This window comes from Roseateles cavernae, from assembly GCF_040187885.1.
Taxonomy (GTDB): domain Bacteria; phylum Pseudomonadota; class Gammaproteobacteria; order Burkholderiales; family Burkholderiaceae_C; genus Roseateles_E; species Roseateles_E cavernae.
Genome location: NZ_JBDPLH010000002.1, coordinates 446,344 through 499,443, shown reverse-complemented (window position 1 = coordinate 499,443; position 53,100 = coordinate 446,344). Strand labels below are relative to the sequence as shown.

Below are 53,100 nucleotides of genomic sequence, written 5' to 3'. Positions count from 1 at the left end.
GGAAGAATGGTGCCGGCTATCGGATTCGAACTGATGACCTACCGCTTACAAGGCGGTTGCTCTACCAACTGAGCTAAGCCGGCACGGGCTTGATGCGAGGGCGCATTGTAGGGGCAAAAAACCAGCCGCACCCCGGCCCCCGGCAACTATTTGACGCGCTTGAGCGCCGGGCGACCGCCACCGGCGGCCGGACCGCCGGAATCATCCGGACCGGGCTCGGTGACCGGGTCGGCTGCCTTGGGCTGGTCCTGCGGTTCGGCCGGACCGGGTGCCAGGCGCAGGCCACGCGCGGGCGGTCGCACCGGCGGGCTTGGCACTGCTGCGGCCACCGGCGAGGTGCTGCCCGCCAGGCTCAAAGGCGCACTCGGCGCATCGGCGCTGGGCGCGGGAAAAGCCATGCCCTGGCCGTTCTCGCGCGCATAGATCGCCACCACATGATCGACCGGCACAACGATCTCGCGCGCCACGCCGCCGAAGCGGGCCTTGAACTGGATGAACTCGTTGCCGAGTTCCAGCCCGCTGGTCGCGTCGAAACCGACGTTCAGCACGATTTCGTTATTGCTGACGTACTCGTTCGGAACCTGCACGAAACGATCCACATGCACCGCGATATAGGGCGTGAAGCCGTTGTCGGTGCACCAGTCGTGCAGGGCCCGTATCAGGTACGGCCGGGTCGAGGTGCTGGCGGTCGCGCCGCCATCGGAACTTTGATCCATGGGGTCGCAGTTTACTTGCGCATCACCTTCTCGGACGGCGTCAGCGCCTCGATATAGGCCGGGCGCGAGAAGATGCGCTCGGCGTACTTCAGCAGCGGCAAGGCGTTCTTCGACATGTCGATGCCGTAGTAGTCCAGGCGCCACAGCAGCGGCGCGATGGCCACGTCGAGCATCGAGAAGTCGTCGCCCAGCATGTACTTGTTCTTCAGGAAGATGGGCGCGAGCTGGGTCAGGCGGTCGCGGATCTGGGCGCGGGCCTTTTCCAGCTGCTTGTCGGTCGCCTTGACGGCTTGCGAGCGGCCTTCCAGCACGTTGACGTGAGCGAACAGCTCCTTCTCGAAATTGAGCAGGAACAGGCGCACGCGGGCGCGGGCCACCGGGTCGCCGGGCATCAGCTGCGGATGCGGGAAGCGCTCGTCGATGTACTCGTTGATGATGTGCGACTCATACAGGATCAGGTCGCGCTCGACGAGGATGGGCACCTCGTTGTAGGGGTTCATCAGCGCGATGTCTTCGGGCTTGGCAAACAAGTCCACATCACGGATTTCAAAGTCCATGCCCTTCTCGAACAGCACGAAGCGGCAGCGGTGCGAATAAGGGCAGGTAGTTCCAGAATAAAGCACCATCATGGCGGCAGGCTCCCGAGAAGGTCGGTGGGTGATTCACGGGCTCATGCTGGACGAGCACCGCACAAAATGCAAACGCAGTGGAGGCCGAGGCGCCCCACTGCGGTCAACTCAGGCCCGGTCAAGCCGGGCCCGCAAGGCCTACTTCACGTCTTTCCAGTAAGACGCGTTCAGACGCCAGGCGAACAGCGTGAACACGCTGAGGAACAACAGCACCAGCACACCCAGGCGGAAGCGCTGGGCCTGAGCCGGCTCGCCCATCCACTGCAGATAGGCGACCAGATCGGCCATCGCCTCGTCGAACTGCTGGGGGTTCAGCTTGCCCGGGGTCAGCTGCTCATAGCCCTTGAACACATGGACGGTCTTGCTGGCGTCGTGCGGATCGGGTTCGTCAGCGAACTTGGCGGCGCGCTGGCCCTGCAGCTCCCACAGCACATGCGGCATGGCCACACTCGGGAAGGCCATATTGTTCCAGCCGGTGGCCTTGGTGTCGTCGCGGTAGTAGGTGCGCAGATAGGTGTACAGATAGTCCGCACCCGAACCCTGGCCGGCAGCCGCACGCGAGCGCGCGATCACGGTCAGGTCCGGCGGCGTGGCACCGAAGAAGTCCTTGGCCTGCTTGGGGTCCAGCGAGATCTTCATCGTGTCGCCGACCTTGTCGCTGGCGAACATCAGATTGCTCTTGATCTGCGCTTCGCTCAGGCCGATATCGGCCAGGCGGTTGTAGCGCATGAAGGCGGCCGAGTGGCAGTTCAGGCAGTAGTTGACGAAGAGCTTGGCGCCGTTTTGCAGCGCGGCCATGTCCGTCATCTTCTCCTTGGGGAACTTGTCCCACTCGATGCCGCCGCCGGCGGCCGAAGCGCCCGACACCAGCCCGGCGCTCAGCGCCAGCGAGGTCAGCAGCGTAGCAATGAATTTTTTCATTCTTGGAACTCCGATGCTCAGTGGGCGTGGAAGGTCACACGGTCAGGCACGGGCTTGGGCGTGCCCAGCTTGCTCCACCAGGGCATCAGCAGGAAGAAGCCGAAATAGAACAGCGTGCCGATCTGCGCGATCAGGGTGCCGATATCGCTGGGCGGCTTGATGCCCAGATAGCCCAGCACCAGGAAGAACACGACAAACACGGCGTACACATACTTGTGCCAGTCGGGGCGATAGCGGATCGACTTGACCGGGCTGTGATCCAGCCAGGGCAGGAAGAACAGGATCACGACCGCGCCGCCCATCACGACCACACCCCAGAACTTGGCGTCGAAGGTCTTCAGCAAGGCCATCGCGACCAGGGCCACCACGGTGGCGGCAATCTTGCCCTTGGTCGAGAAACCGCTCTTCAGCCAGGCCAGCACCACCGCCGCGCCGACCAGACCCACCAGCACATTGACCATCGGGTCGGTGGTGGCGCGCAGCATCGAGTAATAGGGCGTGAAGTACCAGACCGGGGCGATGTGCGCCGGTGTCTTCAGCGGGTCGGCCGGGATGAAGTTGTTGTACTCCAGGAAATAGCCGCCCATCTCCGGGGCAAAGAAGATGATGGCGGTGAACACCATCAGGAACAGGCCGACGCCGAAGATGTCGTGCACCGTGTAGTAGGGATGGAAGGCGATGCCGTCCAGCGGCTTGCCCGACGCATCCTTCTTGGCCTTGATCTCGACGCCGTCCGGGTTGTTCGAACCGACCTCGTGCAGCGCGATGATGTGCGCCACCACCAGGCCCAGCAACACCAGCGGGATCGCGATGACGTGGAAGCTGAAGAAGCGGTTCAGCGTCGCGTCGCTGACGACGAAGTCGCCGCGGATCAGCAGGGCCAGGTCTTCACCGACGAAGGGCACGGCGGCAAACAGGTTCACGATCACCTGTGCGCCCCAGTAGGACATCTGGCCCCAGGGCAGCAGATAGCCCATGAAGGCCTCGCCCATCAGGCACAGGAAGATGCCGCAACCGAAGATCCAGACCAGCTCGCGCGGCTTGCGGTAGGAACCGTAGATCAGGCCGCGGAACATGTGCAGATAGACCACGACGAAGAAGGCCGAGGCACCGGTCGAGTGCATATAGCGGATCAGCCAGCCCCAGGGCACATCACGCATGATGTACTCGACCGAAGCGAAGGCCAGCGCCGCGTCCGGCTTGTAGTGCATCACCAGGAAGATGCCGGTGACGATCTGGATCACCAGCACCAGCAGGGCCAGCGAGCCGAAGATGTACCACCAGTTGAAGTTCTTTGGTGCGTAGTATTCGGAGAGATGCTCTTTGTAGAGCTTGGATGCTGGGAAACGGTTGTCCACCCAGGTCAGCAGCTTTTCGCCGATCGGAGCACCGGCGGGAGCTTCTTTGAATTCAGCCATGTTGACCTCTGTCCTTTAGCTTCAGGCTTGCTTGTCTTCACCAATCAAGAGCTTGGTGTCGGACAGGTACATGTGGGGCGGCACTTCGAGGTTGTCGGGCGCCGGCTTGTTCTTGAAGACGCGACCGGCCATATCGAAGGTCGAGCCGTGGCAGGGGCACAGGAAGCCGCCATGCCAGTCGTCCGGCAGCGAGGGCTGCGCGCCGGTCTGGAACTTGTCGCTGGGCGAGCAGCCCAGATGCGAGCAGATGCCCACGACCACCAGATACTCCGGCTTGATCGCGCGCGCCTCGTTCTTCGCATAGGCAGGCGTCGGATAGGCGGTGCGATCCGAGGCCGGATCGGCCAGCTGCGGATCGATGCCCTTCAGCGCCGCCAGCTGCTCGGGCGTGCGACGCACCACCCAGACCGGCTTGCCGCGCCACTCCACGGTGAGCTTCTCACCCGGCTTCAGGGCGCTGATATCGACTTCAACGGCAGCTCCGGCGGCCTTGGCGCGCTCGGAGGGCGTGAAAGTACTGACAAAGGGCACGGCGGTGGCAACGCCGCCAACGGCGCCGGCACAACCGGTGGCGATGAGCCAGGTGCGCTTGCCTTGGTCCACTTGCTGGTCACTCATGAGGGTCCTCAAACGAGACTTCTGATCGGGGGCAACCGAGGATTCTAACGGACGCCATCGCTTCCAACCATTGGAGACGACGCGATGCGCGCCTCATGCGCACCACAGAACCCGTATTCGACCCGATTTCGCCGCCGCAGCGCGCGCACAATCCCGGCATTGCTACAGAGGAGAGACCCATGGGGTTCATGACGGAGTTCAAGGAGTTTGCGGTCAAGGGCAATGTCGTCGACCTGGCGGTGGGCGTCATCATCGGCGCCGCATTCGGCAAGATTGTCGATTCGGTCGTCAATCATTTGATCATGCCGCTGGTCGGGCGCGTGGTCGGTGGCCTGGACTTTTCCAACTACTTCATCATGCTGGCCGATCCGCCGGCCGACTTCAAAGGCCCGATGAGCTTCGAGGCCCTCAGCAAGGCCGGCGTGCCGCTGTTTGCCTATGGCAGCTTCCTGACCGTGCTGCTGAACTTCATCATCCTGGCTTTCATCATTTTCCTGATGGTCAAGCAGATCAACCGCCTCAAGCGCGAGAGCGCGCCCGCGCCCGCGCCGGCCGAACCGGCCCCGACGCCCGAGGACATCCAGCTGCTGCGCGAAATCCGCGACGCCCTGCAGCGCCGCTGAGCCGGTAAGCAGCGGTAACAGCCAGCGGCCTGTCAGTTATTTGGCAGCGCCGCGCCGGTGCTCGCACGCCCTCGCCTGCTCGACGCAGGCTTTGGCGCGATACTTGTCGACATAAGCTGTGGCAAATTGGCCACAGGCGGTCCACACGCAGCCATGAACTCGCCCGAACCACGCCTCAATCCGCATCTGGAAGCCGCACTGCAGCGCATACGCACCGCGGCCGAACAAGCGGCCGAGCGCGGCGCCGAGGGCATGGGCATGGCGGCCCTGTCGGCCGGTCAGATCAAGCGCCGCGACGCCCTGCTGTCGGCCCAGTTCCTGTTCCGCAAGCAGCAGGCTCTGTTCGGCCAGCGCTTCTACCAAAGCCTGCGCACCCAGATGGCCGGCGAGCAAAAGCCCAAGGCCGAGCCGGGTGGGCGCAAGAGCACCCAGGCCTGGACCGAGCTCTCGCTGATGGACGATGACGCCGTCGACGCGATGGTGGCGGCCGACCGCATCGGCCTGGCCATCGGCCACCAGAGCGAATGGGAGCTGCGCGAGGTCGAATCCTATATGTCGGCACTGGGCAACGCCCCCGACAGCAAGGAGCAGCGCAACCCTCTGCGCCCCGAGCTGGTCGCCCAGGCCTTGCTGGACGCCGTGCATGCGGTCACCGACGACGAGCAGACCCGCCAGATCCTGATCGACGAGATGACGCGCGCGCTGGCCCATGAGATGCGCAGCTGCTATGCCGACATCGTCGAGCTGTTCCGCAGCCGCGGCCTGCGGCCGCAGGATCTGCGGGTGCGCGGCGTCGATGTCGGCGGCCATTCGGTGCATTCGACACATTCGTCCCATGCGACCCATTCCGGCCATTCGCAATCACCCGGGCAGACCGGCCACAGCCGCATGAGCGAGCTGGGCGGACATGGCGGCGCGTACTCAGGCCCGGGCGGCGGCATGCCTGGCGCCGGCCATGGCGGCGCCCCTGGCATGGCCAGGCGCGGTGGCAGCCCCGGCACGATGGGTGCGGTCGATGCGCAGATGATGGAGCTGCTGCGCCGCCTGGCCTATCTGCCCAGCGTGCAGGCGCCGATGGGTGCGAACACGGCCGGCGGCCCCGTCAGCAACTGGGGCGAGGACTACGGCGATGCGGCCTGGGCCAGTGGTGGTGGCATGCCGATGCCGCCCAATCTGATCCATCTGCACCGCGACGAGTTGCGCCAGGCCGCCACCGGCAACCTCGACCATATGGTGATCGATGTGGTCGGCAGCCTGTTCGACCAGATCCTGTCCGACCCCAAAGTGCCGCCGCAGATGGCCCGCCTGCTGGCGCGGCTGCAGCTGCCGGTGCTGCGCGTGGCGCTGGGCGACCGGACCTTCTTCTCCTCGCGCCGCCACCCGGTGCGCCGCTTCATCAACCGCGTCGCCTCGCTGGCCTGCGCCTTCGATGATTTTTCGGAAGACCCGGGCCGCGACTTCCTCAACCATGTGCGCGAGCTGGTGCAGGAGGTTGCCAACGGCGACTTCGACCGCATGGATGTCTACGAGAGCAAGCTCGACGCGCTCGAACAGTTCATTGCCGACCAGACCGCTCAGGCCCTGCAAGCCCAAGGCGACGCCGCCGCGCTGATCGAGCGCAAGGAAACCGATCTGCGCCTGCAGCAGCGCTATATGCAGCAGTTGCAGGCCGCGCTGGGTCCGGTACCGATGCCCGAGTTCCTGCGCGAGTTCCTGTCCCAGGTCTGGAGCCAGGCCATCGTGCTGGCCAGCCGCGAGGGCAGCACCGAACGCGCGATGCGCCTGCGCCAGCTGGGCCGCGACCTGGTGATGAGCGTGCAGCCCAAGAGCGGCACGGCCCAGCGCCAGACCTTTCTGAGCCAGCTGCCGGTGCTGATGCGCACCCTCAACGAGGGGCTGGACCTGATCGCCTGGCCCGAGAGCGGTCGCAAGGCCTTTTTCGGCGAGCTGCTGCCGGCCCATGCCGAGTCGCTGAAGGGCCAGGGCCTGTCACCGCTGGACCACAACCTGCTGGTCAAGCAACTCGAGGGCGTGTTCGGCTGCGCGCCACCCTCCGAGCAAGACCTGCCCCCGGCGGGCACGTCGACCTCGGTGCCGGGTGACCTGGATCTGGCGCAACGCCTGACCCCCGACGAAGCCAAGCGCCTGGGCCTGATGCAGGAAAGCCGGGTCGACTGGGATGGCCAGATCGATATCGACCTGAGCGCCGAGGCACCGCTGGCCGCCGTCGACGTCAGCATCGACGGCCTGCCGGCCGCCGAGGCCCCCGAGCCCAGCGAGGGCGAGCTGCTGATCGAACATCTGCAGCTGGGCTTTGCCTACCAGATGAACACCGGCGATGCCTGGCGCAAGGTGCGCCTGGCCCATATCAGCGCCGGCCACAGCTTCTTCATCTTTACCCAGGGCCACAAGCACCAGGAGACCGTCACGATGACGGCGCGCATGCTGCGCCGCCTGTGCGAGTCCGGCCGGCTCAAGGCCTTCGAGAACGCCCATCTGCTGGAGCGCGCCACCGCCCGCGCGCGCAAGCAGTTGGCCGAGCTGAGCAAGAGCGCTTGATCGATCAGCCCAGCGCCTCCACGGGTCGCAGCCGCAGGGCCAGGCGAAGATGCCGCGCCGCGGCCAGGCCGGTGACGACCAGCAGGGCTGCTGCGGCCAGCGCCAGCGGCAAGACCAGTCCCGGCAGCGACGCCACCCGGTCCGCGAAGCCCCCCAGATAGAGCCCCCCCAGCAGGGCTGCCAGCGGCAGGCCCAGCAACGCCGCAATCAGCAGCGGCCAAGCGAACTCGCCTGCCACTTGGGCCGCGATCGCCGCATCGCCGGCCCCATGCAGCCGGCGCAGCACGATCTCGGTGCGGCGTCGGCGCAGTGTGTCGGCCACCAAGGCGTAGGCGCCCAGCATCGCAACCACCACCGCCAGGCCAGCCACGATGGCCAGCGTGACGGTCAGCCGTTCCTCCAACTCATAGGCCTCGGCCCGCTGCCTATCCACCCGTTCAATCGTGTGGCGGATCTTGGGGCCATGGCGCTGCCAGATCTGCTCCAAGGCTTGCTGCAGCGCGGCCAGATCGTCGCCATGGACCGTGATGTCCCATTGCGGCGCCTCGCTGAGCACAAAGGCCTGCGGCCTGGCCGGCTCGCGTGCCGACTCGAGATTCACATCACCCACCACCGCCACCACCCGCCGTGGCTTGCCGCCGGCCTGCATGAAATCGCCGCCGCCTTCGACCAGGGCGCCGATCGCCGCCTGCGGCGTGGCAAAGCCCAGCGCGCGGGCCGCCTTCGCATCCAGCACGACCCGGGTCTCGCCCTCGTCCGGCGCCTTCGGCACCTGGCCGGCCAGCAGCCCCATGCCGTAGGTGGCGAAGAAGCTGGCAGAAACCGTGTTGACCCGCAGCACCTGCTGTCTGCGCTCGGCGCCCACATAGAGCTCCTGCGTACCCGGGCCCAGGTCGCGGGCCGGCCGCATGCTGCTGAAGGCCCAGCGGCGCACGGCCGGATGACTGTCCAGCGCGGCGATCAGCGGCTGCAGATCGGGCAGGCGCTCCGGATTGACGTTGAGGCCCAGGTAGAGCCGGTTCTCCAGCGCATAGCCGCGATCGGCCTCCATCAGGTGGCGCTGCTGCAGGCCCAGCACACCGGTCAGCGCCAACAGCAGCAGGGCACCGCCCAGCTGCAGGGCCAGCAGGCCCTGGCGCAGGCGCCGGCCCCAGGGGCCCTCGCTGGCCGTTCGGCCCTGCAGCGCCGGCGCCGGCGCCCGCTTCAGCGCGGCCCAGGCCGGCAGGGCCAGGGTCAATGGCAGCAGCAGGGCCAGCACTCCGGACAGGCCCAGCAGCGCGCGCAGCGGTATCGGATCGGCTACCGGATGGCGAGGGTCCAGGCCCAACGCGCCCGACAGCAGCGGCGCCATCCACCAGGCCAGCAGCAGAGCCAGGGCGCCGCTGGCCAGCAGCAGCAGTCCCAGCTCCGTGGCCCACAGCCGCAGCAGCTGGGCGCCGCCGGCGCCCAGACTGCGGCGCAGCGCCGTCTCACGCTGGCGTTGCAGCAGGGCGGCACTCTGCAGGCTCAGCAGATTCAGCGCGGCCATCAGCAGCAGCAGGAGGGACGCCGCACCGATGCCGGCCAGGGCCTGCCAGCGCATCTCGTTGTCCTCGCCCTCGAAAGGCAGTGCCAGCAGCGGCAGGCCACGGAAAAAGGCGGCCTCGCGGCCGGTGCGCCACTCGGGCGGCAGCTTTTGGTAGCCCGGGCTGGCGAGAAAGGCCTCGCGCATCCAGGGCCCGAGCTGGGCCGCACTGACCCCCGGCCCCAACCGCACGAACACGCGGCCGTTCATCATGAAGATGGCCTCGCGGTCCTGCTCGCTCATCGAATTGGCCTGCGACTCATAGCCGGCCAGCGCCTCGTGCGCCCACAGCGGGCCGCGCGGGTCATGCTCAGGCACGATGGCGGTGACGGTCATCACCCGGCCCTCCAGATCCAGGCTGCGGCCCAGCGCCTGCGGTGGTGGCAGTTCGCCCCAGAGCTGGCGCACCATGGCCGGCGTCAGCGCGATCGCATCGCGGCGCCGCAAGGTAGCGTCCAGGTCGCCATGCAGCGCCTGCAGGCCCAGCAGCGGCGCCAACTCAGGATCGATCAGCTGGATCACCAGCGGCCGCATGATGCCCTGCACCCGCGTATCCAGCCAGTTCTGGCCGGCGCGGGCGATCACCTCCAGCGGCAGTTGGCGCTGCCTCAAGAGCGTGGCAAAGGCCACCGGCGAGCGGGTGAACCAGGGGCTGGGCATGCCCGGCGGATTGCCCTTGAAGTCCAGGATCACCAGGCGCTCGGGCTCTGGGATGCCGGGGGCCGGGTCGGACAGCCCCAGCGCCACCAGGCCGGTCAGCAGGCAGGCGGCCAGCGCCAGCCCCAGGCCGACGACGGCCACGGCGACGCCGGCCCTGCGGCTGCGCAGGCCGCGCAGCGCATCAAGCAGCAGCGCCCTCATGCCAGCGCCTCCTCGGCCTGCGCATCGACCAGCACGCGCCCGTCCAGCAGGCGCACGCAGCGCGAGGCCAGCGCCGCATGCTCAGCGCTATGGGTCACCATCACCAGCGTCGTGCCCTCGTCATTGAGCTCGCGCAGCAGGCGCATCACCTCCTGGCCGTGGGCGCTGTCCAGATTGCCGGTCGGCTCGTCGGCCAGCAGCAGAGCCGGACGCGCCGCGATCGCGCGGGCAATCGCCACGCGCTGCTGCTGGCCGCCGCTGAGCTGGCTGGGGTGGTGGGCAGCGCGGTGCGCCAAGCCCAGGCGCTCCAGCACCTCGGCCACGCGACCCCGCTGGCCCTTCTCGGGCATGCCGCCGTAGCGCAATGCCAGCTGCACGTTGTCGGCCACCGTCAGCTCGTCCACCAGATTGAAGCTCTGGAACACGAAACCAATACGGCCGCGCCGCAGCGCCGCCAGATCGCGCGGACTTTTGGCTGCGACATCCTCGCCCTGCAACAGATAGCGGCCGCCGCTGGGCGCATCCAGCAGGCCGAGGAGGCCCAGCAGGGTCGACTTGCCACAGCCCGAGGGGCCGGTGATCGCGACATACTCGCCGGCCTCGATCTGCAGGTCGATCGCATCCAGCGCCAGGGTTTCGACCTCGCCACTGCGGTGTCGCTTGCTCAAATTTTGGAGTTGAATCATGGGAGAACCAGCCTTTGCGGCGTATTGGCAGGGGGTTGGGAAACAAGCACCTGCTCGCCAGCACGCAGGCCGGCGAGCACCTCGACCAGGCCGGCTGCACGCTGGCCCAGTCGCACGTCGCGCAGGCGCAGCTCGTCGCCCTCGCGCACATAGAGCCGGCTCTGCACGCCGGGACCATCGGGCAGCAGCAGGGCCGGCCGCGGCGCGCTGAAATGCAGCCGTAGCTCAACCGCCTGGCCGGGTCGCAGCGCGGCCGGCGCGCGGTCCTCGGGCCAGTGCAGCAGCACCCTCACCTTGCCGCCCTGCACCTGGGGCAGGGTCTGGGCCAGATACAGGGCCCCCTGCGTTTCGCTGAGCGCGCTCAGGCCCGGCTGCAGGCGCGGCAGATAGAACTCGTCCACCTCGGCCGCCAGCCTCAGCCCTCCGGCGACATCGTCGATGCGGCCCAGCCGGTCGCCGGGCCGCACGCTGGCGCCCGGCTGCAGATTGAAACCGCTCAACTGGCCGGCGATCGGCGCGCGCTGCAGCAGGCGCTGTTGGGCGCGCGCCAGCAGGTCCAGGCCGTTCTGCAGCCTAGCCACCGCGCGGTCCATCTCGGCCAGCGACTGGGCCCGGATCGCCGCCTCGGCGCCCTGATCCTCATGGGCCTGAGCCAGCTGGGCAACGGCCAGATCGCGCTGGCGGCGGGCCTGCTCCAGCGCCGCCGTCGCGAGAAATCCGGCTGTGGCCAGCTCGGCCTGGCGCCGCAACTCGGCCTCAGCCTGCTCGGCCTGCGCGCGCAGCTGCAGCCGCTCGCGGCGGTGCTGCGCCAGGCTGGCGGCCTGGGCACTGCGCTGCACCGAAGCATTGGCCATCTGCTGCGCGACTTCGGCGCCGCGCTGTATCAGCAGCTGTTCCTGTTCGGGGCTGTGCAGCCGATACAGCGGCGCGCCCGCCGCAACGCGCTCACCCTCGCCGGCCAGCACCGCTTCGACCCGGCCGGCCTCGGTGGCATCCAGTTGCACCGAGCGCAGCGGCTCGACGCGCGCTCGCAAGGCCAGCTCGTCGCGGAACTCGCCGGCCCGCGCCATGGCCAGCTGCGGTGTCTCGATGCGCTGCAGCACCGGCGCGCGCAAGGCCGCCAGCCCGGCCAGCACAGCGGCGGTCAACGCGATCGCCAGCCCGCAGGCCAGCATCGACGGCAGGCGCAGCCAGCGCCGTCCCGGTCGCAGGGGCCGATCCATGGTGGCGCCGCTGGGCGGGCGAGAGCCTGGCAACGGTGGCGGGTTGGAGGTCATCAGGGTTCGCAGCATCGCGGCCATCCCACCTGCTGCCCAGCCCCCTGTCCGTTTCCGGACAGTCCCCTGGCGCGCGCCCGCGCGTGCCTGCGATGATGCGCGCCGTGACAGCCACCACCTCGCCCTCCCCCATCCTGCTGCTGGACGACGACCCCGATGTGGGCCTGGCCGCGCAACTGCTGCTGCAACGCCGCGTCGCGCCGCTGCAATGCCTGCGCCGACCGGCCGAGCTGCCGGCCGCGCTGGAGCGCTGGCGCCCGGCCCTGCTGCTGCTGGACCTGAACTTCGGCCCCGGCCGCAGCGATGGCGAGCAGGGTCTGCGCCTGTTGGCCGAGACCCTGGCGCGGCCGCAAGCACCCAAGGTCATCGCGATGACTGCCTATGCAGAGATCGATCTGGCGGTGCAGGCCTTGCGGCGTGGTGCCTTCGACTTCATCACCAAGCCCTGGGACAACGCGCGCCTGGTCGCGACCTGCCGCGAAGCCTTGCAGGGAGCGCAGCCGGCCGAGGCGCCGACGGCCGGCTGCGCCGCTCAGCCGGCCGAGCCACTGCGCTCGTTGGCGGCGCAGGAGCGTGCCGCGCTGATCGCGGCGGTGGCCGATGCCCAGGGCAATCTCAGCGAGGCGGCGCGGCTGCTGGGCCTGTCGCGCGCGGCCCTGTACCGGCGGCTGGACAAGCATGGGCTCTGAGCGCCTGCGGCTGTTCGGAGCGGCGGCAGCCTGGTTCGCTGCCGGTGTGCTGGCGGGGATGGCCGATGGCTCGGCCCGTCTCTGGGTCGCAGCCCTGCTGCTGGGTCTGCTGGGTCTGGCCTGCGCCTGGCCGCTGACACGGCCGCGTCAACCGCGTGAAGCCCTGCCGATGGCGCCGCCACCGTCGGTCAGCGAAGAGGCCCGGCTGCAGGCGCGGCTGGAGCATCTGCCGGTTGCGGTCTGGGTGCTGGACGAGACCCGCTTGCGACCGCTCAGCGCCCGCGCCCGTCGCCTGGCCGCGCCCGGTGGTGTGCGCGACCCGGCTGCGCTGCAGGCACTGCTGCGCCAGGCCGATGGCAGCGGGCCGTTGCTGCTGGACACCGAGCGGGGCCCCGAGCGCTGGCAGCTGCGGCGCCAGCCGCTGGCGTTGGACGGCCGGGCCGAGATCCTGCTGGCCCTGATGCCGCTGGAGCAGGCGCTGGAGACCGAGTCGCTGCAGGCCTGGCAGCAGCTGGTGCAGGTGCTGACCCATGAAATCATGAACTCGCTGACACCGATCAAAAGCCTCAGCCAGACCGCTGGCCAGTTGCTCGCCGAGTTCCCGCCTGGCCACGACAGCGGCGGCGCAAGCGATGAATTGCGTCTAGCGCTGGACGCGATCGCGCTGCGCGCCGAGAGTCTGGCCGGCTTCGTCAGCACCTACCGCCGGGTCAGCCGCTGGCCGCCGCCCGAGCTGGCGCCAGTGGACCTGGGCGCGCTGTTTGCCCGCCTGGCCCAGGCCATGGGTCCGGGCTGGACGGCGCGCGGCGGTGCAGCTTCGTTCGAGTTGGCCAGCCCCGGCCTGCGCCTGATGGCCGACGAGGGCCAGCTCGAACAGGCCCTGCTGGCCCTGCTCAGCAATGCCGAGCAGGCCACCGCCAAACAGCCGCAGCCGCGCCTGTGGGTGCAGGCGCGCCAGGGCCGCGGCGGCCGCTTGATGCTCAGTGTGCGCGACAACGGGCCGGGCGTGCCGCCGGGCCTGGAGCGGCAGATCTTCCTGCCCTTCTTCAGCGCCCGCGAAGGCGGCCAGGGCATCGGACTGACGGTGGTGCGCCAGCTGGTGCACGGCATGGGCGGCCGCGTGCGCCATGTACGGCCGATCGAGGGCGGCGCGGGCTTTCTGCTGGTGTTCTAACCGAGCAGCCGGCGCGCCATCCGGATCGCCGCACGCATGCTGGACGCATCGGCGCGGCCGGTGCCGGCGATGTCGAAGGCCGTGCCATGGTCGGGGCTGGTGCGCACAAAAGGCAGGCCCAGGGTCACGTTGACGCCCTGCTCGACGCCCAGGTACTTGACCGGGATCAGCCCATGGTCGTGTGTCATCGCGACGACCAGATCGAACTCACCGGGGTGTGTGGGCGTGTTACGGGCCCGCATGAAGATCGTGTCCGGCGCATAGGGGCCGCTGGCCTCGATGCCGTCGGCGCGCGCGCGTTCGATTGCAGGCGCGATGATGTCGATTTCCTCACGGCCGAACAGCCCGCCCTCGCCGGCATGGGGGTTCAGGCCCGCGACCGCGATGCGCGGTGCCGTGAGCCCGAAGCGGCGCAGTGCGGCGTCGCTGATCTGCAGGGTCTGCAGCACCCGCTCGATGCTGAGCATGTCGATGGCCTCGCGCAGCGCCATATGGATGGTCACCAGCACCGTGCGCAGCTCCTCGTTGGCCAGCATCATGCGCACCGGCGGCGGCGCTGCGCCCCCTGGCGCGGCCAGGGCCTGCAGCATCTCGGTATGACCGGGATAGTCCACCCCGGCCGCATGCAGGGCCTCCTTGTGCAGCGGCGCGGTCACCAGCCCTGCGGCCCGGCCGGCCTGGATGGCCGCGACCGCCGCCTCGATGCAGGCCGCCGCCGCGCGACCGGCGCGCGCATCGACGCGGCCCACCGGGCAGTCCAGCAGATCGGCCGGCAGGCCCTCGGGCTGCCAGACCGGCAGGCAGTCGGGCGGCAAGCCCGCCAGCTCGTCCGGCGAGGCCAGCCGTGCCACCGGCAGGCTCAGGCCCAGCCAGGCAACCGCGCGGCGCAGCACGCCGACATCGCCGACCAGGCACAGATCCTCGCGCCGCGCCTCGGCCGCCCAGGCCGCCACGGCAATCTCCGGGCCGATGCCGCAGGCATCGCCCATGCTGATCAACAGGGTTTTGCTGTCACTCATCGCCTCATTGTTTCATGGGCAAGTCCTGACCCCCAGAGCAGGCGTGCAGTGGCAGACTCGCGCGACCGACAAATCAAGGAGCTTCGCATGGCCTACCTGCCATCCCGCATCCACCGCCACACCCTGGCGACCGTCCTGAGCTTGGCCTTGGGCGGACTGGGGCCCAACGCCAGCTGGGCCAACCCGGCCGCACAAAACCTGCACGCGCTGTTCGACGAAGCCTGGGAGCAAGGCGCCCGCCAGGCCCCGGAATGGGCCACGGTGCGCGGCGACCACCGCTTCAATGACCGCCTGAGCGACCGCTCGCCGGCCGCCGTCGCGGCCCAGGACGCCTATGCGCGGGAGCTGCTGAAGCGCGCGCAGGCCATCGATACAGCCGCGCTGGATGAGCGCGACCGCGTGTCGCTGCAGATCTTCATCGATCGCCAGCAAGGCGAGATCGAGTTCCAGGCTTTCGAGGGCTATCGCACACTGAGCCTGGGCTCGCTATGGGGCTTCCAGTCGGGGCTGGCCAATCTGATGCGTGCCACGCCCACCGCCAGCGAGGCCCAGGTCCGGCAGCTGCTGGCCCGGCTGGCCGCCTATCCGCTGCGGGTCGATCAGGAGATCGAGAGCCTGCGCCGCGGCATCGCGCTGGGCTGGGTCAGCCCGCAGCCGGTGCTGGCACGAGCATTGGCCCAACTGGACGGGCAGCTGAGCGAGGACGTGACGCGCAGCCCCTTTTTCGAGCCTTTCGACAAGCTGGGCAGCGGCATCGCCGAGGCCCAGCGCGACGCGCTGCGTCAGCAGGGTCGGCAGGCGCTGCAGCAGCAGGTCTATCCGGCGATGCAGCGCCTGCGCCGCTTCATCAAGGAGGAATACCTGCCCAAGGCCCCGGCCGCCGGCGGGCTGGGCCGCTATCCCGACGGCACCCAGGTCTATGCGGCGCTGGTGCGCCGCAACACCACACTGGCGCTGAGCCCGCAACAGGTCCATGACATCGGGCTGCGCCAGGTCGAGCGCCTGCGCGCCGAGATGGAAGCGGTGCGCCGCGAGGTCGGCTTCGCCGGCGACCGCCAGCAGTTCTTCAAATACCTCTACAGCGAGCCGAAGTTCTTCCACCCCAATGGCGAGGCCTTGCTGGCGGCCTACCGCGAGATCAGCAAGCGCATCGACCCCGAGCTGCCCAAGCTCTTTGCCGAGCTGCCGCGTGCACCCTATGGCGTGCGGGCGATGCCGGCCCATATGGGCGAGGGCGCGGCCGAGAACTACAACGGACCTTCGCTGGACGGCAGCACGCCGGGCTGGTTCAACGCCAATGTGCTCGCCTACAAGCGCCGCCCGATCTGGGCGCTGGAAACCCTGGTCGCGCACGAGACCGTGCCCGGCCACCATCTGCAGAACGCCCGCCAGCGCGAGCTCGGCGAGCTGCCGGCCTTCCGGCGCAGCAGCTTCTACACCGCCTATGGCGAGGGCTGGGCCCTCTATGCCGAGACCCTGGGCAAGGACCTGGGCCTGTACCGCGACCCCTACAGCCGCTTCGGTCATCTGCAGGCCCAGATGTTCCGCGCGGCCCGCCTGGTGGTCGACACCGGCATGCATGCGCTGGGCTGGAGCCGCGAGCGGGCGCTGGCCTATATGCTCGAAGAAACCGGCCAGGACCCGGTCTTCATGAATGCCGAGGTCGACCGCTATCTGGCCCAGCCCGGCCAGGCCCTGGCCTATATGACCGGCCAGCTGAAGATTCTGGAGCTGCGTGAGCTGGCCCAAGCGCAGCTCGGTGCCCGCTTCGATCTGCGCCGCTTCCATATGGTGCTGCTGGACCAGGGCCAGCTGCCGCTGGGCCTGCTGGAGCAGCGGGTACGCACCTGGATCGCCGCGCAGCCGGGCTGAGCGGCTTCGGTCGTTCAGGCCGGATTCGGGATGTCGATGAACTGCTGGCTGAGGCCGAAGTCCATGGCCAGGCGCTGCGCCAGCGCCTGCACGCCATAGCGCTCGGTCGCGTGGTGGCCGGCGGCGATGAAGGCCACGCCGGTCTCGGCGGCGTAATGGGCCTGCGGCTCGGAGATCTCGCCGGTCACGAAGACATCGGCGCCGGCCGCGATCGCGGCCTCGAAATAGCCCTGGGCTCCGCCGGTGCACCAGGCCACGCGGCGCAGCGGCCGGCCGTCGCCGGGCACGGCCAGCACCTCGCGGCCCAGCGCCGCACCCATCTGCCGGCGCAACTCGTCCAGGCTTTGCGGCGCGCTCAGGGGCCCGGCGAAACCCAGCTCCTGATCGCCGAAGCGCTGCTCGGCCTGCCAGCCGAACAGCCGGCCCAGCTGCGCGTTATTGCCCAGCTCGGGGTGGGCATCGAGCGGCAGGTGGTAGGCGAACAGATTGATCTCATGCACCAGCAGCTTGTGCAGGCGCTGCTTCATCCAGCCGGTGACGCGGCCGTCCTGGCCGCGCCAGAACAGGCCGTGGTGCACCAGGATCGCGTCGGCGCCGCTGGCGATCGCTGCGTCGATGAGCGCGAGGCTGGCGGTAACACCGCAGACCAGATGGCGTATCTCCTCGCGTCCCTCCACCTGCAGACCGTTCGGCCCATAATCTTTGAAGCGAGGCACCTCGAGCAACTGGCTGAGGTGGGCATCGAGGGTGTGGCGGTTGGGCATGGCGACAGGAGCGGCGGTGCGCAGAATTTGGCTGATTTTCTCCCAGGCCGTGACAGTGGGCCTGGCGCTGTACTTTGTCGTCGCGACCTTGCGGCCGGCGTGGGTGGAGCGCGGCGAGCCACTGCGCCCCACGGTGATTCTGGGCCAGGCCCTGCCAAGCGCCCGCCCCGCCAGCGATGCCAGCGGCGGCGGGGGTTACCGTCTTGCGGCCCAGCGCGCGGCGCCCGCCGTGGTCAGCGTCACGGCCAGCAAGGCACCGCGCCGCTCGGCGCAGAACGACGAGGCCTGGCGGCGTTTTCACTTCGGCCTGCCGCGGCGCGGCCGACGCGGCGAAGACGACGGCGACGAGCCCGGCGGGCAGACCGGCCTGGGCTCGGGCGTGATCGTCTCGGCCGACGGCTATCTGCTGACCAACAGCCATGTGGTGGCCGGTGCCTCGGAGATCGAGGTGCAGCTCAGCGACGGCCGCCAGGCCAAGGCGCGCCTGGTCGGCAGCGATCCGGAGACCGATGTCGCGGTGCTGAAGGTCGAGCTCGACGGCCTGCCGGCGATCGCGCTGGGCGATGCCGAGCAGCTGCAGGTCGGCGATGCGGTGCTGGCGATAGGCAACCCCTTCAATGTCGGCCAGACGGTGACCTCGGGCATCGTCAGCGCGCTCAAGCGCACCCAGCTGGGCATCAACACCTTCGAGAACTTCATCCAGACCGATGCCGCGATCAATCCGGGCAACTCGGGCGGCGCCCTGGTCGATGATCAGGGCCGGCTGGTGGGCATCAATACCGCGATCTTCTCGCGCAGCGGCGGCAGCCTGGGCATAGGCTTCGCGATCCCGATCAGCACCGCGCAGCAGGTGATGCAGGCCCTGGTGCGGGACGGTCAGGTCGCGCGTGGCTGGATCGGCGTGCAGACCCGCGAGCTGACGCCGGAGTTTGCCGAGGCCTTCAAGCTGACGGTGCGCGAAGGGGTGCTGATCAGCGCGGTGGTCGTCAATGCGCCGGCCGCCAAGGCAGGCATCAAGCCCGGCGACGTGGTGACACGGGTCGGCGGCACCCAGGTGCTGAGCCCGGCGGACCTGCTGGCGGCGGTGGCGGCACTGAAGCCGCAGTCCAGCGCCGCCATCGCGGTGCAGCGCGGCGACAAGGCGCTGCAGTTCGAGCTCACGGTGGCACAGCGCCCGCTGCCGGGCACGCGCGACTAGCGCTCAGCTCAGGGCTGATCGGTGGCCGAGTCCGGCGCCTTGGAGTAGCGGATGAAAAAGCCGGATGCCCAGATGCCGACCTCGTAGAGCAGGCACATCGGGATGGCCAAAGCCAGCTGCGACACCACATCGGGCGGCGTGATCACGGCCGCGATGATGAAGGCCACGACGATGAAGTAGCCGCGGAACTCGCGCAGCTTCTCGACCGTGACGAGGCCCATGCGGGCCAGCACCACCACCACCACCGGCACCTCGAAGGCTGCGCCGAAGGCGATGAACATGCTCATCACAAAGCTCAGGTAGGCCTCGATATCGGGCGCCGCCGTGATGCTCTTGGGCGCGAAGCTCTGGATGAACTTGAAGACCTGGCCGAACACGAAGAAGTAGCAGAACGCCACGCCGACAAAGAACAGCAGCGTGCTGGACACCACCAGCGGCATGACCAGCTTCTTCTCGTGCGAATACAGGCCCGGCGCCACAAAGGCCCAGACCTGGTAGAGCACCACCGGCAGCGCGATCAGGAAGGCGGCCATCAAGGTGATCTTCAGCGGCACCAGAAAGGGCGAGATCACATTGGTGGCGATCATGGTCGAACCCGTTGGCAGGTTCGCGATCATCGGCGCAGCCAGCAGGTCGTACAGCATCGACGGCCCCGGATAGAGCGCCAGCACGCCAAAGCACACCGCCACCGCGATGGCGGCACGCACCAGGCGGTCGCGCAGCTCGATCAGGTGCGAGACAAAAGGTTGCTCGGTGCCGGCGAGTTCATCGTCGGGCTTGTGGGAATCGGTCATGTAGGTCTGCGGGGCGGGCGAAAGCGCGCCACGCGGGCGGCGCCGGATTGGGCATGCTGGCGCACGCCCTGGCGCTGCTTGTACCACTGCGGTGTGGCACCGCGCTTGAGGCGCCAGTTCTTCTTCGGGCGCTGATAACCGGGCGGCGGCATCAGGGTCTGGTAGCCGTGATCGGTGCTGCCGCCATCCAGGCCGGCACTGGCTTCATGCCAGTTCTGCTCGAAGGCCTGATTGGCCTCGTTGATCTCTTTGCTGACCGATTGCTCGACATCGCGCGCCGCATCCTCGATGCCGCTCTTCATCTTCTTGAGCTCTTCGAGCTCGATGGAGCGGTTCACCTCGGCCTTGACGTCCGACACATAGCGCTGCGCCTTGCCCAGCAGATGGCCCACCGTGCGTGCCACCCGTGGCAGCCTCTCGGGGCCGATCACGATCAGCGCGACGGCGCCGATCAGGGCCAGTTTGTCAAAGCCGAAGTCGATCATGCAGTATCAATCAGGACTTGGTCTTGGCCTCGACGTCGACGGTATTGCTGTCGGCCGTCTTCTGGCTGGTCACTTGCTGGGTCGGCTGGGCGGCATCGCTGCTGCCACCGTCCTTCATGCCGTCCTTGAAACCCTTGACGGCCGAGCCCAGGTCCGAACCCATGTTCTTGAGCTTTTTCGTGCCGAACACCAGCACCACAATCACCAGCACGACGAGCCAGTGCCAAATGCTGAACGAACCCATAGTTATCTCCTGGAAACGAAGCGGCCATTCTAGTTGGCGCGCATGACAAATCAGCGGGGATGGCTATTGCCGCCCTGACGCAGCTCAACCCTTGAGCCAGGGGCGCGGCCCACCCATCGCATGCATATGCAGGTGATAGACCTCCTGGCCGCCGTCCGGGCCGGTGTTGATCACGGTGCGGAATCCGTTGCTCACACCGAGCTCGCGCATCAGCCGCGGCACCAGGGCCGTCATCTGGCCCAGCAGCGCCGCATGCTCGGGGCCCACCTCGGCCATGCTGGCGATATGCAGCTTGGGGATGAGCAGGATGTGGACCGGCGCCCAGGGATGGATGTCGTGGAACACCAGCAGCTGTTCATCCTCATAGACCTTCTTCGAGGGAATCTGGCCGGCAACAATCTTGCAGAAAAGGCAGTTGGGATCGTGAGTCATCGCGGCATCGCTTGATTGGCATTCATCGTGGTCCAGCCGCGCACAATGCGGTAGAGGAACCAGATCGAGATCAGGGCCCAGGCGATCCAGCCCGGGATCAGGAACAGAAACCACAGCGGCAGGGTCAGCGCATACAGCACACCGGCCCAGACCACGCTGCGCAGGCGCCAGCTGAAGTGCGAGGCCTGCCAGGTGCCGGCGGCCTCGTCGCGCTTGACCAGGTCGATGATGACCGCCACGATCAGCAGCAGCACGCTGGCCTGCACACCGGGCAGCACCGCGCCGACCGCGACAATGGTGTGCAGGATGTAGCTGACGATGCCGATGCTGCGCAGGCTTTGCGCGCGCGCCGGGTCCAGCACCACCGTCTCGACCGTCTGGTTCATGACTCAGCCCTTCCCTGTGCGTTGTGCAAACTCCTGCAGGCCCGACAGGCCCTCGCGCCGCTCCAGCTCGGCCAGCACATCGGCCGGCTTGAGCCCGAACTGGGCCAGCGCAATCATCGAGTGGAACCACAGATCGGCGGTCTCGTAGACGATCTTCTGCGCGTCGCCGTCCTTGGCCGCCATCACCAGCTCGGTGGCCTCTTCGCCGATCTTCTTCAGGATCGCGTCGGTGCCCTTGTCGAAGAGTTTGGCCACATAGCTGGCGCCGGGGTCGCCCCCGTTGGCCGGCTTGCGGGACTCGATCACCGCCGCGAGTTTGGCCAGGCTGTCGCTATCGCTCATTGGTAGATGCTCTCCGGATCCTTCAGCACCGGCTCGACGCTGTGCCAGACACCGTCCTGATAGAGCTGGAAAAAGCAGCTGTGGCGGCCGGTGTGGCAGGCGATGCCGGGCTCATGTCCCTGCTGGGTGATCTTCAGCAGCAGCACGTCGTTGTCGCAGTCCATGCGCAGCTCATGGACGATCTGCAGATGGCCGGACTCCTCGCCCTTGTGCCAAAGCCTGTTGCGCGAGCGGCTCCAGTAGACCGCCTGGCCCAGCTCAGCGGTGCGCTGCAAGGCCTCGCGGTTCATCCAGGCGAACATCAGCACATCGCCGCTGTCCTTCTCCTGGGCGATCACCGGCACCAGACCGGCGGCGTCCCACTTGATTTGATCCAACCAGTTCATGGTCACAGTGTACTCAGCCCAGATGGGTGGGGCCCTCGTGGCCGCGCTCGGCGGCGAACCACTGCAGCACCGGAATCGTGCCCGGCAGCACCGGCTGCATCTGCACCGGCAGCGCCTGCCAGGCCATCGCCTGCTGCTCGCGCATCTCGAACTCGCCGCTCCAGTCGAACACCTTGCAGAAATGCAGGCGCACGCGGGCATGGGGATAGTCCATCAGCTCGATCTTCCAGGGGTGGGCCGCGCCTATCGTGATGCCCAGCTCCTCGTGCAGCTCGCGCTTGAGCGCCTGCTCGACGCTCTCGCCGGCCTCCAGCTTGCCGCCCGGAAACTCCCAGTAGCCGGCATAGACCTTGCCCTCGGGTCGCGAGGTCAGCAGGAAGCGCCCTTCCCGGCCCTGCGCATCGCGCTCGACCAGCACGCCGACCGCCACATCCACCGGCTGTCTTTCCAGCATCGGCTCAGACATGGTCCAGGCCCTCCGGTGCATCGCCATGGATCGCGCGGGGCGGCAAGGATTCGAGCTGTCCCCGACCGGCCAGATCACGGGCGAACTGGTAGGCCACCCGGCCCGAGCGCGAGCCGCGCTCCAGCGCCCAGACCAGCGCGCTCTGGCGGCTGGTCGCGATCTGCGCCTCGTCCATGCCGTGGTAGCGCTGCCACTGGGCACAGATCTCCAGATATTCCTGCTGGCTGAAGGGATAGAAGCTGACCCACAGGCCGAAGCGCTCGGACAGCGAGATCTTCTCCTCGATCGCCTCGCCGGGATGCAGCTCGCCGTTCTCGTCGTACTTGACGGCCAGGTTGTCCTTCATCTGTTCGGGCAGCAGATGGCGGCGGTTGCTGGTGGCGTAGATCAGCACGTTGTCGCCGGCCACCGAGACCGAGCCATCCAGCATGGACTTCAGCGCCTTGTAGCCCAGCTCGCCCTCGTCGAACGACAGGTCGTCGCAGAAGATCACGAAACGCTCGAGCCGCTCGGCCACCAGATCGACCAGATCCGGCAGCTCGACCAGATCGCTCTTGTCGACCTCGATCAGGCGCAGCCCGCGATCGGCAAACTCATTCAGGCAGGCTTTGATCAGCGAGCTTTTGCCGGTGCCGCGGGCGCCGGTCAGCAGCACATTGTTGGCGGGTCGGCCGGCGACGAACTGCTCGGTATTGCGCAGCAGCTTCTCCTTCTGCGCCTCGACCTCTTTCAGGTCCTGCAGGCGGATAGGGGCAACATGGCGCACCGGCTCCAGCTGCGGACGGCCATTGCGTTTGCGGTAGCGGAACGCCACCGACGCCGCCCAGTCGGGCGCCATCAAGGGCTGGGGCAAGACGGCTTCAAGCCGGCCAAGCAGCGCCTCGGCGCGCGCGATCAGGTGTTCGACTGCAGACATAGGCCCGCAGTTTACTGGGGCAGCCGGCGGGCCGCCGGCCAGCTCAGCCAGCCAGCATGCGCAGCGCCGCTTCCAGCTGCTCGCTGGGCGCGCGCTTGAAGCCCGAGCGCGCATAGCGCTGCAGCCGACCGATGATGAAGCTGACCAGCACCGAGGCCTGGGCATTGGCCTGCACGGTCGGGGTGCTGGAGCCGGCCGCTTCGGCGGCGGCCCGCAGGCATTGCCGCAGCGAGGATTCGATGCGGTCGAAGAACTGGTTCATGCGTGCCACCAGGCGCTCGTTCTCATAGACCAGCGCATCGCCCACCATCACCCGGGTCATGCCGGGGTTGCGCTCGCCGAACTGCAGCAGCACCGAGACAATCTTCTGCGCCTGTGCAAGACCTGACCCTTCGCGCTCTGTGATCTGCGTGACCAGCGTGAACACGCTGCTCTCGATGAACTCGATCAGGCCCTCGAACATCTGCGCCTTGCTGGCGAAATGCCGGTACAGCGCGGCCTCGCTGACCTCCAGCTTGGCGGCCAGCGCGGCGGTGGTGATGCGCTCGGAGCCGGGCTGCTCCAGCATGCCGGCCAGGGTCTGCAGGATCTGCACACGGCGCTCGCCGGGACGCGGCCGCTTGCGCGGACTGGCCGGCTCGCCATGGCCCAGGCCTGCGGCGCCGGGCGCGGGATCCGTCATGTCGGTAGGGGATGCGTGCATCGAGCGGTGCGGGCGGGAGGTTTGCGCCGATTCTGGCACAGGCCGCGCGCGCGCCGGCTAGTCGCGCAGCCAGCCCAGCCGGCGGGCCTCGTAAATGGCCTCGACCTTGGAGCGCACCTGCAGCTTGCGGTAGATGCGCTTCACATAAGTCATCACCGTGTGCGGCGAGACCTGCATGAATTGCGCGATCTCGTCAAAGGTGAAACCCTTGGCCGCCAGATGCAGCACGCGCGACTCCTGCTCGGACAGCGCCACCGCCGACTCGTCCTCCAGCAGCGGCACGGCCGGTGCCGAGCCGGCGCCGGGCGCCAGGCGCAGCAGCAGGCGCCGCGCGATCACCGGGCTGATCGGGCTGCCGCCGGAGCGCAGCGTGCGCAGCTGGCCGGCCAGGTCCAGCGCCAGCGAGTCCTTCAGCAGATAGCCGGTGGCGCCGGCCTCGATGCTGGACAGCACATGCTGCTCGTCGCCGAAGACCGAGATCACCATCACATCGCATTGCGGCCGGGTCTGCGCCGCATGGCGTATCAGCTCGATGCCGCTGCCGCCGGGCAGGTCCAGGTCGACCAGCAGCACATCGGGCTGGGTCTGGTCAAAGAGTTTGCGGCCCTGAGGCAGGTCGGGCGCGATGCCCAGCAGTTCGATATCGGGAACACTGGCCAGGGCGAGCTGGAAGGCATCGCGGAATCTGGCCTGATCTTCCACAATCAGCACGGAGAAGTCGGGCATATCTGGCTCAGGCAAATGACCGGGCCATTCTGCGGCCCAGACCCTGCAGCCGCAAGCCGCAACTTCCCCCCATGCGGGGGTGGTCGTGTCGCCGGAACAGCAAGATTCTGGGGATTGCCAAGCGGCGTTCAGCGCAGCAACTTGCCAAGCTGGCCGATTCGGCGCCCCACATAGGCCGGCCGGCGCCGCATCCGCGCGCTGGCTTCGGGGCCATGCAGGGCCTGGCGCGCCCAGCGCTGCATCCAGACCGTCTGCATGCCGACCGAGCGGGCCGACTTCTGATGGATCAAGGTATCCTCGACCAGCACACAGTCGGCCAGGCGCAGGCGGTGCCGGGCGGCGATATGGCGGAACATCCGCGCATCGGGCTTGGGCCGGTGCTCGCCGAACATGCGCATCTCCTCGAAGCCGATGACCCGCTCAAAGCAGCGCTGCAGACCCAGCGCCACCAGCACCCGCCGCGCGTAGGCGGCCGGCGCATTGGTCAGCAGGATCTTGCGGCCCGGCAGGCGCCTGAGCGCCGCCAGATCATGGGCATGGCTGTGAACCAGGTCCTCCAGCCCCGGCAGGGCATGGGTTTCGGCCAGGAAATGCGGCACGCTGACGCCATGATGGCGCACCAGGCCCAGCAGGGTCGCCCCATAGCGGGCCCAGTAGAGCGCACGCAGCCGGTTGGCCTCGGCGCGCTCGACGCCGACATGGCTCTCGATGTAGTCGGTCATCGCCACATTGAGCGCCCCGAACACATGGTGCGAGGCGTTGTGGACCGTGTTGTCGAGGTCGAACAGCCAGACCGGCCGGCGCTTGCCGCTCACCTCAGTGGGACCGGATCATCGTTCCATAAGCCTGATCGGACAGGATCTCCAGCAGCATCGCATGCGGCACCCGCCCGTCGATGATGTGGACCGCGTTGACCCCGCTCTTGGCCGCATCCAGCGCCGAGGCGATCTTGGGCAGCATGCCGCCGGACAGCGTGCCATCGGCGAACAGCGCGTCGATCTCGCGCGCGCTCAGGTCGGTCAGCAGATTGCCGGCCTTGTCGAGCACGCCCGGCGTGTTGGTCAGCAGCACCAGCTTCTCGGCCTTCAGCACCTCGGCCAGCTTGCCGGCGACGACATCGGCATTGATGTTGTAGCTCTCGTTCTCCTCGCCGAAGCCGATCGGGCTGATCACCGGGATGAACTGGTCGTCCTGCAGCGCCTTCACGACGCTGGGGTCGATCGCGACGATGTCGCCGACCTGGCCGACATCGTGCTCCTTGCTCGGATCGTCCTTGTCCACCATCTTCAGCTTGCGGGCGCGGATCATGCCGCCATCGCGGCCGGTCAGGCCCACGGCCTTGCCGCCGGCCACATTGATCAGGCCGACGATGTCCTGCTGCACCTGGCCGGCCAGCACCCACTCGACCACCTCCATGGTCTCCTCGTCGGTGACGCGCATGCCCTGGATGAACTGGCCCTTCTTGCCCAGGCGGCTCAGAGCGCCCTCGATCTGCGGGCCGCCGCCGTGTACGACCACCGGGTTCAGCCCCACCAGCTTCAGCAGCACCACGTCCTCGGCAAAGTCCTGCTGCAGGGCCGGGTCGGTCATCGCATTGCCGCCGTACTTGATGACGATGGTCTTGCCATGGAATTTACGGATGTAAGGCAGGGCCTGGGACAGGATCTCGGCCTTGTCGCGCGGGGCGATATGCGAAACATCGGCAAACTGGTGCGCCGGCAGAGCGGCAGCAGGGGGCTCGGTCTTCATGGTGTCGGTTGTCGCTGCAAGTTGAGGAGCGAATTCATTGTAGGGGCCGGGCCCGGCCCAGCCGCGACAATGCCTGCATGCAAGTCAGCGCCTATTTGAAGCTCTCGGTGGCGGTGGCCCTGGCCACCATCATCTTGAAGACCGCCGCCTGGTGGTGGACCGGCTCGGTCAGCCTGGCCGCCGATGCGCTGGAGTCCCTGGTCAATCTGGCCGGCGCCCTGTTCGCGCTGGCGATGGTGACGATCGCGGCGCGCCCGCCCGACGCCGACCACCCCTACGGCCACCACAAGGCCGAGTACTTCTCCAGCGGCTTTGAGGGCGTGCTGATTCTTGCCGCCGGCCTGGGCATTGCCTGGGCGGCGCTGCAGCGGCTGCTGGACCCGCAGCCGGTCGAGGCCATAGGCCTGGGTGTGGCGCTGGCCGTGCTCAGCTCGGCGCTCAATGGAGGACTGGCCTGGGCCATGCTCAAGAAGGCGCGCCAGCACCGCTCGGCCGCGCTGGAGGCCGACGCCCGCCATCTGTTCACCGATGTCTGGACCTCGGCCGGCGTCGTGCTGGGCCTGATCGGCGTGCTGCTGACGGGCTGGCTGTGGCTGGACCCGCTGCTGGCCCTGTTGGTGGCGGGCAATATCCTGCGCGAGGGCTATCGCCTGGTGCGCGACTCGAGCGCCGGCCTGATGGACGAGGCGCTCGATGCCGAGGCACAGGCCAGCATCCGCCAGGTGCTGGACGGCTATGCCGACGCGACGGTCCGCTTCGATCATGTGGCCACCCGGGCCGCCGGCCAGCGCCGTTTTGTCGACCTGCATATGCACATGCCCCCGTCCTGGACCCTGGGTCGGGCGGCCGAGCTGCGCAATGCGGTCGAGCAGGCGCTGATGGAGGCGGTGCCGGGGCTGCGCGCCAGCATCCAGCTGCTGCCGCTGGATGTCGAAGCCCATTTTGAAAATCAGAAGGAGTGAGCGTGATCGCCGTGTTGCAAAGAGTCAGTGAGGCCCGGGTCGATGTGGCCGGCCAGACCGTCGGCCGGATCGGCCCCGGCATTCTGCTGCTGGTCTGTGCCGAGCCCGAAGACAGCGAAGCGCTGGCCGAGAAGCTGATTGCCAAAGTGCTGAAGCTGCGCATCTTCGGCGATGCCGCCGGCAAGATGAATCTGAGCCTGCAGGACGTCGGCGGCGGCCTGCTGATCGTCTCGCAATTCACGCTGGCGGCGGACACCAGCGGCGGCAACCGCCCCAGCTTCAGCGGCGCGGCCCGGCCCGAGCTCGGACGACGGCTTTACGAGCATTGCCTGAGTTACGCTCGCAGCCAGCATGCGGAGGTGGCCGGCGGCGAGTTCGGCGCGGACATGCAGGTCAGCCTGCTCAACGACGGCCCGGTGACCATCCCGCTGCGCATCCAGTGAGCGACAAACCATCAAGGAGGACGCCGATGATCAGCTATGCCACCCTGGGCACCACCGACCCCGGTCGTGCCGCCCTGTTCTACGACGCCGTGCTGGCCCCGCTGGGCCAGCAGCGCAGCTATGCCGACGAGAACATGGTCGGCTACAAATCGGCCGCGCAGCCCGAGGCCAATTCGACCTTGTGGATCTGCAAGCCCTTCGACGGCCGGCCGGCCACGGTGGGCAATGGCTGCATGCTGGCCCTGGCCGCCGAGACCCGCGAGCAGGTGCAGGCCGTGCACGCCGCCGCGCTGGCGGCCGGCGGCGCCAACGAGGGCGCGCCGGGTCTGCGCGAGGTCTACGGCCCCGATATCTATCTGGCCTACTTCCGCGATCTGGACGGCAACAAGCTGGCGGTGATCTGCCGCGCCAAGGGCTGAAATGGAAAAACCCGCCGAGCGGCGGGTTTCCTGATGCGAGGCCAGCCTCGATCAATCAATCAGCATACTGACCTGCGGCCTTGATGACCGGGCCCCATTTATTGATCTCGGCCTCGACAAACTTCTTGTGCTCGGCGCCGTTGAGACGCCCGTCGGTGATGACGACGGCGCCAAGGGCTTCCTGACGCTTGACGAACTCGGCATCCTTCAGTGCCAGCTTCAGCGCCGCGTTGATCTTGTCGACGATGGCCTTGGGCGTGCCCTTGGGTGCGTAAACACCGTGCCAGATCGACACATTGAAGCCCTTCAGCCCGGACTCGTCCAGCGTCGGCAGCTTGGCCAGCGCCGGCGTGTTCAGGCGCTTGGTGGTCGTGACGGCGAAGGCCTTGACCTTGCCCGACTCGATCTGGCTGGTCGTGTTGGTGGTCTGGTCGCACATGATGTCGACCTGGCCGCCCAGCAGATCGGTCATCGCCGGGCCCGTGCCCTTGTAAGGCACCGTGGTCATGTCGATCTTGATGGCGCTCTGGAACAGCAGGCCGCACAGATGCGAGGCGGCGCCCAGGCCGGCATTGGCCAGATTGACCTTGCCCTTGTTGGCTTCCAGCCACTTGGTCAGCTCGGCATAGTTGTTGGCCGGCAGACCGGGCTTGCCGATCAGGGTCATCGGCACTTCATTGACCATGCCCAGGTACTCGAAGTCGTCCAGGGTCTTGTACTGCATATTGCGGTACAGGGCCGGCGAGGTCGCCATGCTGATGTGGTGCAGCAGCAGCGTATAGCCGTCCGGTGCGGCCTTGGCCACCTTGGTGGCACCCAGCGTGCCACCGGCACCGCCGACGTTCTCGATCACGATGGTGGCGCCCAGCGGCTTGCGCAGCGCCTCGGCCAGATCACGCGCCACCTTGTCGGTGGGGCCGCCGGCCGAGAACGGCACCACGATGTTGACGGGTTTCTCGGGGTACTCGGCCCAGACAGCACCGGCAGCAACGGTGGCCAGACCAGCCAGCATGAACTTCTTCATCGTCATCCTCGTTGTGTAGTAGGTTCAGGCCTGCAATGCTAGGGGCCGCTTGTGCGCATGGCGTAGCGGGAAATACGTAAGTGATTCGGGCTGTCATATATCGAAATATCAATATTGATCTTGCTAATCGATATTGGACCGAATAAGACACCCGCCCTAGAGTGCAGGCATGAACACCGCCTCCGTCCATCACCGCCCTCGCCTGTTCGCCGCCGGCCTGTTTGCAGGGCTGGCCCTGGTTACCGGCTTGGCGCAGGCCGAGGTGGTGTCGGCGGCGGCGGCCGAACAGCGGCTGCAGGAAGGGGCCCAGCCCTGGGATGTGCGCACCGCCTCTGCCGCCCCGCTGTTGCCGGGCGCCGTGCGACTGGACGCCCAGGCCTGCCTGGACTGGCTGGCTGCGGGCGATACGCAGGCCTTGAGCGCGGCGGTATCGGCCGCCGGCATCGATCTGTCGCGTGATGTGTTGATCTACGGCGAGGCCGGCGATGGCCGTGCACAAGCGCTCTACCAGGCCTTGCAGCAGCTGGCCACGGGCCGCGTGCTGTGGCTGGTGGGCGGTGTCCCCGAGTGGCAGATGAGCGGGCGCCAGACCGCCGCTTCGGCCGGTACTCGCCTGCCGGTGCCACAGCGCCTGGTGAGCCTGGGCGCTACGGTATCGGCCCGCATGGCCGCCGCCAGCCTGCGCGACCCCGCCGCGTCGCCCGAATTGCTGGCGACTCGCTGACTCCGGGCGAGGGCCGCCTCAGCCGCCCGGCTCAGTCATATTTGCGTGCGTCCTCGATCACCCGCCCGTCATTGGGCAGGGTTCCCGGCGCCAGCAGCAGCACCTCGGCGCGCAGCTTGGTGATGTCGCGCACCACGCCGGCCACCTGCTCGGCCAGGCCCTCGGCCGGCTCGGCCACCTCCAGCTTCAAGCTCATGCGGTCCTGGGCCATCTCGCCCTCGACCACCAGCCGCGCCCGCAGCACCGCCGGGAAGCGCTTGGCAATCTCGGCCACCTGGGCGGCATGGACAAACATGCCGCGCACCTTGGCGCTCTGGTCGGCCCGGCCCATCCAGCCCTTGATGCGGGTGTTGGTGCGGCCGGTCGGGCAAGTCCCCGGCAGCACGGCCGACAAGTCGCCGGTGCCAAAGCGTATCAGCGGGTAGTCGGCATTCAGGGTCGTGACGACCAGCTCGCCGACCTCGCCGTCCGGCACCGGATCGCCGCTGCCGGGGCGCACGATCTCGACGATCACACCCTCATCCAGCACCAGGCCCTCGCGGGCCGCCGTCTCATAGGCGATCAGGCCGAGGTCGGCGGTGGCATAGCACTGGTAGCCCTGCACGCCGCGCGCGATCAGCCAGTCGCGCAGCGAGGGCGGGAAAGCCTCGCCGCTGACCAAGGCCTTGGTGAGGGACAGGGTCTGGCCGGCCTCGGCCGCCTTGTCGAGCAGGATCTTCAGAAAGCTGGGCGTGCCGACATAGGCATCGGGCCGCAGCTCGGCAATGGCCTGCAGCTGCAGCTCGGTATTGCCGACGCCGCCCGGGAACACCGTGCAGCCCAGTGCATGGGCGCCGGTTTCCATCATCGAGCCGGCCGGGGTCAGGTGGTAGCTGAAGCTGTTGTGCACCAGCTCGCCGGCCGCGAAGCCGGCCGCATGCAGGGCGCGGGCGACCCGCCAGTAGTCGCCGGCCCGGCCTTCGGGCTCGTAAATCGTGCCGGGCGACTGGAACACGCGCCGGGCCGTGCCCCAGCCGATCGCCGCGAAACCGCCAAAGGGCTGGCCCGGGCGCTGCGCCTGCTGGCGCTCCAGCAGCTGCTGCTTGCGCGTCACCGGCAGGCGGGCGAGCGCCGCGCGGCTGCTGATGGTGCTGGCGTCGACGCCGGCCAGCAGCTCGGCAAAGGCCGGCGCCCGGCTTTGCGCATGGGCGATCTGGCCGGCCAGCGCGGCCATCAAGGCCTGCTCACGCTGCGCCGGGTCGCGGGTTTCGAGGGCGTCGTGGAAAGCCGTGCTGCTACTCATTTTTGTCATCCGTCCAGCGCGCCAGGCGCTTCTTGATCTCATCCTGCAGCGCACGCACATCGGCGCTGCTCTTGCAGGTCTTGCTGTCCCATTCGGGGCTGCGCGCCGGCCGCCGGGCCAGCCGGGCGGTCAGCTGGGTCGCGTCGATGCTCAGCTCGATCACGCTCAGGCCTTGCAGGGTGAAGCCGTTGCCGCGCTCGCTGAGCTGGCGCAGATCGCGCAAGGCGCGCTTGAGCTGGATCAGGGCCAGGTCGGGCTTGAAGGCCGGCGGGGCAAAGAAGTCCTGGGGTTCGTCGTCGCTCATCGCAGGCGCTCCCGGTTCAGGCCAACCAGCGCTTGCGGCGCTTGTAGCTCTTGACGTCCTTGAAGCTCTTGCGGTCGCCGCCGCCCATGCCCAGATAGAACTCCTTGACGTCCTCGTTCTCGCGCAGCGCCTTGGCCTCGCCGTCCATCACGACGCGGCCGTTCTCCAGGATGTAGCCGTAGTCGGCATAGCGCAGCGCCATATTGGTGTTCTGCTCGGCCAGGAAGAAGGTCGTGCCTTCCTTGCTGTTCAGGTCCTTGACGATCTCGAACACCTCTTCGACGATCTGCGGCGCCAGGCCCATCGAGGGCTCGTCGAGCAGCACCATCTTCGGGTTGGCCATCAGCGCGCGGCCGATCGCGCACATCTGCTGCTCGCCGCCCGAGGTGTAGGCAGCCTGCGAGCCGCGCCGCGTCTTCAGGCGCGGGAAGTAGTTGTAGACCTTCTCCAGGGTCTCGGCCACCGCCGCCTTGCCGTCCTTGCGGGTGTAGGCGCCGGTCATCAGGTTTTCCTCGATGCTGAGGTGGGCAAAGCAATGCCGGCCCTCCATCACCTGGATCACGCCGCGATCCACCATCGCCGAGGTGCTGAGCTTCTCGATGCGCTCGCCACGCAACTCGATGCTGCCCTTGGTGACCTCGCCGCGCTCGCCGGCCAGCAGGTTCGAGACCGCCCGCAAGGTGGTGGTCTTGCCGGCGCCGTTGCCGCCCAGCAAGGCCACGACCGCGCCCTCCTTGACCTGCAGGGACACGCCCTTCAGCACCAGGATCACATGGTTGTAGATGACCTCGATGCCGTTGACGTTCAGAAGAATATTGCTCATGGTCTCAGCCTCGTTGACTCGTCACAACGCCGCGCGCGGCGCTGTGACAAGGGCTCCGTCGGGAGCCCCGGCGCCCCCGATGGGGCGCGACGGAGAAGGGATCAGGACTGGCAGTCGGCCGGGGTGCGGCGATCCAGCTTCTTCTCGCTGCTGTACTTGTCGGCCGCCTGCTTGACCATGGGCTTCATGATCATCTCGTCGGCCTGGTACCAGTCGGAGCTGAAGGCCCACTTCTTGCCGTCCCAGGTCTGCACGCGCGCCCAGGCCGAGCCCATATGGTCGACGCAGGAGGTCGAGACCGGGCGCATCACACCGGCAAAGCCCAGGCCGTCGAGCTTCTTCTGGTCCAGCGCCAGGTTCTCCAGGCCCCAGCGCACCTGCTCGCCCGTCATGACCTTGCCCTTGCCGAAGCGCTCCTGGGCCCGCTTGACGCCCTCGACCGCCAGCATCGCCGAGATCATGCCGCGCATATACAGCACCTGGCCGACCTCGTCCTTCGGACCGGTGCCCTGGCCCTTGGCATGGACCTGGCTCAGGATGGCCTGGGTGACCTTGGCATCCGGGTGCACGCCATGCTGCATGGTCAGTGCGCTATAGCCCTTGGCGCCATCGGCCACGTCCTTGACGTCCGGCTCGGCGCCGGCCCACCAGACGCCGTACATCTTGTCGCGCGGATAGCCGGTGGCTTGCGCTTCCTTCAGCGAGGTGGTGTTCATCACGCCCCAGCCCCACAGCAGCACATAGTCGGGACGCTGCTGGCGGATCTGCAGCCAGGCCGACTTCTGCTCGACGCCGGGGTGTGTCACCGGGATCGAGTTGAACTCGAAGCCATGCATCTTGGCGCGCTCCTGCAGCAGCGGGATCGGCTCCTTGCCATAGGGGCTGTCGTGATAGACCAGGGTGATCTTCTTGCCCTTGAGCTTGTCCAGCCCGCCCTCCTTCTTGCCCAGATGCTGGATCAGCACGTCGGCGGCCATCCAGTAGGTGCCGATCAGCGGGAAGTTCCACTTGAACACGCCGCCGTCCTGGCTCTCGCTGCGGCCATAGCCGGCCGTGATCAGCGGGATCTTGTCGGCCGGGGCCTTCTCGGTCAGCGCGAAGGTCACGCCGGTGGACAGCGGCTGGAACACGGTGGCGCCGCCGTTCTTGCCCTTCAAGCGCTCATAGCATTCGACGCCGCGGTCGGTCGCATAGCCGAACTCGCACTCCTCGAAGGAGATCTTGACGCCGTTCATGCCGCCCTGGGCATTGACCAGCTTCAGGTAGTCGACATAGCCATTGGCCCAGGGCGTGCCGTTGGGGCCATAGGCGCCGGTGCGGTAGACCAGCACCGGGAAGAACTGTTCCTTGGCCTGGGCGAAGGCCGGGGCCGTGACCAGCGAGGCCAGGCCGGCACCGACCAGGGTGGCCGCTAGCGCGAAGCGCCTGATATTCAACGTCGTCATGCTTGTCTCCTAGAAAAAGCACTCTTGGGTGCCGGGTTGGTATGGCTTGACTTCAGTGCGGGAAAGGCCAGAGTCTGAGCTTCTCCTTGGCGGTGGACCAGAGCTTGGCCAGGCCATGGGGCTCGACGATCAGGAAGAACACGATCAGGGCGCCGAACACCATCGCCTCGGTATGGCTGACCAGGGCGGTGTCGACATTGATGCCGAACAGGCTGCCCAGCGCCGGCAGCGCCTGGTTCAGGAAGATCGGCAAAATCACGATGAAGGCGGCGCCGAAGAATGCCCCAGTGATGGAGCCCAGCCCGCCGATGATGACCATGAAGAGCAGCTGGAAGCTGCGGTCGATCGAGAAGGCCGCCGGCTCCCAGGAACCCAGGTGGACAAAGCCCCACAACCCGCCGGCCAAACCGACGATGAAGCTGCTGACCGCGAAGGCGCTGAGCTTGGCCTGCACCGGCCGGATGCCGATCACGCTGGCCGCCACATCCATGTCCCGCATCGCCATCCAGGAGCGGCCGATATGGCCGCGCACCAGGTTCTTGGCCAACCAGGCAAACACGATCACGAAGAGCAGGCAGAACAGATATTTCTGCAGCGGCGTGTTGATCGGCAGGCCCAGCACCTGCAGGCCCGAGACGCTGACCGAGCCGGAGGCCGATTCATTGGTGAACCATTTGATGCGCAGAAAGGCCCAGTCGGTGAAGAACTGGGCAGCCAGGGTCGCGACCGCCAGGTACAGGCCCTTGATGCGCAGCGAGGGAATGCCGAAGAAGACGCCGACCACGGTCGCGCACAGCCCGCCCAGCAGCAGGGCCGGGATCAGCGGCATGCCGGGAATGCGGACAAAGAAGTTGTAGGCCGCATAAGCGCCCACCGCCATGAAGGCGCCGGTGCCCAGCGAGATCTGGCCGCAGTAGCCGACCAGGATATTGAGCCCGATCGCGGCCAGCGACAGGATCAGGAAGGGGATGAAGATGGCCCGCAGCATGTACTCGTCGGCCAGGGCCGGCACCAGCAGCAGGGCCGCAGCGATGATCAGGCCGATGACAAAGCGGTCCTGCGCGATCGGGAAGATCTGCTGGTCGGCCCGGTACGAGGTCTTGAACTGGCCGTTCTCACGATAGAGCATGGTCTGTGTCTCCTGGGCTCAGACGCGGTCAATGATTTTTTCGCCGAACAGACCCTGAGGCCTGAAGAGCAGGAACACCAGCGCCAAGACATAGGCAAACCAGATCTCGATGCCGCCGCCCAGCATCGGCCCGATATAGGCCTCGGACAGCTTCTCGCCGACGCCGATCAAGAGGCCGCCGATGATGGCACCCGGCACCGAGGTCAGGCCGCCCAGGATCACCACCGGCAGCGCCTTCAGCGCCACCAGCGACAGCGAGAACTGCACGCCCAGCTTGGAGCCCCAGATGATGCCGGCCACCAGCGCGACGAAACCGGCCACGCTCCAGACGATGACCCAGATGCGCTTGAGCGGAATGCCGATCGACTGGGCGGCCTGGTGGTCATCGGCCACCGCGCGCAGCGCCCGGCCGGTCGAGGTGTACTGGAAGAACAGCGCCAGCGCGCCGACCAGGGCGGCGGCCACGACGGTCGCGATCAGGTCTTCCTGGCCCACCAGGATGCCGCCCTGGAACACGCTCTCGAACAGGAACAGCGGATCCTTGGGCATGCCGACATCGATCTTGTAGATGTCCGAGCCGAAGATGGTCTGGCCGAAGCCGTCGATGAAATAGGTGATGCCCAGCGTCGCCATCAGGAGCGTGATGCCCTCCTGATTGACCAGCTTGCCCAGCACCAGGCGCTCGATGCACCAGGCCAGCGCGATCATGATGGCCATCGCGACGGCGAAGGCCAGCACATTGACGACCAGCTTGCTCTCGATGCCGGTCCACTGCGGGATCCATTCGGAGAAGCGCGCCATCGCCAGCGCCGCGAACAGCACCATCGCGCCCTGCGCGAAGTTGAAGACGCCGCTGGCCTTGAAGATCAGCACAAAGCCCAGCGCGATCAGCGAGTACAGCATGCCGGCCATCAGGCCGCCGATCAGGGTTTCGAGAAACGGTCCCATGTTCTTGTCCTCAGTGGCTGGTGCCGAGATAGGCGCTGATCACGTCCTCGTTGGCGCGCACCTCGTCGGGCGCGCCATCGCCGATCTTCTTGCCGTAGTCCAGCACGACGACGCGGTCCGAGATGTCCATCACCACGCCCATGTCATGCTCGATCAGCACGATGGTGGTGCCGAACTCGTCATTGACATCGAGGATGAAGCGGCACATGTCCTGCTTCTCCTCGACATTCATGCCGGCCATCGGCTCGTCCAGCAAGAGCACCTGCGGCTCCATCGCCAGCGCGCGGCCCAGGTCGACGCGCTTTTGCAGGCCGTAGGGCAGGCGCCCGACCGGGGTCTTGCGATAGGCCGGGATCTCGAGGAAATCGATGATGCGCTCGACCTTCTCGCGCTGCGCGATCTCCTCGCGCTCGGCCGCGCCCCAACGGACCGCCTGCTGGAAGATATTGGTCTTCATGCGCAGATTGCGGCCGGTCATGATGTTGTCCAGCACGCTCATGCCCTTGAACAGGGCCAGGTTCTGGAAGGTGCGCGCCACGCCCATCTCCGCCACCTGGCGCGAGTTCATGTGCTTGAAGGTCTGGCCCTTGAAGGTGATCGAGCCTTGCTGCGGCTGGTAGACGCCGTTGATGCAGTTCAGCATCGAGCTCTTGCCGGCACCGTTGGGGCCGATGATGGCGCGGATCTCATGCTCACGCACGTTGAACGAGATATCGGTCAGCGCCTTGACGCCGCCGAAAGCCAGCGAGATGTTCTGCACGTCGAGGATCACTTCCCCGATCTTCTTCTCGGCCATCAGGCGGCCCTCCTGACTGCGGGAAAGGTCTTCACATCAACGATCTTCAGATCGGCCGACACGCTGCCGCTGCGCCCGTCCTCGAACTTCACTGCGGTCTCGATGAACTGCGAGCTTCTGCCGCCATACAGCGCATCAATGAGCACCGCGTACTTGTCGGCCACCGCGCCGCGCCGCACCTTGCGCGTGCGGGTCAGCTCGCCGTCGTCGGCATCGAGTTCCTTGTGCAGTATCAGGAAGCGGCTGATCTGGCTGCCGGCCAGCAGCTCGTCCTGGGCCAGGTCGGCATTGACCTGCTCGACGCAGTCGCGTATGAACTCATAGACCTCGGGTTTTTGCGCCAGGTCGGTATAGCCGGCATAGGGCAGGTTGCGGCGCTCGGCCCAGTTGCCCACCGCCTCGAAGTCGATATTGATGAAGGCGCAGCAGCGCTCGCGCTTGTCGCCGAAGGCCACCGCCTCCTTGATATGGGCGAAGAACTTCAGCTTGTTCTCGACATACTTGGGCGCGAACATCGCGCCGTCATTGGGGCCGCCGGCGATGCGGCCGACATCCTTGGCGCGGTCGATGATCTTCAGGTGGCCGCTGGCATCGATGAAGCCGGCGTCGCCGGTGTGGTACCAGCCATCCGGCGTCAGCACCTCGGCCGTCGCGGCCTCGTTCTTGTAATAGCCCTTCAGCAGCCCCGGCGACTTGACCAGGATCTCGCCGCTGTCGGCCAGCTTGATCTGCACGCCGTCGATCGGCACGCCGACCGTGTCCGCGCGCGCCTGGTGGTCCGGCTGCAGGCAGACAAACACGGCCGTCTCGGTCGAGCCGTAGAGCTGCTTCAGATTGATGCCTATGCTGCGGTAGAAGCTGAACAGATCGGGGCCTATGGCCTCGCCGGCCGTGTAGGCCACGCGCACCCGCGACAGCCCCAGCGTGTTGCGCAGCGGGCCGTAGATCAGCAGATTGCCCAGCGCATACAGCAGCTTGTCGCTGCCGCCCACCGGCTTGCCGTCCATCAGCGCCGGCCCGACGCGACGCGCCAGGCTCATGCAGCGCGCGAACAGCCAGCGCTTGATCGCGCCGGCATCCTCCATGCGTATCATCACGCTGGTCAAGAGGCCTTCGAAGACCCGCGGCGGCGCGAAGTAATAGGTCGGGCCGATCTCCTTCAGATCGATGGAGACGGTGCTGGTCGACTCGGGGCAGTTGACCACATAGCCGCAGGCCAGCCACTGCGCGTAGCTGAAGATGTTCTGGCCTATCCAGGCCGGCGGCAGATAGGCCAGCACCTCTTCGCTGCTGCTCAGATTGTCGAAGCGAGCGCCGGCCTGGGCGCGGTCGATCAGGCTGGTGTGGGTATGGACCACGCCCTTGGGATTGCCGGTCGTGCCCGAGGTAAAGAACATCGCCGCCACATCGCCGGGCTCGCTGAGCTGGACCTGGGCATCGTAGAAAGCCGGGTGGGCATGGGCATGCTGGCGGCCGCGCGCGCACAAATCATCCAGCGAGGCCAGACCCAGCTCGGCATAGTTGCGCAGGCCGCGCGGGTCGTCGAACCAGATGTGCTGCAGCTGCGGGCATTGCTCGCGGATCTCCAGGAGCTTGTCGACCTGCTCCTGGTCCTCGACCACCGCGAAGGCGATCTCGGCGTTGTTGATCGGGAAGACGAACTCGGCGCTGACCGCGTCCTGGTACAGCGGCACCGGAATCGCGCCCAGCGACTGGGCCGCCAGCATGCTGGCATACAGCCGCGGCCGGTTCTCGCCGACCACCACCAGATGCTGGCCGCGCTTGAGCCCGGCCTGGGCCAGGCCATGGGCCAGCTCGCGCACCAGCAAGGCCAGCTGCGCCCATGTCAGCGTCTGCCAGATGCCGTATTCCTTCTCGCGCAAGGCAGCGGCATCGGGCCGTCGCGCCGCGTGGTCGATCAAGAGCCTGGGGAAAGTCGTCGCCACCATCTGTCTCCTGTGCTGTCCGCACCGCCGGGCGGTGCTGGTGCATGGCGCCCTTCTGCGGGGCTTGCATGCCTTCAGTGGGTGCAATACTAGGCCTGACTTTGACGCCAGGCTGTCGTTGCGACGACATTCCTAGGGACACCCCGGGGGCGTGCTTTCCCGGGGGTGTCCAGGAGTTGCTTGTAAGCCTGCTGTCAAGCTGCACGATAAAGACTGCGCCATGACCGTCTCCGCCTTCTCCAGCCCCAGCGGCGCGCCCTTGCGCCAGCGCGCCCGCGCCGCCACCCGCAGCGAGCTCGACGCCATTCCCTGGCTGGCCGTGCTGGAGCCGGCGCAGCGCGAGCAGGCAGTGGCCGAGTTGCAGGTGGCCGATGCCGAGGTCGGCGAGCGGGTCTGCCGCATCGGCCGGCAAGCCAATTTCTGGTTCGGCGTCGTCGACGGCCTGCTGAAGATGAGCAATGACGACTCGACCGGCCAGGCCATCACCTTCACCGGCGTGCCGCCGGGCGGCTGGTTCGGCGAGGGGACGCTGCTCAAGCGCGAGGTCTATCGCTACAACATCCAGGTGCTGCGCAAGAGCGTGGTGGCCGGCCTGCCGATCGACACTTTTCACGAGCTGCTGGAGCACAGCATCGGCTTCAACCGCTTTGTGCTGAACCAGCTCAACGAGCGCCTGGGCCAGTTCATCGCGGCGCGCGAAACCGACCGCATCGGCAACCCCGATGTGCGCGTGGCCCGCAACCTCGCCGCGCTATTCCACCCGCAGCTCTACCCCGGTGTCGGCAGCATGCTGCGCATCACCCAGCAGGAGCTGGGCTATCTGGTCGGCCTGTCGCGCCAGCGCGTCAACGAGGCCTTGAAGCGCCTGCACGAGCAGCAGCTGATCAGCGTCGAGTACGGCGGGCTGCGGGTGCTGGATCTGCAGGGGCTGCGCAGCTTTCCGATGCGCGCCACCTGAGCGGAATCAGCGGCGACGCCGCGTCAGACGGCCCACGGCAAACAAGCCTGCCAGCAGCAGGGCCCAGCTGCCGGGCTCGGGCACGGCGCTGACTTCCAGCGCGATGAACTGGGTGAACTGAGTGCCCGAGAAGTTGTTGTCCGAAACCAGGATCAGGGTTTGTTTGCCGTTGACGACCGGCCCCAGGGTCAAACCTTCGATATTGTCGGTGGCCAGAAAACTGCCGTCATCGTTTTGCAGCGTGGACAGGTCTGCAAGCAAGGTCTTCTCGGCGGGGGTGTAGCTGGCGCCGCTCAGATCGCCGATGCCGGAGATGTCGGTCGCCGCACGCGCATCCACATGGAACAGGCGGATGGTGTTGCCGGTAACCGGAGTGCCCGGCGTCACCGCACCGGCGGCGAAGGAGCGTTCGATGGCAATGAACTGGCGGTCGCCGATGGCCAGCAGGTCGGTGAGGCCGTTGGTGGCGAAGCCGTTGGCCGGATTCGGCGCAATGACCACCGGCGCCACCTGGTAGGCGTACTGCGCAGCGGCCGCGCCGGAAGCGACATCGAAGGCCAGGATGCGCGCCGTCGAGCCGTTGGCAAGCGCTGACGGCGGGCTGTCCTGGGCCAGCCCGTTCTCGGTGGCGGTGTAGAGCGTCTTGCCGTCGGTGGACAGGGTCAGGCTCTCGAAGGCCAGATTGTTGTGGACGCCCCTATCGCCCGCGGCCAGGCCCGAGTTGCTGCCCACCGGATTGAAGTCGCCGGGCACGCTGAAGCTGCGCACATGGCTGCCGTCGAGCTTCATCTCGCGCACGCTGGGGTTCTGGAAGCCCGCCGCCGAACGTTGGCCTTCGTTGCTCCAGTACAGGGTGCCGGTGCCGGCGTTGTAGCGAAGGCCCTCCGGATCCACGGTGTTGAGTCCGAACGCGCCGCCCTCGGGGCGCTGCAGGGTGGTGACGCTGCTGAAGCCAACGCCCGCCATGCCGGGCGTGGCTGAGCGGCTGAACCGAGCGATGTCCAGATTGAGCGTGTAAAAGCGCGCGGGGTTGAGGCCCGAGCGGTCATCGCTGATGGCGAAATAGCGCTGCTTGGCGGCGTCGAAATCGATGCCGGACAGTCCGCCCACCGTGGTGCCGGCGTACGAGGTGCCGCTGGGCACGATCTGCTGGCCCAGATAGCTCAGGCTGATGGGTGCGTCGGCATGGGCCGACAAGGTCAGCAGGCCCAGGGTCAGGGCAAGGGTCAGGGGCTTGAGCGAGTTCATGCGAGTCCTTCGGGCAGAAGCCCTGATCGCTCAGGGCTGTCGTGGAGGGGCGAGACCGGCGGCCGCGACGCCGGCTTTGCCGGGCGCACAGCGGTCGGAGTCTGCGCTCAGGCCTGCTATGTTCCAGCTTCAGCGTGACTTTTTGACGGCCGGGCGAGCCCCTGCCATGGTCTGTTCAGACCAGCCGGCCGATTCAGCCCTGCCCAGGCCCCGAGCTTCGGCGCAAGGCCCGCCCGGCCCGCGCCAGCACCGCCGCACCGCCGTCATAGGCCTGCCGCCCGTTGACGAAAACCGCATCTATGCCTTGCGAGCGCAAGAGCGGCGCCTCGAAGCTGGCCAGGTCCTGCACCCGCTCGGGGTCGAACACGACGACATCGGCGGCCCAGCCGGGGCGCAGCTCGCCACGCTCTTGCAGGCGGAACTGGCGTGCCGACAGGCCGGTCATCTTGTGCACCGCCTGCTCCAAGGTGAACAGGCCGCGTTCGCGCCAGTAGCGCGCCAGCACGCGCGGGAACGCGCCCCACAGCCGTGGGTGCGGATGGCGGTCATGCGGCAGGCCGTCGGAACCTATCATCGTCAGCCGGTGCGCGAGCACCCGCTCGACATCGTCCTCATGCATCTGGAAGTAGCAGGCGCCACCCGGCTGCAGGCGCCGGCAGGCTTCTTTCTGGTCGACGCCCCACTCGGCCGCGATATCGGCCAGGCTGCGCCCGCCCAGTTCGGGATAGGGCTCGCTCCAGGTCAGCAGCACCTCGATGACGCCGTCGACCAGGTCCTCGCGCAGCACGGTGGAGCCGGCCAGATAGGGGTAGACGTCCAGGCCCACGCCCTGGCGTGCGGCGAAACGATCGATCAGCGGCAAGGTCTCCTGCGTGCGGCCCCAGTTGGCCGGGCCGGCGCATTTGTGGTGCGAGAAGATCAGCGGCACCCCGGCCTCGAAGGCGGTGTCGGCGGCCTCGTGCATGGCCTCCAGGATCGCCGCCATCTCGTCGCGCAGATGGCTCGCATAGACGCCGCCATGGCGGGCCACGACGCGTGCCAGCGCCAGCACCTCGGCGGCCGGCGCGGCGGCAGCCGGCTGGTAGAACAGGCCCGAGGACAGGCCTTGCGCGCCCTCGGCCAGCGCCGCGTCCAGCAGCGCCTCCATGCGGGCCAGCTCGGCCGGCAACGCGGGCCGTGTCACGTCGCTCATCGTCGCGAAGCGCAGCGCCGTGTGGCCGATCAGCGAGACCACGTTGACCGCCGGCAGCGCCGCGTTGACCGCCTCCTGATAGGCCGCGAAGCTGGCGAAGCGAAAGCCCGTGCGGCCCAGCAGGTTCAAGGGCGGCTGCGGTGCCTCGGTCAGCAGCGGCACCAGCGAGATGCCGCAGTTGCCGGCCACCACGGTGGTGATGCCTTGCGAGATCTTGGGCAGGCAATCGGGCTGCTCCAGCACCAGCGCGTCGTCATGGGTGTGCACATCGATGAAGCCCGGCGCGATCACCTTGCCGGCGCAGTCGAGGCGGCGCGCGCTGGCGCTCGTCAGCCCCTCGCCCATCGCCACGATGCGCTCGCCCTGCAGCAGCACATCGCCGCGCCAGGCCGGCGTCGCGCCCGAGCCGTCGACGATCAGCCCGCCATGCAGCAGCCAGGACTCACTCATGGGGCACCTGCCAGTTCAGCAGCGGATGGTCGTGCGTGTCGATGCCATGGCGCTGCAGCACCTCGCGCACGCTTTGCAGGCGATAGACCGCCGGCTCGCCGATCACCTTGGCGATCAGCACGGTCAGCACCTCGATGGCGGTCAGATGGGCCAGATAGGCCTCGGTGCCCACATGCATCACCGCGTCCTCCGGCACCTTCAGGCCCAGCACGATGTCGGCATTGGCGGCCAGCTTGGTGCCCGGCTGGGTCAGCGCGATCACGGTCGCCCCCTGGGCCCGTGCCACGGCCACCGCCTCCAGCAGCAGCGGCATGCCGCCGACATGGGAGATCGCGACGACCACGCCGCCCGGTCCCTGCGTGGCCGCGGCCAGCAGCTGCGAATGGAAGTCGGACCAGGCGTTGGACACCAGGCCTAGGCGGAACAGCCGCGCATGCAGATCGGCGGCCATGAAGTTGGAGGTCGCGCCGGCCGCCAGCGCATCGATGCGGGTCGCGTGGGCGATCGCGTGGGCGGCCGCGTCCAGGGCCTGGGCGTCGAGCTGGCTGCTCAGGCCGGCGATGGTGCCGGCCGCCCCGCGCGTGATCTTGTGGGCCACCTGCTCGGTGGTGTCCTGCAGCTGCACGCGGCGGTGCAGCGGCGAGCCGCCGACGGCCATCTCCTGCGCCAGCGCCAGCTTGAACTCGCGCAGCCCGGCGAAGCCCAGATCGCGGCAGGCCCGCATGATGGTGGGCACCGAGGCGCCGCTGCGCGCCGCCAGCGCCTCGAAGCTCTCGTCCAGCACGCGCTCCGGATCCTCCAGCATCAGCGCGAAGATCGCGCGGCGCGCGGCCGGCGCTTTCTGCTGCGCCTCGGCGATCGCGGCCATCAGGCCTTTGTGATTGCTGCTATGGCTCATCTTAGAAATGGGTCAGCACCGCGTCGCTGACGCGGTAGTCGTTCTCGACGATGGGCAGCCAAGTCCATTTGTCGAAGGTCGTGCAGGGATGCGAGATGCCCAGGCCCAGCCGGTCGCCGACCTGCGGGCCCAGCGCGGCGGCCGGGTCCCAGCGCAGATGGGCGTGCTGGTCATTGAGCCCGGTGATGCGCCAGGCGGCCGGTGCGGCCAGCGGCGCGCGCGAGTCCAGCGGCGCATGCCAGACGGGGGTGGGCAGATCGATGTCGAAGGAGATGTCGCGCCGGCCCACGGCCAGGATGGCCAGGCCCGGCTCGGGGCAGGACTGCACCAGGGCCCAGACCTCCAGCGCGCTCTGCAGGCCGTCGACATGCCGGCAGCGCTGGTCCAGCACGCTGACCAGGCGCTTGTAGTGGCCATGGTCATGGGTGATGTAGCAGCCCGAGCGCAAGAGGCCCAGCACCGGCTTGCCCAGGCGCGGCCGCAGCGCGCCGGCCACCAGATCGAAGATGCCCGAGCCGCCGGCCGAGACGATGATCTCGTCGGCCGCGTCGAACCAGCCGCGCTCGGCGCAGCTGCGGGCCACCGCCTGCACCCGCGCCATCAGCGCGTCGGCATAGGCGGTGTCGACCGCGCTGTCGCCGGTGGCGCCCAGGCCCTCATAGCACTCGATGCCCGCCAGCCGGAACACCGGACTGGCGTGCAGATGCGCGGCCAGCGCCAGCGCCTCGGCCTCGTCGCGCGTGCCGCTGCGGCCGCCGACCAGGCCGATCTCCAGCAGCACCTCGAAAACAGGTGCCAGGTCTTGCCTCTGGTGCCAGCGCTCGATCAGCGCGCACTGGGCCAGCGAGTCGACCAGAAAGACCACGCGCAGATCGGCGTGCTGCCCGAGCAGCGCCGCCAGACCGGCCAGGTCGGCCTCGCTGCAGACCTGGTTGGCGATCACCGCGCGGCGAACGCCGCTGGCGACGCCGACCGCCAGCTGCTTGATGGTCGCAAAGCTGATGCCCCAGGCGCCGGCATCGAGCTGGCGCTGGAACAGCTGCGGGCTCATCGTCGTCTTGCCATGCGGCGCCAGCGCCACGCCCTGGCTCTGCGCATAGGCCTGCATCCAGCGGACGTTGTGCTCCAGCGCCTCGCGCTTGATCACGGCCAGCGGCAAGGGCAGATCGCCGGCCAGCACATTCCATTGCTTGGCGGCCAGCTCGGCCAGCGGCAGCGGCGGCTCGGTCAGCGGAAAGCCTTTCAGCGCGGCACTCAGGACAACAGGCGTGGTCATACGAAAAGCTCCTGGCGCCAGCAGGCCGAGAAACGGCCGGGACGCACTTCGGTCAAGGGGGGTTGGGCCTCGGCGCAGCGCGCCTGGGCCTCGGGGCAGCGGGTGCGGAACACGCAGCCCGAGGGCGGGTTCATCGGGCTGGGGATGTCGCCCTGCAGCGGCACCGGGCGGTACGGCGCCTCGGGGTCGGGCTGGGGCGAGGCGGCCAGCAACGCGCGAGTGTAGGGGTGCAGCGGCTGGGCATAGAGCGCCTCGGTCTCGGCCACCTCCATCACGCGACCCAGATACAGCACGACGACGCGGTCGCACAGGTACTCGACCACATCGAGGTCATGCGAGATGAAGAGCATCGTCAGCTTGAAGCGCTCGCGCAGATCGCACAGCAGGTTGACGACCTGGGACTGGATAGACACATCGAGCGCCGACAGCGGCTCGTCGGCGACGATGAACTCCGGCTCGACCGCCAGCGCGCGCGCGACGCCGATGCGCTGGCGCTGGCCGCCGCTGAACTCATGCGGGAAGCGCGTGCCATGCTCGGGGCGCAGGCCCACCAGGTCCAGCAGCTCGGCGATGCGCGCCGCCCGCGCCTCGCGGCCCTTGGCCAGGCCATGGGTGTCCAGCGCCTCGCCGAGGATGTCGGCGATGCGCATCTTCGGATTCAGGCTGGCATAGGGGTCCTGGAAAATGATCTGCAGCTTGCGGCGCAGCTCGCGCATGCGGCCGCTGCCGGCCCGGGTGATGTCCTCGCCGCGATACAGCACCTGGCCGGCGCTGGGGTCGATCAGCCGCAAGAGGCTGCGGCCCAGCGTACTCTTGCCCGAACCCGATTCGCCGACCAGGCCCAGGGTCTCGCCGGGCTGTATCGTGAAGCTGACATCGTCGACCGCGCGCACCGGCTTCCTGGCATCGCCGAAATAGCGCTTCAACTGGCGCACCTCGATCAGCGGCTGTTGTTGTTCTCGATGCATCAGACCCACTCCTCGACATGGATGCAGCGCGCCTGGCGCTCGGCGGAAGCCTGCGCCAGCAGCGCCGGCATGGCCTCGCGGCAGCGCGCCTCGGCGCGGTCGCAGCGCGGCTCGAAGGCGCAGCCGGGCGGCGGCGCCAGCGGGCTGGCGACCTGGCCACGGATCGCGAACAGGCGCTTGGGTCGCGGCTCGCCCGGCTTGCGCGCCTTGGCCGGCAGGCAGTTCAGCAGGCCCTGGGTATAGGGGTGTTGCGGTGTGGCGAACAGCGGCCGCACCGGCGCGCTCTCGACGACGCGGCCGGCATACATCACCACCACCTGATCGGCATGGTGGGCGACGACGCCCAGGTTGTGGGTGATGAAGAGCATGCTCATGCCGGTCTCGCGCTGCAGCCGGCCCATCAGCGCCAGGATCTGCGCCTGTATGGTCACGTCCAGCGCGGTGGTCGGCTCGTCGGCGATCAAGAGGCGCGGCTCGCAGGCCATCGCCAGCGCAATCATCACGCGCTGGCGCATGCCGCCGGAGAGCTGGTGCGGGTATTCATGCAGGCGCTGGCCGGCGGCCGGGATCTCGACCAGCTCCAGCATGCGCTTGGCGGCGGCCAGCGCGGCCGCGCGCTCCAGGCCCTTGTGCAGGCGCAGGCTCTCGGCGATCTGCTCGCCTATCGTCAGCACCGGGTTCAGGCTGGTCATCGGCTCCTGGAAGATCATCGCGATCTCGTTGCCGCGCAGCGCCCGGGCCTGCTTGGGCGGCAGGCTCAGCAGATCGACCTGGCGGCCGTCGCGGCACAGGAACTCGGCGCGGCCGCTGATCTGCGCGCCGCAGTCCTTGGGCAGCAGGCCCATCAGCGTCAGGCTGGTGACCGATTTGCCCGAGCCCGATTCGCCGACCAGGGCGGTCGTGCGGCCCGGCAGCACCTCGAAGCTGACATCGGCGACCGCACGCACCAGGCCATCATGGGCCGGGAAGGCGGTGCCCAGGCCCTGGACACTCAGCAGAGGCTCGTGACGGCTACTACTCATCGCATCGACTTCTTCAGTTTCGGGTCCAGCAGATCGCGCACGCCGTCGCCGACCAGTTGCAAGGACAGCGCCGTGAAGATGATGGCCAGGCCCGGGAACAGCACGACCCAGAAGGCCTGGTGCGCATAGCTCTGGCTGCCCGCCACCATCGTGCCCCAGGTGGGGATGTCGGGCGGCACGCCGACGCCCAGAAAGGACAGGCCGGCCTCGGCCAGGATGGCATAGGCGAAGATGAAGGACAGCTGCACCAGCACCGGCGACAGCAGATTCGGCAGGATGTGGCGCCACAGGATGCGCCCCGTGCTGACGCCGACCGCGCGCGCCGCCTCGACGAAGAGCAGCTCGCGCAGCACCAGGGTCGAGGCCCGCACCACCCGCGCGACGCGCGGCGTGTAGACCAGCACCAGGGCCAGCACGACGTTGAACATCGAAGGCCCGAGTATGGCCACCAGCGCGATCGCCAGCAGGATGTCGGGGAAGGACATCATCGCGTCGACCAGGCGCATCAGCGGCCCGTCCAGGCGCTTGAAGAAGCCGGCCACCAGGCCCAGCAAGGTGCCCATCAAGACGGCGCCGAGCGCGGTGCTGGCGGCGATCATCAGCGAGTAGCGGCCGCCATGGACGATGCGGGCATAGACATCGCGGCCCAGCTCGTCGGTGCCCAGCCAGTGCGCGGCGCCGGGGCCGCGCAGCCGCTCCATGATGGCGGTGTCGTTCGGGTCGAAGCGGCCGAAGGCCTCGGCGCCCAGCGCCAGCACCGAGATCAGCGCCAGCACGACCATGGCCAGCAGCACGATGCGGCGGCGCACCAGTTGTTTGAGAGCGAGCGGCACTTTCATGGCTTCCTGCCTGGCCGCCCAAAGGGAAGCCGCGCCCCCTCGGGGGGCAGTGAACGAAGTGAGCGTGGGGGCGTCATACCTTCACCCGCGGATCGACCAGCATGTACAGCAGGTCGATGAAGAAATTGATCAGCACATAGATGGCCGCGATCACCAGCAGCGCGCCCTGGATCACCGGGTAGTCGCGCCGCAGCACCGCGTTGACGACCAGATTGCCGACGCCGGGCAGGCCGAACACCGTCTCGGTGATCACCGCGCCGCCAATCATCAGCGCGACGGTGAGCCCAAGCACCGTGACGATGGGCACCAGCGCATTGCGCAGCGCATGCTTGAACACCACCACGCCCTCGGGCAGACCCTTGGAGCGGGCGGTGCGCACATAGTCCTCGCCCAGCACGTCCAGCATCGAGGCCCGTGTGAAGCGGATGATCAGCGCCGAGTTCAGAAGGCCCAGCACCAGGGCCGGCAGCACCAGCGTGTGCAGGCGCGCCAGCAAGGGCGCGCCGGGCTCGCCATAGCCCGAGACCGGGAACCAGCCCATGCCCACCGCGAAAATCTGTATCAGCACCAGCCCCATCCAGAAGCTCGGGATGCTGGCGCCCAGCATCGCCAGGCCGGTGAAGAACTGGTCGATGAAGCGGCCACGGAACACCGCCGACAGCACACCGCAGGGCACGCCGATCAGCGCCGCGATGGCCACCGCCAGCAGGGCCAGCAGAAAGGTCGGCTCGGCGCGCTCCCACAGCGCCTGCGTGACCGGGCGCTGCAGAAAGATCGAGTCACCCAGATTGCCTTGGGCCAGTTCGCGCAGCCAGTAGCCGAACTGCAGCAGCAGCGGCTGGTCCAGCCCGTACTGCACGCGCACGCGGGCGATGTCGGCCGGCGTGGCCTGGTCGCCCAGCAGCACGGCCACCGGATCGCCGGGCGCGGCGCGCGTCAGCAGGAACACCAGCACCGCGACGATGGCCATCACCAGCGCCATGCCGCCCAGGCGCGAAAGCAGGTACTTCAGCATGGGGCTAGGGGGTCAGTTCTTGACCGTGACGTTCCAGAAGAAGGGCCAGGCGGCCGGCTGGTAGTTCGAAAGCAGAGGGCTGCGCGCCGACAGGCTGGCGAACTTGCCGACGTTGACATAGGGCACTTCGTCGTAGACCACCTGCTGCACCTTGCCCCACAGCGCGCCGCGCTTGGCGGGGTCGGCCTCGCGGTTGAAGGCCTCCAGCGCGGCGGTCTTGGCCGGGCTGCTCCACCAGCCCGGTGCGCCCTCGCCCAGTTGCGGCGGCGACAGCATCGGCTCGGGGAACTGGCCCGAATGCGTGATGTAGAGATCCCACAGCTTGGCTTCGCCGCGGCGCTGCACCAGCGTGGCCCAGTCGACCACATTGAGCTCCACCTTCAGGCCGGCGCGCTTGAACTGCTCGGCCATCAGCAAGGCCATGTTGTAGTGGAAGTCGTACTGGCGGCTGGTCAGCACACGTATCGTCTCGCCCTTGTAGCCGGCCTTCTCGGCCATGGCCTTGGCTTTCGCGGCATTGCGCTGGTTGTACTGCTCGGCGCCGGCGATCGAATAGAACGGCGAGCCCTTGGGGAAGTGATTCGCCTCAGCGCTGAAGAAGCGCGTGTCGCCGAAACCGGCGGCCAGCATCTCGCCGCTGCCCATCGCGGTCTGCACCGCCTGGCGCAGCGCCTGGCTGGCCAGCGGGCCTTCCTTGGTATTGAAGACGATGTAGGGGAAGCCGAACGAAGGCGTCATCAGGGCCACGGTCTTGCCCTGGGCCTTGTCCAGCCGCGCCATCGCCTCGACCGGCAGCAGGTCGGCATAGTGGTACTGGCCGGCCAGCGCGCCCTCGACCCGGGTGTTGGCATTGGGCACCGGCACAAAGCGCAGCTCGGCGATCAGCGCCTCGCGCTTGCCGCCATAGCCGTTGGCCGGCTCCTTGCGGGCGCTGTACTGATCGAAGCGGCTCAAGAGCACATATTGATCGGGGCGGCGCTCCTTGAAGCGGTAAGGCCCGGTGCCGACAAACTCCTTCAGCGGCAGCGCGATCGCCTCCTTGGCCATGATGGCGGCCATGCCGGTGGGCAGGGCCAGCTGGGCCACCAGGGGCGCATAGGGGTTCTTCAGCGTCAGCTCGATCTCCAGCGGGCCCAGCGCCTTCATGCCGGCCAGCTCCCTGGCCACGGCTTTGCCGCGCGGCGCGTTGTCCATCCAGCGCTGCAGGCTGGCGAGCACATCCTCGGCATTCAGATCGCGGCCCGAATGCAGCTTGACACCTTTGCGCAGCGCGATGCGGTAGGTCTTGCCGTCGGCCGAGACCTTGGGCATGGCCTCGGCCAGCATGGGTACCAGCTGCCACTTGGCATCGAAGGTGTAGAGCGGCTCGAACACATGCTGCATGATGGTGCCGACCAGATCGGCGGTGGAGGCCATCGGGTCCAGTGTCTGCGGCTCGGCCACCATGGCCAGCGTCGCATGGCCGGTGGCCGCGCCCTGAGCCAACGCAGGCTGCAAGCCGCCCAGCAGGACGGCACCCGCCAGGCCAGCGAGGACGCGGCGTCGCGCAAACAAGAAGGGGATGGCTGCTCGCATAGATGGCTCTCCGTCATGAAAATTAATTTCAATTCAGAGAACGATATCCAGGTTTCAGCCGATTAAACCTAGAGAAAACCCGCTGTTCAGTAACTGATGTTGAAATACACTTTCATTCACACACCCTGAAAGCCAAGCATGCCATTGGAATACCTGGGCGCCCCGCCCGTCGCCTCCGACCAACAAGCCCGCCCCTTCTCGCCTGCCGTGCGGGCCGGCGATTTCGTCTATGTGTCGGGCCAGGTGCCGGCCAATGCCGCCGGCGAGATCATCAGCGGCGGCATCGAGGCCCAGACCCACCAGGTGATGACCAATCTGAAGGCCGTGCTGGCGCTGGCCGGCTGCACGCTGGACGATGTCTGCAAGAGCACCGTGTGGCTGGACGATGCGCGCGACTTCGGCGCCTTCAACCGCGTCTATATGAGCTACTTCCCGAACGGCAAGCCGGCCCGCTCGACCACCGAGGCCCGCCTGATGGTGGACGCCAAGGTCGAGATCGACGTGGTGGCCTACAAGCCCAGGTGATCCGGCAAGACCCCGTCACCTGAGCTTTGAGACGCCGCCAGGCGGTCAAAGCAGATTTGGGGGCACTTGTGCAATGTCAGCGGCCTGGGCCGAACCCTTGGCGCAGCGCCTTTGCAGCCGCTCTTCCATGCGGGCCAGCAGCGCGGGCGGCACGCCTTGCTGCGCCAGACCGTCATGGGCATCACGGAGCAGCCGAGGCAAGATTCCGCTCAAGGCCCTGAGGCGTGCGGCGAGGTGCCGGGGTGCGAGCCGGCACTGCGCGGCCATGCTGGCCCATTCGAACGGCGTGAGTTCCTCGGGGCTGAAGGCGTCGCCGATACCCATGGCAAAGCTGGTACTCATATGCTCGTGGGCAACAGCTTCGACGTCGACGAGGTCGTAGGCAGGCGCGAGGGTGAGCAGACCGGCCTGTGGACCCACGAAGAACGACCAGTTTTTTCCATGGGCGTCGGAGTTGCCGATCAGGACATTGAAGAGCAGGCGGTCCAGCAACTGCGTGCGCATGGCCAAGGGTGCGGGGCTGAGGTCGGCGAGACCGAAGAGGCCGGGCAAGGTTGCGCCGTCGCGCAGGTGCCTCACGGCGTCCTGGTCGCCGTAGGCGCGTTCGTACTTGAGCTCGGGAGCCAGCCCCAAGGCCTGGCAGGCGTCGATGATGTGCAGGCGCTCGATGCCACCGTCGCCGCTGCGCCGCCGATCGAACCGTTCGACAAGCAGGACCGGCTCGGGGACATGCAACAGCCGGGTCCTGGCCGTCGCTATGCCGGCTGCGGCGGCCAGCCGCATGCAGCTGTGCTCGATGGCCGGCAACTCAGCCAAGCGGGCATTGGCGGGCGCGGGCTTGAGGATGACGGTGGAGGCGATGCCGTCGCCATTGGCAAGAAAGAGCTTGCCGCCGTCCTCATAGACGGCGATCTTGTCCTGCAGGCCGGCGATGGAGAGGCGCACCTTGCCGTCCCAGATGGAGAATGGTTGCTCGGGGCGACTGCGGATGCGCTCGCTCAGCTCGGCGAGCGGCAGGGGGCGAAGAGCTGGTGCTGCGGGCGATGGCGTGTCATCGAGCAGCGTCACGCGCAGGGCGCCCGTGGTCTCGGCGCCGAGGGCCGCGAGCAGCCCGGCCAGATTGCCACGCGCGAGGCCGTTGGCCTGGGCGGCGACTTCGAGCGCCTGGCCTTCAGGCAGCAGATTCTGGAAGAAGGCGCGGGCGATGGCCGAGCGCGTCTGCACCGGCAGTTCGCCAAAGGCAGGGGTGCCCGCAGCATGGGCGGCGGTGAACAGCGGCATCTGCGGACTCAGCGGAAAACTGCGAGGCCCTTGCTGCCAAGCCTCGGCGTAGCTGAAGTCGAACAGATTGCTCGGCCCGTCGTGGGACAGCGTGCCGACGCGATCATGACCTGCCCAGATGGCGAGCTGGATCATGCGGTGTGCCCGCGTTCACGCGCCGGTTTCGCGGGGTCCGATGCGTCAGCGCTGGGGCCGCCCCAGGAGCCCGGTTCGGTTTTCCGCAGGGCCTGCAAGGCCGTGGCGGCCTCGAATTGCGCCGCGAGGGGCGTGGCGAACACGGCCACGCCGAGCTCTCGCGCCACGCGCAAGGCGGTGCCGAGCGCGACGGTGCCCGTACCTCCCTCAAGGGAACCTAGCGTCGCCTTGCTGATTCCCAGGGCCTGGGCGGCGGCTTCCAGGCTGATACCCGCGGCGGTGCGCGCGGCGCGCACCGCCTGCCCGAATGCAGCGGCATCGCGGATCAGCGGGTCTGGAAAGGGCTCGGCCACCACTTTGCGCATCATTTCTCCTGCTTTGACAGGACTATAAGCGCTGCTTGCGCTTTACATGCGTTTTCGGATGGTTTGGCAGGTGGTTTGAGATGTTTCTGGCTGATGTCTCCAAAACACCTACCTTGGCAGGCGCTAAGCCCCGAACGGCGTCGGCTCCGGCGGCGTCTTCGGCAGCGTGGCCCAGCGCGCCGCCGTGATCTCGTAGACCAGGCTGGGCGCCTGGCCCGGCACATCGGCCAGCGAGCCCTTCAGCAGCATGCCGATGCGCTCCAGCGTCTTGCGCGAGGGGGTGTTGGCCGGCTGCACCACCGCCTGCACGGCGGGGGCATGCAGGATGTCGAAGGCCTGGGCCAGCGCTGCCTGGGCCATCTCCGAGGCATAGCCGCGACCCCAGGCATGGGGCCGGAAACGGAAATACAGATAAAGGCCCGGCTGGCCGCCGATAGGCCTGTTCATGATGCCGCCGCAGCCCAGCAACTGCTCCGGGTGCTCGCGCTCGGCAATCACCCAGTAGCCGAAGCCCTGGCTCTGCCAGTGAGCCAGCCAGCCTTGCAGCAAGCTGGCAGCGGCCTCGGCGGAGTGCAGCGGGCCGCCAGGGCTGAAGCGGTTGGTGACCGGATCGGCATGCAGGCCGTAGATCTCGTCCAGGTCCTGTTCGCGAGGGGCTCGCAGCAGCAGGCGAGCCGTTTCCAGCGGCATCGACATCTCTTCTCGCGAACTCATGAGCGGCAACCTCCCGATACGCGCCGATACAAGTCGGCGCACCCCAGGGTTTTAACCGATATGACGAGGCCGGCGCGGGTTGTTACCCCCTTGCTCGAGCGGTCGCAGCACGGCGAGGCCAAAAACTGCACACCGCAGCCGCTACATCTGTCGGCCATATACTGTATAAACATACAG

At 67.8% G+C, this 53,100-nt stretch carries 56 protein-coding genes and 1 tRNA gene; 12 read left to right on the top strand and 45 right to left on the bottom strand.

Annotation, left to right across the window (positions count from 1 at the left end):
- Nucleotides 1–7 precede the first annotated feature (7 nt).
- The 6 genes from ABGI63_RS09215 to petA form a co-directional block, all read right to left on the bottom strand.
- Nucleotides 8–83, bottom strand: a tRNA-Thr gene (locus ABGI63_RS09215).
- 63 nt (nt 84–146) lie between these two features.
- Complete coding sequence (locus ABGI63_RS09210) at nt 147–716, bottom strand: ClpXP protease specificity-enhancing factor (RefSeq protein ID WP_349742138.1); 570 nt, start codon at nt 714–716, stop codon at nt 147–149.
- Between the two features lie 11 nt (nt 717–727).
- Nucleotides 728–1,345, bottom strand: a complete 618-nt coding sequence (locus ABGI63_RS09205) for a glutathione S-transferase N-terminal domain-containing protein (protein ID WP_137941068.1) — start codon at nt 1,343–1,345, stop codon at nt 728–730.
- Between the two features lie 138 nt (nt 1,346–1,483).
- Nucleotides 1,484–2,266 carry a cytochrome c1 gene (locus ABGI63_RS09200; protein ID WP_349742137.1) on the bottom strand — a complete coding sequence of 261 codons (783 nt, stop codon included), beginning with the start codon at nt 2,264–2,266 and terminating at the stop codon, nt 1,484–1,486.
- Nucleotides 2,267–2,283: 17 nt separating this feature from the next.
- On the bottom strand, nt 2,284–3,684 hold the full coding sequence (locus ABGI63_RS09195; protein WP_137941070.1) for a cytochrome b: 1,401 nt from the start codon (nt 3,682–3,684) through the stop codon (nt 2,284–2,286).
- Nucleotides 3,685–3,705: 21 nt separating this feature from the next.
- Nucleotides 3,706–4,302 carry a ubiquinol-cytochrome c reductase iron-sulfur subunit gene (gene petA / locus ABGI63_RS09190; RefSeq protein ID WP_137941071.1) on the bottom strand — a complete coding sequence of 199 codons (597 nt, stop codon included), beginning with the start codon at nt 4,300–4,302 and terminating at the stop codon, nt 3,706–3,708.
- A 179-nt stretch (nt 4,303–4,481) separates the two neighbouring features.
- Here petA and mscL point away from each other — a divergent pair, with 179 nt between their 5' ends.
- Nucleotides 4,482–4,925 carry a large conductance mechanosensitive channel protein MscL gene (gene mscL, locus ABGI63_RS09185; RefSeq protein ID WP_269838682.1) on the top strand — a complete coding sequence of 148 codons (444 nt, stop codon included), beginning with the start codon at nt 4,482–4,484 and terminating at the stop codon, nt 4,923–4,925.
- A gap of 153 nt (nt 4,926–5,078) precedes the next feature.
- Nucleotides 5,079–7,484 carry a DUF1631 family protein gene (locus tag ABGI63_RS09180; RefSeq protein ID WP_349742136.1) on the top strand — a complete coding sequence of 802 codons (2,406 nt, stop codon included), beginning with the start codon at nt 5,079–5,081 and terminating at the stop codon, nt 7,482–7,484.
- Nucleotides 7,485–7,488: 4 nt separating this feature from the next.
- Here ABGI63_RS09180 and ABGI63_RS09175 read toward each other — a convergent pair whose 3' ends face one another.
- Genes ABGI63_RS09175 through ABGI63_RS09165 form a run of 3 tightly spaced genes read right to left on the bottom strand, consistent with a single transcriptional unit; the run spans nt 7,489 to nt 11,887 of the window.
- Nucleotides 7,489–9,909, bottom strand: coding sequence for an FtsX-like permease family protein (locus ABGI63_RS09175; RefSeq protein WP_349742135.1), 2,421 nt, complete (start codon nt 9,907–9,909; stop codon nt 7,489–7,491).
- Nucleotides 9,906–10,595, bottom strand: coding sequence for an ABC transporter ATP-binding protein (locus ABGI63_RS09170; RefSeq protein WP_349742134.1), 690 nt, complete (start codon nt 10,593–10,595; stop codon nt 9,906–9,908). The genes ABGI63_RS09175 and ABGI63_RS09170 overlap by 4 nt, the downstream gene beginning before the upstream one ends.
- Nucleotides 10,592–11,887 carry an efflux RND transporter periplasmic adaptor subunit gene (locus ABGI63_RS09165; protein WP_349742133.1) on the bottom strand — a complete coding sequence of 432 codons (1,296 nt, stop codon included), beginning with the start codon at nt 11,885–11,887 and terminating at the stop codon, nt 10,592–10,594. The genes ABGI63_RS09170 and ABGI63_RS09165 overlap by 4 nt, the downstream gene beginning before the upstream one ends.
- Before the next feature lie 89 nt (nt 11,888–11,976).
- Between ABGI63_RS09165 and ABGI63_RS09160 the strand changes: the two genes are divergently transcribed.
- Together ABGI63_RS09160 and ABGI63_RS09155 are read left to right on the top strand one after the other, a co-directional pair.
- Nucleotides 11,977–12,561, top strand: coding sequence for a response regulator (locus tag ABGI63_RS09160; RefSeq protein WP_349742132.1), 585 nt, complete (start codon nt 11,977–11,979; stop codon nt 12,559–12,561).
- The gene (locus ABGI63_RS09155) at nt 12,551–13,735 is read left to right on the top strand and encodes a sensor histidine kinase (protein ID WP_349742131.1); all 1,185 of its coding nucleotides are present in this window, start codon (nt 12,551–12,553) and stop codon (nt 13,733–13,735) included. Before ABGI63_RS09160 ends, ABGI63_RS09155 begins: the two co-directional genes overlap by 11 nt.
- On the opposite strand, the gene pdxA is transcribed toward ABGI63_RS09155, so the two are convergent.
- Nucleotides 13,732–14,754 carry a 4-hydroxythreonine-4-phosphate dehydrogenase PdxA gene (gene pdxA / locus ABGI63_RS09150; protein ID WP_349742130.1) on the bottom strand — a complete coding sequence of 341 codons (1,023 nt, stop codon included), beginning with the start codon at nt 14,752–14,754 and terminating at the stop codon, nt 13,732–13,734. The two genes, ABGI63_RS09155 and pdxA, sit on opposite strands and share 4 nt — an antisense overlap.
- A gap of 87 nt (nt 14,755–14,841) precedes the next feature.
- On the opposite strand from pdxA, the gene ABGI63_RS09145 reads away from it, so the two are divergent.
- Nucleotides 14,842–16,626: a DUF885 domain-containing protein gene (locus ABGI63_RS09145; protein ID WP_349742129.1), complete on the top strand. Its 1,785-nt coding sequence runs from the start codon at nt 14,842–14,844 to the stop codon at nt 16,624–16,626.
- Nucleotides 16,627–16,640: 14 nt separating this feature from the next.
- Here the strand turns inward: ABGI63_RS09145 and ABGI63_RS09140 are convergent, their stop codons facing one another.
- Nucleotides 16,641–17,390 (bottom strand): Nif3-like dinuclear metal center hexameric protein, encoded by a 750-nt coding sequence (locus ABGI63_RS09140; protein ID WP_349742128.1) that lies wholly within the window; start codon nt 17,388–17,390, stop codon nt 16,641–16,643.
- A gap of 16 nt (nt 17,391–17,406) precedes the next feature.
- Between ABGI63_RS09140 and ABGI63_RS09135 the strand changes: the two genes are divergently transcribed.
- Nucleotides 17,407–18,588 carry a S1C family serine protease gene (locus ABGI63_RS09135; RefSeq protein WP_349742127.1) on the top strand — a complete coding sequence of 394 codons (1,182 nt, stop codon included), beginning with the start codon at nt 17,407–17,409 and terminating at the stop codon, nt 18,586–18,588.
- 8 nt (nt 18,589–18,596) lie between these two features.
- Here ABGI63_RS09135 and tatC read toward each other — a convergent pair whose 3' ends face one another.
- The 13 genes from tatC to argB all read right to left on the bottom strand — a co-directional run bounded on the left by tatC (nt 18,597) and on the right by argB (nt 26,217).
- Complete coding sequence (tatC, locus tag ABGI63_RS09130) at nt 18,597–19,382, bottom strand: twin-arginine translocase subunit TatC (RefSeq protein WP_349742126.1); 786 nt, start codon at nt 19,380–19,382, stop codon at nt 18,597–18,599.
- Nucleotides 19,379–19,867 (bottom strand): Sec-independent protein translocase protein TatB, encoded by a 489-nt coding sequence (gene tatB, locus ABGI63_RS09125; protein WP_266006591.1) that lies wholly within the window; start codon nt 19,865–19,867, stop codon nt 19,379–19,381. Before tatB ends, tatC begins: the two co-directional genes overlap by 4 nt.
- 10 nt (nt 19,868–19,877) lie before the next feature.
- Complete coding sequence (tatA, locus tag ABGI63_RS09120) at nt 19,878–20,111, bottom strand: Sec-independent protein translocase subunit TatA (protein WP_137941079.1); 234 nt, start codon at nt 20,109–20,111, stop codon at nt 19,878–19,880.
- A gap of 84 nt (nt 20,112–20,195) precedes the next feature.
- Entirely contained in the window at nt 20,196–20,543 is a 348-nt protein-coding gene (locus ABGI63_RS09115; protein WP_349742125.1) for a histidine triad nucleotide-binding protein, read from the bottom strand.
- Nucleotides 20,540–20,929, bottom strand: coding sequence for a DUF4870 family protein (locus ABGI63_RS09110; RefSeq protein WP_262969992.1), 390 nt, complete (start codon nt 20,927–20,929; stop codon nt 20,540–20,542). Before ABGI63_RS09110 ends, ABGI63_RS09115 begins: the two co-directional genes overlap by 4 nt.
- 3 nt (nt 20,930–20,932) lie before the next feature.
- Nucleotides 20,933–21,271 carry a phosphoribosyl-ATP diphosphatase gene (locus tag ABGI63_RS09105; protein ID WP_137941082.1) on the bottom strand — a complete coding sequence of 113 codons (339 nt, stop codon included), beginning with the start codon at nt 21,269–21,271 and terminating at the stop codon, nt 20,933–20,935.
- Nucleotides 21,268–21,657, bottom strand: coding sequence for a phosphoribosyl-AMP cyclohydrolase (gene hisI / locus ABGI63_RS09100; protein ID WP_349742124.1), 390 nt, complete (start codon nt 21,655–21,657; stop codon nt 21,268–21,270). The genes ABGI63_RS09105 and hisI overlap by 4 nt, the downstream gene beginning before the upstream one ends.
- A 13-nt stretch (nt 21,658–21,670) precedes the next feature.
- Entirely contained in the window at nt 21,671–22,123 is a 453-nt protein-coding gene (locus tag ABGI63_RS09095) for an NUDIX domain-containing protein (protein WP_349742123.1), read from the bottom strand.
- Nucleotides 22,116–23,039: an ATP-binding protein gene (locus ABGI63_RS09090; RefSeq protein ID WP_349742122.1), complete on the bottom strand. Its 924-nt coding sequence runs from the start codon at nt 23,037–23,039 to the stop codon at nt 22,116–22,118. Before ABGI63_RS09090 ends, ABGI63_RS09095 begins: the two co-directional genes overlap by 8 nt.
- A gap of 43 nt (nt 23,040–23,082) precedes the next feature.
- Complete coding sequence (slmA, locus tag ABGI63_RS09085; RefSeq protein WP_137941086.1) at nt 23,083–23,721, bottom strand: nucleoid occlusion factor SlmA; 639 nt, start codon at nt 23,719–23,721, stop codon at nt 23,083–23,085.
- A 78-nt stretch (nt 23,722–23,799) separates the two neighbouring features.
- Nucleotides 23,800–24,468: a response regulator transcription factor gene (locus ABGI63_RS09080; protein WP_137941087.1), complete on the bottom strand. Its 669-nt coding sequence runs from the start codon at nt 24,466–24,468 to the stop codon at nt 23,800–23,802.
- Nucleotides 24,469–24,596: 128 nt separating this feature from the next.
- Nucleotides 24,597–25,283 carry an HAD-IA family hydrolase gene (locus tag ABGI63_RS09075; RefSeq protein WP_349742121.1) on the bottom strand — a complete coding sequence of 229 codons (687 nt, stop codon included), beginning with the start codon at nt 25,281–25,283 and terminating at the stop codon, nt 24,597–24,599.
- Between the two features lies 1 nt (nt 25,284).
- Entirely contained in the window at nt 25,285–26,217 is a 933-nt protein-coding gene (argB, locus tag ABGI63_RS09070) for an acetylglutamate kinase (RefSeq protein ID WP_137941089.1), read from the bottom strand.
- A 77-nt stretch (nt 26,218–26,294) separates the two neighbouring features.
- Between argB and ABGI63_RS09065 the strand changes: the two genes are divergently transcribed.
- The 3 genes from ABGI63_RS09065 to ABGI63_RS09055 are packed head-to-tail and all read left to right on the top strand — an operon-like array spanning nt 26,295 to nt 28,041.
- Nucleotides 26,295–27,179 carry a cation diffusion facilitator family transporter gene (locus ABGI63_RS09065; protein WP_349742120.1) on the top strand — a complete coding sequence of 295 codons (885 nt, stop codon included), beginning with the start codon at nt 26,295–26,297 and terminating at the stop codon, nt 27,177–27,179.
- Between the two features lie 2 nt (nt 27,180–27,181).
- Nucleotides 27,182–27,622, top strand: a complete 441-nt coding sequence (dtd, locus tag ABGI63_RS09060; protein ID WP_262969998.1) for a D-aminoacyl-tRNA deacylase — start codon at nt 27,182–27,184, stop codon at nt 27,620–27,622.
- Nucleotides 27,623–27,648: 26 nt separating this feature from the next.
- Nucleotides 27,649–28,041: a VOC family protein gene (locus tag ABGI63_RS09055; protein ID WP_349742119.1), complete on the top strand. Its 393-nt coding sequence runs from the start codon at nt 27,649–27,651 to the stop codon at nt 28,039–28,041.
- Between the two features lie 55 nt (nt 28,042–28,096).
- Here the strand turns inward: ABGI63_RS09055 and ABGI63_RS09050 are convergent, their stop codons facing one another.
- Entirely contained in the window at nt 28,097–29,065 is a 969-nt protein-coding gene (locus tag ABGI63_RS09050) for a tripartite tricarboxylate transporter substrate-binding protein (RefSeq protein WP_349742391.1), read from the bottom strand.
- A 169-nt stretch (nt 29,066–29,234) separates the two neighbouring features.
- On the opposite strand from ABGI63_RS09050, the gene ABGI63_RS09045 reads away from it, so the two are divergent.
- Entirely contained in the window at nt 29,235–29,789 is a 555-nt protein-coding gene (locus ABGI63_RS09045) for a rhodanese-like domain-containing protein (protein ID WP_349742118.1), read from the top strand.
- A 31-nt stretch (nt 29,790–29,820) separates the two neighbouring features.
- On the opposite strand, the gene ABGI63_RS09040 is transcribed toward ABGI63_RS09045, so the two are convergent.
- The 8 genes from ABGI63_RS09040 to ABGI63_RS09005 all read right to left on the bottom strand — a co-directional run bounded on the left by ABGI63_RS09040 (nt 29,821) and on the right by ABGI63_RS09005 (nt 38,462).
- Nucleotides 29,821–31,071, bottom strand: coding sequence for a phenylacetate--CoA ligase family protein (locus ABGI63_RS09040; RefSeq protein WP_349742117.1), 1,251 nt, complete (start codon nt 31,069–31,071; stop codon nt 29,821–29,823).
- Nucleotides 31,064–31,375, bottom strand: coding sequence for a hypothetical protein (locus ABGI63_RS09035; protein ID WP_349742116.1), 312 nt, complete (start codon nt 31,373–31,375; stop codon nt 31,064–31,066). Before ABGI63_RS09035 ends, ABGI63_RS09040 begins: the two co-directional genes overlap by 8 nt.
- A 16-nt stretch (nt 31,376–31,391) precedes the next feature.
- A complete protein-coding gene (locus tag ABGI63_RS09030; RefSeq protein WP_137941096.1) occupies nt 31,392–32,198 on the bottom strand; it encodes an ABC transporter ATP-binding protein in 807 nt (268 codons plus the stop codon).
- Between the two features lie 101 nt (nt 32,199–32,299).
- On the bottom strand, nt 32,300–33,643 hold the full coding sequence (locus tag ABGI63_RS09025) for an ABC transporter substrate-binding protein (protein ID WP_432767390.1): 1,344 nt from the start codon (nt 33,641–33,643) through the stop codon (nt 32,300–32,302).
- Nucleotides 33,644–33,695: 52 nt separating this feature from the next.
- Nucleotides 33,696–34,772, bottom strand: coding sequence for a branched-chain amino acid ABC transporter permease (locus tag ABGI63_RS09020; protein ID WP_349742115.1), 1,077 nt, complete (start codon nt 34,770–34,772; stop codon nt 33,696–33,698).
- Nucleotides 34,773–34,790: 18 nt separating this feature from the next.
- Nucleotides 34,791–35,720, bottom strand: coding sequence for a branched-chain amino acid ABC transporter permease (locus ABGI63_RS09015; protein WP_262970003.1), 930 nt, complete (start codon nt 35,718–35,720; stop codon nt 34,791–34,793).
- Nucleotides 35,721–35,730: 10 nt separating this feature from the next.
- Complete coding sequence (locus ABGI63_RS09010; protein ID WP_349742114.1) at nt 35,731–36,516, bottom strand: ABC transporter ATP-binding protein; 786 nt, start codon at nt 36,514–36,516, stop codon at nt 35,731–35,733.
- Nucleotides 36,516–38,462 carry an AMP-dependent synthetase/ligase gene (locus tag ABGI63_RS09005; RefSeq protein WP_349742113.1) on the bottom strand — a complete coding sequence of 649 codons (1,947 nt, stop codon included), beginning with the start codon at nt 38,460–38,462 and terminating at the stop codon, nt 36,516–36,518. Before ABGI63_RS09005 ends, ABGI63_RS09010 begins: the two co-directional genes overlap by 1 nt.
- Before the next feature lie 220 nt (nt 38,463–38,682).
- On the opposite strand from ABGI63_RS09005, the gene ABGI63_RS09000 reads away from it, so the two are divergent.
- Nucleotides 38,683–39,420, top strand: a complete 738-nt coding sequence (locus ABGI63_RS09000; RefSeq protein ID WP_137941101.1) for a Crp/Fnr family transcriptional regulator — start codon at nt 38,683–38,685, stop codon at nt 39,418–39,420.
- A 6-nt stretch (nt 39,421–39,426) separates the two neighbouring features.
- Here ABGI63_RS09000 and ABGI63_RS08995 read toward each other — a convergent pair whose 3' ends face one another.
- The 9 genes from ABGI63_RS08995 to ABGI63_RS08955 form a co-directional block, all read right to left on the bottom strand.
- Entirely contained in the window at nt 39,427–40,668 is a 1,242-nt protein-coding gene (locus ABGI63_RS08995; protein ID WP_349742112.1) for an esterase-like activity of phytase family protein, read from the bottom strand.
- Between the two features lie 193 nt (nt 40,669–40,861).
- Entirely contained in the window at nt 40,862–42,310 is a 1,449-nt protein-coding gene (locus ABGI63_RS08990; RefSeq protein WP_349742111.1) for an N-acyl-D-amino-acid deacylase family protein, read from the bottom strand.
- On the bottom strand, nt 42,303–43,208 hold the full coding sequence (locus ABGI63_RS08985; RefSeq protein WP_269838668.1) for a MurR/RpiR family transcriptional regulator: 906 nt from the start codon (nt 43,206–43,208) through the stop codon (nt 42,303–42,305). Before ABGI63_RS08985 ends, ABGI63_RS08990 begins: the two co-directional genes overlap by 8 nt.
- 1 nt (nt 43,209) lies before the next feature.
- A complete protein-coding gene (locus ABGI63_RS08980) occupies nt 43,210–44,484 on the bottom strand; it encodes an alanine racemase (RefSeq protein ID WP_349742110.1) in 1,275 nt (424 codons plus the stop codon).
- Nucleotides 44,481–45,452, bottom strand: a complete 972-nt coding sequence (locus ABGI63_RS08975; protein WP_349742109.1) for an ABC transporter ATP-binding protein — start codon at nt 45,450–45,452, stop codon at nt 44,481–44,483. Before ABGI63_RS08975 ends, ABGI63_RS08980 begins: the two co-directional genes overlap by 4 nt.
- Nucleotides 45,452–46,474: an ABC transporter ATP-binding protein gene (locus ABGI63_RS08970; RefSeq protein WP_349742108.1), complete on the bottom strand. Its 1,023-nt coding sequence runs from the start codon at nt 46,472–46,474 to the stop codon at nt 45,452–45,454. Before ABGI63_RS08970 ends, ABGI63_RS08975 begins: the two co-directional genes overlap by 1 nt.
- Nucleotides 46,471–47,313, bottom strand: a complete 843-nt coding sequence (locus ABGI63_RS08965) for an ABC transporter permease (RefSeq protein WP_349742107.1) — start codon at nt 47,311–47,313, stop codon at nt 46,471–46,473. Before ABGI63_RS08965 ends, ABGI63_RS08970 begins: the two co-directional genes overlap by 4 nt.
- 73 nt (nt 47,314–47,386) lie before the next feature.
- Nucleotides 47,387–48,328, bottom strand: a complete 942-nt coding sequence (locus ABGI63_RS08960; protein WP_269838663.1) for an ABC transporter permease — start codon at nt 48,326–48,328, stop codon at nt 47,387–47,389.
- A 12-nt stretch (nt 48,329–48,340) separates the two neighbouring features.
- Entirely contained in the window at nt 48,341–49,903 is a 1,563-nt protein-coding gene (locus tag ABGI63_RS08955) for an ABC transporter substrate-binding protein (protein ID WP_349742106.1), read from the bottom strand.
- Nucleotides 49,904–50,041: 138 nt separating this feature from the next.
- Between ABGI63_RS08955 and ABGI63_RS08950 the strand changes: the two genes are divergently transcribed.
- Nucleotides 50,042–50,428 carry a RidA family protein gene (locus ABGI63_RS08950; protein ID WP_349742105.1) on the top strand — a complete coding sequence of 129 codons (387 nt, stop codon included), beginning with the start codon at nt 50,042–50,044 and terminating at the stop codon, nt 50,426–50,428.
- 45 nt (nt 50,429–50,473) lie between these two features.
- On the opposite strand, the gene ABGI63_RS08945 is transcribed toward ABGI63_RS08950, so the two are convergent.
- The 3 genes from ABGI63_RS08945 to ABGI63_RS08935 all read right to left on the bottom strand — a co-directional run bounded on the left by ABGI63_RS08945 (nt 50,474) and on the right by ABGI63_RS08935 (nt 52,923).
- Nucleotides 50,474–51,844 (bottom strand): HipA domain-containing protein, encoded by a 1,371-nt coding sequence (locus ABGI63_RS08945; protein ID WP_349742104.1) that lies wholly within the window; start codon nt 51,842–51,844, stop codon nt 50,474–50,476.
- Entirely contained in the window at nt 51,841–52,212 is a 372-nt protein-coding gene (locus ABGI63_RS08940; protein ID WP_349742103.1) for a helix-turn-helix domain-containing protein, read from the bottom strand. The genes ABGI63_RS08945 and ABGI63_RS08940 overlap by 4 nt, the downstream gene beginning before the upstream one ends.
- A gap of 120 nt (nt 52,213–52,332) precedes the next feature.
- Nucleotides 52,333–52,923, bottom strand: a complete 591-nt coding sequence (locus ABGI63_RS08935; protein ID WP_262970017.1) for a GNAT family N-acetyltransferase — start codon at nt 52,921–52,923, stop codon at nt 52,333–52,335.
- Nucleotides 52,924–53,100 lie beyond the last annotated feature (177 nt).

What these genes read in the sequence shown, in the direction of transcription:
- ABGI63_RS09140 (WP_349742128.1), bottom strand. Translation starts at nt 17,390, where the DNA reads ATGCCCAACCGCCACACCCTCGATGCCCACCTCAGCCAGTTGCTCGAG.
- ABGI63_RS09195 (WP_137941070.1), bottom strand. Translation starts at nt 3,684, where the DNA reads ATGGCTGAATTCAAAGAAGCTCCCGCCGGTGCTCCGATCGGCGAAAAG.
- ABGI63_RS09020 (WP_349742115.1), bottom strand. Translation starts at nt 34,772, where the DNA reads ATGCTCTATCGTGAGAACGGCCAGTTCAAGACCTCGTACCGGGCCGAC.
- ABGI63_RS09180 (WP_349742136.1), top strand. Translation starts at nt 5,079, where the DNA reads ATGAACTCGCCCGAACCACGCCTCAATCCGCATCTGGAAGCCGCACTG.
- ABGI63_RS08975 (WP_349742109.1), bottom strand. Translation starts at nt 45,452, where the DNA reads ATGCATCGAGAACAACAACAGCCGCTGATCGAGGTGCGCCAGTTGAAG.
- tatA (WP_137941079.1), bottom strand. Translation starts at nt 20,111, where the DNA reads ATGGGTTCGTTCAGCATTTGGCACTGGCTCGTCGTGCTGGTGATTGTG.
- hisI (WP_349742124.1), bottom strand. Translation starts at nt 21,657, where the DNA reads ATGAACTGGTTGGATCAAATCAAGTGGGACGCCGCCGGTCTGGTGCCG.
- ABGI63_RS09065 (WP_349742120.1), top strand. Translation starts at nt 26,295, where the DNA reads ATGCAAGTCAGCGCCTATTTGAAGCTCTCGGTGGCGGTGGCCCTGGCC.
- ABGI63_RS08960 (WP_269838663.1), bottom strand. Translation starts at nt 48,328, where the DNA reads ATGCTGAAGTACCTGCTTTCGCGCCTGGGCGGCATGGCGCTGGTGATG.
- ABGI63_RS09090 (WP_349742122.1), bottom strand. Translation starts at nt 23,039, where the DNA reads ATGTCTGCAGTCGAACACCTGATCGCGCGCGCCGAGGCGCTGCTTGGC.
- ABGI63_RS09105 (WP_137941082.1), bottom strand. Translation starts at nt 21,271, where the DNA reads ATGAGCGATAGCGACAGCCTGGCCAAACTCGCGGCGGTGATCGAGTCC.
- ABGI63_RS08995 (WP_349742112.1), bottom strand. Translation starts at nt 40,668, where the DNA reads ATGAACTCGCTCAAGCCCCTGACCCTTGCCCTGACCCTGGGCCTGCTG.
- ABGI63_RS08985 (WP_269838668.1), bottom strand. Translation starts at nt 43,208, where the DNA reads ATGAGCCATAGCAGCAATCACAAAGGCCTGATGGCCGCGATCGCCGAG.
- tatC (WP_349742126.1), bottom strand. Translation starts at nt 19,382, where the DNA reads ATGACCGATTCCCACAAGCCCGACGATGAACTCGCCGGCACCGAGCAA.
- ABGI63_RS09000 (WP_137941101.1), top strand. Translation starts at nt 38,683, where the DNA reads ATGACCGTCTCCGCCTTCTCCAGCCCCAGCGGCGCGCCCTTGCGCCAG.
- ABGI63_RS09175 (WP_349742135.1), bottom strand. Translation starts at nt 9,909, where the DNA reads ATGAGGGCGCTGCTGCTTGATGCGCTGCGCGGCCTGCGCAGCCGCAGG.
- pdxA (WP_349742130.1), bottom strand. Translation starts at nt 14,754, where the DNA reads ATGAGTGACAGCAAAACCCTGTTGATCAGCATGGGCGATGCCTGCGGC.
- ABGI63_RS09170 (WP_349742134.1), bottom strand. Translation starts at nt 10,595, where the DNA reads ATGATTCAACTCCAAAATTTGAGCAAGCGACACCGCAGTGGCGAGGTC.
- ABGI63_RS08935 (WP_262970017.1), bottom strand. Translation starts at nt 52,923, where the DNA reads ATGAGTTCGCGAGAAGAGATGTCGATGCCGCTGGAAACGGCTCGCCTG.
- ABGI63_RS09010 (WP_349742114.1), bottom strand. Translation starts at nt 36,516, where the DNA reads ATGGCCGAGAAGAAGATCGGGGAAGTGATCCTCGACGTGCAGAACATC.
- slmA (WP_137941086.1), bottom strand. Translation starts at nt 23,721, where the DNA reads ATGACGGATCCCGCGCCCGGCGCCGCAGGCCTGGGCCATGGCGAGCCG.
- ABGI63_RS08980 (WP_349742110.1), bottom strand. Translation starts at nt 44,484, where the DNA reads ATGACCACGCCTGTTGTCCTGAGTGCCGCGCTGAAAGGCTTTCCGCTG.
- petA (WP_137941071.1), bottom strand. Translation starts at nt 4,302, where the DNA reads ATGAGTGACCAGCAAGTGGACCAAGGCAAGCGCACCTGGCTCATCGCC.
- ABGI63_RS09050 (WP_349742391.1), bottom strand. Translation starts at nt 29,065, where the DNA reads ATGAAGAAGTTCATGCTGGCTGGTCTGGCCACCGTTGCTGCCGGTGCT.
- ABGI63_RS09080 (WP_137941087.1), bottom strand. Translation starts at nt 24,468, where the DNA reads ATGCCCGACTTCTCCGTGCTGATTGTGGAAGATCAGGCCAGATTCCGC.
- ABGI63_RS09035 (WP_349742116.1), bottom strand. Translation starts at nt 31,375, where the DNA reads ATGAGCGACGACGAACCCCAGGACTTCTTTGCCCCGCCGGCCTTCAAG.
- ABGI63_RS09040 (WP_349742117.1), bottom strand. Translation starts at nt 31,071, where the DNA reads ATGAGTAGCAGCACGGCTTTCCACGACGCCCTCGAAACCCGCGACCCG.
- ABGI63_RS08965 (WP_349742107.1), bottom strand. Translation starts at nt 47,313, where the DNA reads ATGAAAGTGCCGCTCGCTCTCAAACAACTGGTGCGCCGCCGCATCGTG.
- ABGI63_RS09205 (WP_137941068.1), bottom strand. Translation starts at nt 1,345, where the DNA reads ATGATGGTGCTTTATTCTGGAACTACCTGCCCTTATTCGCACCGCTGC.
- ABGI63_RS09055 (WP_349742119.1), top strand. Translation starts at nt 27,649, where the DNA reads ATGATCAGCTATGCCACCCTGGGCACCACCGACCCCGGTCGTGCCGCC.
- ABGI63_RS09110 (WP_262969992.1), bottom strand. Translation starts at nt 20,929, where the DNA reads ATGAACCAGACGGTCGAGACGGTGGTGCTGGACCCGGCGCGCGCGCAA.
- ABGI63_RS08940 (WP_349742103.1), bottom strand. Translation starts at nt 52,212, where the DNA reads ATGATGCGCAAAGTGGTGGCCGAGCCCTTTCCAGACCCGCTGATCCGC.
- ABGI63_RS09045 (WP_349742118.1), top strand. Translation starts at nt 29,235, where the DNA reads ATGAACACCGCCTCCGTCCATCACCGCCCTCGCCTGTTCGCCGCCGGC.
- mscL (WP_269838682.1), top strand. Translation starts at nt 4,482, where the DNA reads ATGGGGTTCATGACGGAGTTCAAGGAGTTTGCGGTCAAGGGCAATGTC.
- ABGI63_RS08970 (WP_349742108.1), bottom strand. Translation starts at nt 46,474, where the DNA reads ATGAGTAGTAGCCGTCACGAGCCTCTGCTGAGTGTCCAGGGCCTGGGC.
- ABGI63_RS08945 (WP_349742104.1), bottom strand. Translation starts at nt 51,844, where the DNA reads ATGATCCAGCTCGCCATCTGGGCAGGTCATGATCGCGTCGGCACGCTG.
- ABGI63_RS09155 (WP_349742131.1), top strand. Translation starts at nt 12,551, where the DNA reads ATGGGCTCTGAGCGCCTGCGGCTGTTCGGAGCGGCGGCAGCCTGGTTC.
- ABGI63_RS09015 (WP_262970003.1), bottom strand. Translation starts at nt 35,720, where the DNA reads ATGGGACCGTTTCTCGAAACCCTGATCGGCGGCCTGATGGCCGGCATG.
- ABGI63_RS08950 (WP_349742105.1), top strand. Translation starts at nt 50,042, where the DNA reads ATGCCATTGGAATACCTGGGCGCCCCGCCCGTCGCCTCCGACCAACAA.
- ABGI63_RS09210 (WP_349742138.1), bottom strand. Translation starts at nt 716, where the DNA reads ATGGATCAAAGTTCCGATGGCGGCGCGACCGCCAGCACCTCGACCCGG.
- ABGI63_RS09200 (WP_349742137.1), bottom strand. Translation starts at nt 2,266, where the DNA reads ATGAAAAAATTCATTGCTACGCTGCTGACCTCGCTGGCGCTGAGCGCC.
- argB (WP_137941089.1), bottom strand. Translation starts at nt 26,217, where the DNA reads ATGAAGACCGAGCCCCCTGCTGCCGCTCTGCCGGCGCACCAGTTTGCC.
- ABGI63_RS09145 (WP_349742129.1), top strand. Translation starts at nt 14,842, where the DNA reads ATGGCCTACCTGCCATCCCGCATCCACCGCCACACCCTGGCGACCGTC.
- tatB (WP_266006591.1), bottom strand. Translation starts at nt 19,867, where the DNA reads ATGATCGACTTCGGCTTTGACAAACTGGCCCTGATCGGCGCCGTCGCG.
- ABGI63_RS09030 (WP_137941096.1), bottom strand. Translation starts at nt 32,198, where the DNA reads ATGAGCAATATTCTTCTGAACGTCAACGGCATCGAGGTCATCTACAAC.
- ABGI63_RS09095 (WP_349742123.1), bottom strand. Translation starts at nt 22,123, where the DNA reads ATGTCTGAGCCGATGCTGGAAAGACAGCCGGTGGATGTGGCGGTCGGC.
- ABGI63_RS08990 (WP_349742111.1), bottom strand. Translation starts at nt 42,310, where the DNA reads ATGAGTGAGTCCTGGCTGCTGCATGGCGGGCTGATCGTCGACGGCTCG.
- ABGI63_RS09165 (WP_349742133.1), bottom strand. Translation starts at nt 11,887, where the DNA reads ATGCTGCGAACCCTGATGACCTCCAACCCGCCACCGTTGCCAGGCTCT.
- ABGI63_RS09025 (WP_432767390.1), bottom strand. Translation starts at nt 33,643, where the DNA reads ATGACGACGTTGAATATCAGGCGCTTCGCGCTAGCGGCCACCCTGGTC.
- ABGI63_RS09115 (WP_349742125.1), bottom strand. Translation starts at nt 20,543, where the DNA reads ATGACTCACGATCCCAACTGCCTTTTCTGCAAGATTGTTGCCGGCCAG.
- ABGI63_RS08955 (WP_349742106.1), bottom strand. Translation starts at nt 49,903, where the DNA reads ATGCGAGCAGCCATCCCCTTCTTGTTTGCGCGACGCCGCGTCCTCGCT.